Annotated in this window: 53 protein-coding genes (2 of these 53 cut by a window edge); 19 read left to right on the top strand and 34 right to left on the bottom strand. The window is 62.9% G+C overall.

The features are described 5' to 3' along the window. The 13 genes from ACR0JC_RS10125 to ACR0JC_RS10065 form a co-directional block, all read right to left on the bottom strand. Positions 1-1172 carry the 5' portion of an NADH-quinone oxidoreductase subunit D gene (locus ACR0JC_RS10125; RefSeq protein WP_170341006.1) on the bottom strand. The gene continues 52 nt to the left of window position 1, outside the view, so only the first 1172 of its 1224 coding nucleotides appear in the window; its start codon is at positions 1170-1172; its stop codon lies beyond the left edge, outside the window. Beyond that, entirely contained in the window at positions 1172-1297 is a 126-nt protein-coding gene (locus tag ACR0JC_RS10120) for a hypothetical protein (RefSeq protein ID WP_261391884.1), read from the bottom strand. Before ACR0JC_RS10120 ends, ACR0JC_RS10125 begins: the two co-directional genes overlap by 1 nt. 7 nt (positions 1298-1304) lie before the next feature. Beyond that, positions 1305-1478 carry a hypothetical protein gene (locus ACR0JC_RS10115; protein WP_010442775.1) on the bottom strand — a complete coding sequence of 58 codons (174 nt, stop codon included), beginning with the start codon at positions 1476-1478 and terminating at the stop codon, positions 1305-1307. Between the two features lie 2 nt (positions 1479-1480). Beyond that, positions 1481-2083: an NADH-quinone oxidoreductase subunit C gene (locus tag ACR0JC_RS10110; RefSeq protein ID WP_170341004.1), complete on the bottom strand. Its 603-nt coding sequence runs from the start codon at positions 2081-2083 to the stop codon at positions 1481-1483. Positions 2084-2095: 12 nt separating this feature from the next. After that, on the bottom strand, positions 2096-2629 hold the full coding sequence (locus ACR0JC_RS10105; RefSeq protein ID WP_093964904.1) for a NuoB/complex I 20 kDa subunit family protein: 534 nt from the start codon (positions 2627-2629) through the stop codon (positions 2096-2098). Next, the gene (locus tag ACR0JC_RS10100; protein ID WP_093964903.1) at positions 2620-2985 is read right to left on the bottom strand and encodes an NADH-quinone oxidoreductase subunit A; all 366 of its coding nucleotides are present in this window, start codon (positions 2983-2985) and stop codon (positions 2620-2622) included. Before ACR0JC_RS10100 ends, ACR0JC_RS10105 begins: the two co-directional genes overlap by 10 nt. Positions 2986-3172: 187 nt before the next feature. Next, entirely contained in the window at positions 3173-3961 is a 789-nt protein-coding gene (locus ACR0JC_RS10095; protein WP_480763873.1) for a crotonase/enoyl-CoA hydratase family protein, read from the bottom strand. 9 nt (positions 3962-3970) lie between these two features. Continuing rightward, on the bottom strand, positions 3971-4825 hold the full coding sequence (locus ACR0JC_RS10090; protein ID WP_170341000.1) for a hydroxymethylglutaryl-CoA lyase: 855 nt from the start codon (positions 4823-4825) through the stop codon (positions 3971-3973). 57 nt (positions 4826-4882) lie between these two features. Next, complete coding sequence (locus ACR0JC_RS10085) at positions 4883-6814, bottom strand: acetyl/propionyl/methylcrotonyl-CoA carboxylase subunit alpha (RefSeq protein WP_170340998.1); 1932 nt, start codon at positions 6812-6814, stop codon at positions 4883-4885. 5 nt (positions 6815-6819) lie between these two features. Next, complete coding sequence (locus ACR0JC_RS10080) at positions 6820-7236, bottom strand: ASCH domain-containing protein (RefSeq protein WP_170340996.1); 417 nt, start codon at positions 7234-7236, stop codon at positions 6820-6822. Between the two features lie 12 nt (positions 7237-7248). Next, entirely contained in the window at positions 7249-8853 is a 1605-nt protein-coding gene (locus ACR0JC_RS10075) for a carboxyl transferase domain-containing protein (RefSeq protein WP_480763870.1), read from the bottom strand. Continuing rightward, a complete protein-coding gene (locus ACR0JC_RS10070) occupies positions 8850-9650 on the bottom strand; it encodes a hypothetical protein (RefSeq protein WP_170340378.1) in 801 nt (266 codons plus the stop codon). The genes ACR0JC_RS10075 and ACR0JC_RS10070 overlap by 4 nt, the downstream gene beginning before the upstream one ends. Next, the gene (locus ACR0JC_RS10065) at positions 9640-11172 is read right to left on the bottom strand and encodes an AMP-binding protein (RefSeq protein WP_170340991.1); all 1533 of its coding nucleotides are present in this window, start codon (positions 11170-11172) and stop codon (positions 9640-9642) included. Before ACR0JC_RS10065 ends, ACR0JC_RS10070 begins: the two co-directional genes overlap by 11 nt. Before the next feature lie 136 nt (positions 11173-11308). Here ACR0JC_RS10065 and ACR0JC_RS10060 point away from each other — a divergent pair, with 136 nt between their 5' ends. Then, entirely contained in the window at positions 11309-11914 is a 606-nt protein-coding gene (locus ACR0JC_RS10060) for an OmpW/AlkL family protein (protein ID WP_170340989.1), read from the top strand. Between the two features lie 51 nt (positions 11915-11965). Here ACR0JC_RS10060 and ACR0JC_RS10055 read toward each other — a convergent pair whose 3' ends face one another. The 3 genes from ACR0JC_RS10055 to ACR0JC_RS10045 all read right to left on the bottom strand — a co-directional run bounded on the left by ACR0JC_RS10055 (position 11966) and on the right by ACR0JC_RS10045 (position 15188). Beyond that, the gene (locus ACR0JC_RS10055) at positions 11966-13129 is read right to left on the bottom strand and encodes an isovaleryl-CoA dehydrogenase (protein ID WP_170340987.1); all 1164 of its coding nucleotides are present in this window, start codon (positions 13127-13129) and stop codon (positions 11966-11968) included. A gap of 156 nt (positions 13130-13285) precedes the next feature. After that, a complete protein-coding gene (locus ACR0JC_RS10050) occupies positions 13286-14476 on the bottom strand; it encodes a DegT/DnrJ/EryC1/StrS family aminotransferase (protein ID WP_170340986.1) in 1191 nt (396 codons plus the stop codon). A 40-nt stretch (positions 14477-14516) separates the two neighbouring features. Continuing rightward, on the bottom strand, positions 14517-15188 hold the full coding sequence (locus tag ACR0JC_RS10045; protein WP_170340984.1) for an HAD-IA family hydrolase: 672 nt from the start codon (positions 15186-15188) through the stop codon (positions 14517-14519). 133 nt (positions 15189-15321) lie between these two features. Between ACR0JC_RS10045 and glmU the strand changes: the two genes are divergently transcribed. From glmU to ACR0JC_RS10030, 3 genes are read left to right on the top strand one after another with little or no spacing between them, the layout of a single operon-like run. Then, positions 15322-16674, top strand: coding sequence for a bifunctional UDP-N-acetylglucosamine diphosphorylase/glucosamine-1-phosphate N-acetyltransferase GlmU (glmU, locus tag ACR0JC_RS10040; protein WP_170340982.1), 1353 nt, complete (start codon positions 15322-15324; stop codon positions 16672-16674). 4 nt (positions 16675-16678) lie between these two features. Next, the gene (gene glmS, locus ACR0JC_RS10035; protein ID WP_170340980.1) at positions 16679-18502 is read left to right on the top strand and encodes a glutamine--fructose-6-phosphate transaminase (isomerizing); all 1824 of its coding nucleotides are present in this window, start codon (positions 16679-16681) and stop codon (positions 18500-18502) included. Between the two features lie 6 nt (positions 18503-18508). Further along, a complete protein-coding gene (locus ACR0JC_RS10030) occupies positions 18509-19195 on the top strand; it encodes a DNA alkylation repair protein (RefSeq protein ID WP_170340978.1) in 687 nt (228 codons plus the stop codon). Here ACR0JC_RS10030 and ACR0JC_RS10025 read toward each other — a convergent pair. Next, complete coding sequence (locus ACR0JC_RS10025) at positions 19183-19587, bottom strand: hypothetical protein (RefSeq protein WP_170340976.1); 405 nt, start codon at positions 19585-19587, stop codon at positions 19183-19185. The genes ACR0JC_RS10030 and ACR0JC_RS10025 overlap by 13 nt on opposite strands. Positions 19588-19678: 91 nt before the next feature. Between ACR0JC_RS10025 and moaA the strand changes: the two genes are divergently transcribed. After that, entirely contained in the window at positions 19679-20686 is a 1008-nt protein-coding gene (gene moaA, locus ACR0JC_RS10020) for a GTP 3',8-cyclase MoaA (RefSeq protein WP_170538201.1), read from the top strand. A gap of 1 nt (position 20687) precedes the next feature. After that, a complete protein-coding gene (locus ACR0JC_RS10015) occupies positions 20688-21998 on the top strand; it encodes a 3-deoxy-D-manno-octulosonic acid transferase (protein ID WP_170340973.1) in 1311 nt (436 codons plus the stop codon). A gap of 39 nt (positions 21999-22037) precedes the next feature. On the opposite strand, the gene ACR0JC_RS10010 is transcribed toward ACR0JC_RS10015, so the two are convergent. From ACR0JC_RS10010 to ACR0JC_RS09990, 5 genes are read right to left on the bottom strand one after another with little or no spacing between them, the layout of a single operon-like run. Further along, positions 22038-23201: a M20 aminoacylase family protein gene (locus tag ACR0JC_RS10010; RefSeq protein WP_170340971.1), complete on the bottom strand. Its 1164-nt coding sequence runs from the start codon at positions 23199-23201 to the stop codon at positions 22038-22040. Positions 23202-23226: 25 nt separating this feature from the next. Continuing rightward, positions 23227-24390 (bottom strand): M20 aminoacylase family protein, encoded by a 1164-nt coding sequence (locus ACR0JC_RS10005; protein ID WP_170340969.1) that lies wholly within the window; start codon positions 24388-24390, stop codon positions 23227-23229. A gap of 16 nt (positions 24391-24406) precedes the next feature. After that, complete coding sequence (locus tag ACR0JC_RS10000) at positions 24407-25573, bottom strand: M20 aminoacylase family protein (protein ID WP_170340966.1); 1167 nt, start codon at positions 25571-25573, stop codon at positions 24407-24409. Positions 25574-25628: 55 nt separating this feature from the next. Then, entirely contained in the window at positions 25629-26795 is a 1167-nt protein-coding gene (argE, locus tag ACR0JC_RS09995; protein WP_170340965.1) for an acetylornithine deacetylase, read from the bottom strand. Between the two features lie 5 nt (positions 26796-26800). Further along, positions 26801-28621 (bottom strand): ABC transporter ATP-binding protein, encoded by a 1821-nt coding sequence (locus ACR0JC_RS09990; RefSeq protein ID WP_170340963.1) that lies wholly within the window; start codon positions 28619-28621, stop codon positions 26801-26803. Positions 28622-28903: 282 nt separating this feature from the next. Here ACR0JC_RS09990 and ACR0JC_RS09985 point away from each other — a divergent pair, with 282 nt between their 5' ends. The 3 genes from ACR0JC_RS09985 to ACR0JC_RS09975 all read left to right on the top strand — a co-directional run bounded on the left by ACR0JC_RS09985 (position 28904) and on the right by ACR0JC_RS09975 (position 32685). Next, entirely contained in the window at positions 28904-30610 is a 1707-nt protein-coding gene (locus ACR0JC_RS09985) for a peptide ABC transporter substrate-binding protein (protein WP_093965071.1), read from the top strand. 94 nt (positions 30611-30704) lie between these two features. Continuing rightward, the gene (locus ACR0JC_RS09980; RefSeq protein ID WP_170340961.1) at positions 30705-31712 is read left to right on the top strand and encodes an ABC transporter permease; all 1008 of its coding nucleotides are present in this window, start codon (positions 30705-30707) and stop codon (positions 31710-31712) included. Further along, entirely contained in the window at positions 31705-32685 is a 981-nt protein-coding gene (locus tag ACR0JC_RS09975) for an ABC transporter permease (protein WP_170340959.1), read from the top strand. Before ACR0JC_RS09980 ends, ACR0JC_RS09975 begins: the two co-directional genes overlap by 8 nt. 7 nt (positions 32686-32692) lie before the next feature. On the opposite strand, the gene ACR0JC_RS09970 is transcribed toward ACR0JC_RS09975, so the two are convergent. From ACR0JC_RS09970 to ACR0JC_RS09945, 6 genes are all read right to left on the bottom strand, one after another. Further along, complete coding sequence (locus tag ACR0JC_RS09970; RefSeq protein WP_170340957.1) at positions 32693-33829, bottom strand: MFS transporter; 1137 nt, start codon at positions 33827-33829, stop codon at positions 32693-32695. Between the two features lie 69 nt (positions 33830-33898). Continuing rightward, entirely contained in the window at positions 33899-35176 is a 1278-nt protein-coding gene (locus ACR0JC_RS09965; RefSeq protein WP_170340348.1) for a DUF3422 family protein, read from the bottom strand. Positions 35177-35282: 106 nt separating this feature from the next. Further along, positions 35283-35639: a VOC family protein gene (locus ACR0JC_RS09960; protein WP_170340955.1), complete on the bottom strand. Its 357-nt coding sequence runs from the start codon at positions 35637-35639 to the stop codon at positions 35283-35285. Positions 35640-35736: 97 nt separating this feature from the next. Then, the gene (locus tag ACR0JC_RS09955) at positions 35737-37191 is read right to left on the bottom strand and encodes an NAD(P)(+) transhydrogenase (Re/Si-specific) subunit beta (RefSeq protein ID WP_093964877.1); all 1455 of its coding nucleotides are present in this window, start codon (positions 37189-37191) and stop codon (positions 35737-35739) included. A 13-nt stretch (positions 37192-37204) separates the two neighbouring features. Continuing rightward, entirely contained in the window at positions 37205-38776 is a 1572-nt protein-coding gene (locus ACR0JC_RS09950; RefSeq protein WP_170340345.1) for a Re/Si-specific NAD(P)(+) transhydrogenase subunit alpha, read from the bottom strand. 130 nt (positions 38777-38906) lie between these two features. Then, on the bottom strand, positions 38907-39356 hold the full coding sequence (locus tag ACR0JC_RS09945) for a methyltransferase family protein (protein WP_170340953.1): 450 nt from the start codon (positions 39354-39356) through the stop codon (positions 38907-38909). A 198-nt stretch (positions 39357-39554) separates the two neighbouring features. Here ACR0JC_RS09945 and kynU point away from each other — a divergent pair, with 198 nt between their 5' ends. Further along, positions 39555-40748 carry a kynureninase gene (gene kynU / locus ACR0JC_RS09940; RefSeq protein ID WP_170340951.1) on the top strand — a complete coding sequence of 398 codons (1194 nt, stop codon included), beginning with the start codon at positions 39555-39557 and terminating at the stop codon, positions 40746-40748. On the opposite strand, the gene ACR0JC_RS09935 is transcribed toward kynU, so the two are convergent. Continuing rightward, on the bottom strand, positions 40741-41319 hold the full coding sequence (locus tag ACR0JC_RS09935; RefSeq protein WP_170340949.1) for a TetR/AcrR family transcriptional regulator: 579 nt from the start codon (positions 41317-41319) through the stop codon (positions 40741-40743). The two genes, kynU and ACR0JC_RS09935, sit on opposite strands and share 8 nt — an antisense overlap. A 99-nt stretch (positions 41320-41418) precedes the next feature. Here ACR0JC_RS09935 and ACR0JC_RS09930 point away from each other — a divergent pair, with 99 nt between their 5' ends. Next, positions 41419-41883, top strand: a complete 465-nt coding sequence (locus tag ACR0JC_RS09930; protein WP_149774764.1) for a (2Fe-2S)-binding protein — start codon at positions 41419-41421, stop codon at positions 41881-41883. A 3-nt stretch (positions 41884-41886) separates the two neighbouring features. Further along, positions 41887-44127, top strand: a complete 2241-nt coding sequence (locus ACR0JC_RS09925) for a xanthine dehydrogenase family protein molybdopterin-binding subunit (RefSeq protein ID WP_480763861.1) — start codon at positions 41887-41889, stop codon at positions 44125-44127. 64 nt (positions 44128-44191) lie between these two features. Here the strand turns inward: ACR0JC_RS09925 and ACR0JC_RS09920 are convergent, their stop codons facing one another. The 3 genes from ACR0JC_RS09920 to ACR0JC_RS09910 all read right to left on the bottom strand — a co-directional run bounded on the left by ACR0JC_RS09920 (position 44192) and on the right by ACR0JC_RS09910 (position 47757). Next, positions 44192-44971 carry a gamma-glutamyl-gamma-aminobutyrate hydrolase family protein gene (locus ACR0JC_RS09920; protein ID WP_170340945.1) on the bottom strand — a complete coding sequence of 260 codons (780 nt, stop codon included), beginning with the start codon at positions 44969-44971 and terminating at the stop codon, positions 44192-44194. A gap of 188 nt (positions 44972-45159) precedes the next feature. Beyond that, entirely contained in the window at positions 45160-45585 is a 426-nt protein-coding gene (locus tag ACR0JC_RS09915; protein WP_093964871.1) for a GlcG/HbpS family heme-binding protein, read from the bottom strand. Between the two features lie 36 nt (positions 45586-45621). Then, positions 45622-47757, bottom strand: a complete 2136-nt coding sequence (locus ACR0JC_RS09910; protein WP_170340943.1) for a malate synthase G — start codon at positions 47755-47757, stop codon at positions 45622-45624. A 215-nt stretch (positions 47758-47972) separates the two neighbouring features. Between ACR0JC_RS09910 and pepN the strand changes: the two genes are divergently transcribed. From pepN to ACR0JC_RS09880, 6 genes are all read left to right on the top strand, one after another. After that, positions 47973-50525, top strand: coding sequence for an aminopeptidase N (gene pepN, locus ACR0JC_RS09905; protein ID WP_170340941.1), 2553 nt, complete (start codon positions 47973-47975; stop codon positions 50523-50525). After that, positions 50522-50965 carry a hypothetical protein gene (locus tag ACR0JC_RS09900; RefSeq protein WP_170340939.1) on the top strand — a complete coding sequence of 148 codons (444 nt, stop codon included), beginning with the start codon at positions 50522-50524 and terminating at the stop codon, positions 50963-50965. Before pepN ends, ACR0JC_RS09900 begins: the two co-directional genes overlap by 4 nt. Positions 50966-51161: 196 nt before the next feature. After that, positions 51162-52355, top strand: a complete 1194-nt coding sequence (locus ACR0JC_RS09895; protein ID WP_260065246.1) for a hypothetical protein — start codon at positions 51162-51164, stop codon at positions 52353-52355. Between the two features lie 90 nt (positions 52356-52445). Beyond that, positions 52446-53957, top strand: coding sequence for an Asp-tRNA(Asn)/Glu-tRNA(Gln) amidotransferase subunit GatB (gatB, locus tag ACR0JC_RS09890; protein ID WP_170340937.1), 1512 nt, complete (start codon positions 52446-52448; stop codon positions 53955-53957). Between the two features lie 148 nt (positions 53958-54105). Continuing rightward, a complete protein-coding gene (gene pepT, locus ACR0JC_RS09885; protein ID WP_170340935.1) occupies positions 54106-55362 on the top strand; it encodes a peptidase T in 1257 nt (418 codons plus the stop codon). Between the two features lie 83 nt (positions 55363-55445). After that, a complete protein-coding gene (locus ACR0JC_RS09880; protein ID WP_093964865.1) occupies positions 55446-55913 on the top strand; it encodes a DUF4177 domain-containing protein in 468 nt (155 codons plus the stop codon). A gap of 12 nt (positions 55914-55925) precedes the next feature. On the opposite strand, the gene ACR0JC_RS09875 is transcribed toward ACR0JC_RS09880, so the two are convergent. Together ACR0JC_RS09875 and ACR0JC_RS09870 are read right to left on the bottom strand one after the other, a co-directional pair. Then, positions 55926-56306, bottom strand: coding sequence for a DUF805 domain-containing protein (locus tag ACR0JC_RS09875; protein WP_254433921.1), 381 nt, complete (start codon positions 56304-56306; stop codon positions 55926-55928). 91 nt (positions 56307-56397) lie between these two features. Then, complete coding sequence (locus tag ACR0JC_RS09870; RefSeq protein WP_093964863.1) at positions 56398-56652, bottom strand: BolA family protein; 255 nt, start codon at positions 56650-56652, stop codon at positions 56398-56400. A gap of 107 nt (positions 56653-56759) precedes the next feature. On the opposite strand from ACR0JC_RS09870, the gene ACR0JC_RS09865 reads away from it, so the two are divergent. Further along, positions 56760-56871, top strand: the 5' portion of a protein-coding gene (locus tag ACR0JC_RS09865) for a J domain-containing protein (protein ID WP_170340931.1). The gene runs 509 nt beyond the window's last position; only the first 112 of its 621 coding nucleotides appear in the window; it begins with the start codon at positions 56760-56762; its stop codon lies off the right edge, out of view.

Here is a 56871-nt window from a genome sequence, read left to right as displayed (position 1 = left end):
ACGTCGGCCAGTTGGTGGCCCTTGGCGACGTGGTCCATGGCTTGCAGGTGCAGGAAACCGGGCGCACGCAGCTTGGCGCGGTACGGCTTGTTGGTGCCGTCGGCGACCAGATAGACGCCGAACTCGCCTTTGGGCGCTTCGACGGCGGCATAGACCTCGCCTGCGGGGACGTGGAAGCCTTCGGTGTAAAGTTTGAAGTGATGGATCAGGCTCTCCATCGAGGTCTTCATGTCCGAGCGTTTCGGCGGGGTGATCTTGCCGCGGGCCAGAATGTCGCCCGGGCAGTCGCGCAGCTTGGCGATGGCCTGACGGATGATCGACACCGACTGGCGCATCTCTTCCATCCGCACCAGGTAGCGGTCATAGCAGTCCCCATTCTTGCCGATGGGGATTTGGAACTCGAACTCGTCGTAGCATTCATAGGGTTGCGCGCGACGCAGGTCCCAGGCCAGGCCCGATCCGCGCACCATCACGCCCGAGAAGCCGTATTGCTGGATTTCGTCCTCGGTCACCACGCCGATGTCGCAGTTGCGCTGTTTGAAGATCCGGTTCTCGGTCAGCAGTCCGTCAATGTCGTCCAGAACGGCGGGGAACTCGTGGCTCCAGGTCTCGATGTCGTCCAGCAACTCGGGCGGCAGGTCCTGATGCACACCGCCGGGGCGGAAATAGGCCGCGTGCAGGCGCGCACCGCAGGCACGCTCGTAGAACACCATCAGCTTTTCACGCTCTTCAAAGCCCCACAGCGGCGGGGTCAGCGCGCCCACGTCCATCGCCTGCGTGGTCACGTTGAGCAGATGGTTCAAAACGCGCCCAATCTCGGAATACAGGACCCGGATCAACGAGGCCCTGCGTGGAACTTCGACGCCGGTCAGCTTTTCGATGGCCAGGCACCAGGCATGTTCCTGGTTCATCGGCGCCACATAGTCCAATCGGTCGAAATACGGCAGGTTCTGCAGATAGGTCCGGCTTTCCATCAGCTTTTCGGTACCGCGGTGCAGCAGGCCGATATGCGGGTCGCAACGCTCGACGATCTCGCCGTCCAGCTCAAGTACAAGACGCAAAACTCCGTGCGCCGCAGGGTGCTGCGGGCCGAAGTTGATGTTGAAGTTGCGGATCTTCTGTTCTCCGCTCAGCGCGTCCGTGCTGCCGTCATCGTATCTTGAGCCGTCCATCAACGCCCTCGTTTCTTTTTCGCTTCGGCCCGAACCCGGACCTTTTCCGCCTCAAGCGCTTTGGCTGCGGCCCCCGCCAGCAGGACCCCCAGCGCACCCAACGCAATCAGTTCCCCCAGCAGCATGACCATCTCAGCGGCGCTCCAGTTCCTGCAGTTTCAACCCGACCCACCACAGCAACGCGATCGTGCCGAATGGGACCAGGCAAAGAAGGCACCAGTATTTGTTGATCCCAAAAAACGGCAAAATCTTCACCATCGGAATGATGGTCAGTGCAGAAAGGATCAGCCACCAGATGCCACCCATTGTCAGGTCTCCTGTTTTTCATCCCCCGGCAGAACATAGTTCGCACCTTCCCACGGGCTCATGAAATCAAACTGGCGATACTCCTGAACCAGCGAGACCGGTTCGTACACGACCCGTTTCTGCGCTTCGTCATAGCGGACTTCGATATACCCGGTGGTCGGGAAATCCTTGCGCAGCGGATAGCCGCGGAACCCATAGTCGGTCAGGATGCGTCGCAGGTCCGGGTGGCCCGAGAACAGAATGCCGAACATGTCGAACACTTCACGCTCGAACCAGTTGGCCGAGGGGTGCACATCGACGATCGACGGAACCATGTCTTCCTCGCGCACCGAGATCCGTATCCGGATACGCTGGTTCTGGTACATCGAAAGGAAGTGGTAAACCACGTCGAACCGTTTGGCGCGTTCGGGGTAATCAACTCCGGTGATGTCGACCAAGGTCGAAAACTTGCAGTTCTGATCCGTTTTCAGAAACTCGACAAATTCCACCAGGCTCGAGGGCGCAACATCCACCGTCAGTTCGTCATGGGCTACGGTCCATGACAGAACGCAGTCCGTGCGCTTCAGCTCGATATGCGTGCCGAGCTCCTTGAGTGCTTCGCTCATCTCGGTCCCTCCTCAGCGGACGATGGTGCCGGTGCGGCGGATCTTGCGCTGCAGCTGCAGGAGACCGTACAGCAGCGCCTCGGCGGTCGGCGGGCAACCGGGAACGTAGATGTCCACCGGAACGATGCGGTCGCAACCACGCACGACGGAATAGGAATAGTGGTAATAGCCACCACCATTGGCGCAGGAGCCCATAGAGATCACATAGCGCGGCTCGGGCATCTGGTCATAGACCTTGCGCAGCGCCGGGGCCATCTTGTTGGTCAGCGTACCGGCCACGATCATCACGTCCGACTGGCGCGGGGATGCGCGCGGCGCGATGCCGAAGCGTTCGGCGTCGTAGCGCGGCATCGAGGTGTGCATCATCTCGACCGCGCAGCAGGCCAGACCAAAGGTCATCCAGTGCAGCGAGCCGGTGCGCGCCCAGTTGATGATGTCCTCGGACGAGGTCAGCAGGAACCCTTTGTCCTGCAGCTCGGCGTTCAGGGCCTGAGTGGCGACTTCCTTGTCGACGCCCGCGGTGTTTGCACCCGTCATCACTCCCATTCCAGGGCCCCCTTCTTCCATTCATAGGCAAAGCCGATGGTCAGAACGCCCAGGAACACCATCATCGACCAGAAGCCGACATCGCTGATGTCCTTGAAGCCCACGGCCCAGGGAAACAGGAACGCAATCTCGAGGTCGAAGATGATGAACAGGATCGACACCAGATAGAATCGGACATCGAACTTCATCCGCGCATCGTCGAACGCGTTGAACCCGCATTCATAGGCGCTGACCTTTTCGGGGTCGGGATTGCGGACAGCCAGAACGACGGCGGCCAGAATCAGGACGATTCCAAGGCCCACGGCGACGGCCAGAAACACCAGGATCGGGAGATATTCCCGCAACAGCTCTTCCACGAGTGGCTCCTTTCCTGCGCATCCCGAACGAGACGCGCCGTCAATTGGCGTGTTGACTGGACATTCTCTATCCGCGCGGGGTCAGAGGGTCAACCGAGCAGAAGCGCGCATGGCACCGAATATTCGGCTTGCCAACGCCCAGCGCTGCACCAGGCGCAAGCCCTTGGCTTCAAATGGTCGCGGGCGGTCAAACCTTACTATTCCATGAAGGTTTTCGCTTGTCGAAAAAAGCGCTGATTCCCTCATGCGCCTCGTCCGTTTCCCAGCGGTCGACCAGCGCCCGGATCGTGTGGTCGATCACCGCGTCGTCGATGCGCGGCCCGAGGTCCCGCACCAGCGCCTTGGCCGAGGCCACGGCGCCCGGCGCACAGGACAGATAAGGCTGCACTTCGGCTTCGATCGCGGCACCCAACTCATCTGCCGGAACGGCCCGCGCCAGCAGGCCGAGTTCTACTGCCTCGGCCGCGTCGAACAGACGGGCCGACATGAACACGCGCCGCGCGCGGGCCTCACCCATGCGGGCGATAGCATAGGGCCCGATGGTGGCCGGGATCAACCCCAGCCGGGTTTCGGTCAGACCCATCTTCAGGCTGTCCACGCCGATTGCCACGTCGCAGACCGCGGCCATGCCCACGCCACCGCCAAAGGCGTTGCCCTGCAGCGCGCCGATCAACGGTTTTGACAGGGTGTTCAGGGCGTTCAGCATCTCGGCCAGCTTGCGCGCCTCGACAAAGCGGGTCTCGGGGTCGGCGGCCATCTGGGCCTGCATCCAACCCAGGTCACCCCCTGCGCAGAAGCTTTTGCCCGCGCCGGTCAGAACTACGACGCGCACGTCGTTGGTTTCCCCCAGTTGCGCGGCGGCCTGGGTCAGCTCGGCGATCATCTGCGCCGACATCGCGTTGTGTTTTTCCGGCCGGCTCAGCGTCAGCTTGGCAACGCCGCACAAATCGGTGGAAATCGAGATGGTTTCAAACATGTCAGCCTCTTATCCCGCCCGCATCGCGCGGGCCATTTCCGCCGCTTCGTTCAGCACGGCGGCGTCCAGTCCGGTGTCATAGCCCAACCGCTCAAGATGCGCGGCCACGGCTTCGGTGGCCACATTCCCGGCCGCGCCCGGCGCGTAAGGGCAGCCGCCCAACCCGCCCACGGCGGCGTCGAACACCCGGACGCCCAGCGCAAGCGACGCGTCGATATTGTCGATCGCGCGCCCGTTGGTGTCATGAAAATGCCCGGCCAGGCGGGTCGGGGGCACATATTCACGCACCGCCAGCAGCATCCGCGCGATGCTGTCGGGTGTCCCCTGCCCGATCGTGTCGCCCAGCGAGATCTCGTAACAGCCGTGCGAGAACAGCAGGTCGGCCACCTCGGCCACTTTGGCGGGCGGAGTCGGCCCGTCATAGGGGCAGTCGGTCACGCAAGAGACGTATCCCCGCACCGGCAGGTCGATATGGCGCGCCGCCTCGAGGATCGGGACGAAACGCTCGATGGATTCGGCAATGGTCGCGTTGATGTTGGCCTTGGAGAACCCCTCGGAGGCCGAGGCAAACACCGCGATTTCATCCGCCCCGGCAGCGAGCGCGTCCTCATAGCCGCGCATGTTCGGGGTCAGCGCGGCGTAGCGCACGCCGGGGGCGCGGGTGATCCCGGCCAGCACCTCGGCGCTGCCGGCCATCTGCGGCACCCATTTGGGTGACACGAAACTGGCCACCTCGACCCGGCTGAACCCCGCCCGGCTGAGGCAGTCGACCAGCGCGATCTTCTCGGAAACCGGGATTTCGCGCTTTTCGTTCTGCAGCCCGTCGCGCGGCCCCACTTCGAAAATCTCGACACGTTCCGCCATGGCGGTGCCCTCCTGTTCAGTCCCGGCCCGCCCCGTTCGGGGTGGGCGTTCAGGGTTTCAGTCATCTTCCAGCCGGACCAGCGCCGCGCCGGCCTCGACCTGCGATCCGGCCTCGGCCAGAACCTCGGCCACGACACCGTCGCGGGCGGCCAGCAGTGAATGCTCCATCTTCATGGCCTCGAGGATGGCCAGCCGGTCGCCTTCCTTCACCGCCTGCCCCGGCGCGGTGAACACCGCCTTGACCAACCCGGGCATCGGCGCCTCGACCACGTTGGTGTCACCGGCGGCGCTGACGTCACGGTCCAGCGGGTCCAGCACCTCGAAGCTCACGCCATAGGCGTCGAACACGGTGACATCGTGGCCCGCAATCGCAACCGGAGGCATCGGCTGGCCGCCGATGATCCAGCGGCCGTTGACCCGTTCGGCGATCACGCTGATCCCGCCGACCTGCCAGTCCTGCCGGTCCGGCCCAGCGACCTGGACGTCCATTTCCAGAACCTCGCCGTCGCGCTTCAGCTGAAGCGCCCGGTGCAGCGGGGCCCAGAGGGTAAACCCGGTGTCCTCGGCGGGTTTGTCCAGCCCGGTCGCGGCCATCAAGGCCGCAACGGTCATTGCCGGGGTGACGGCGGGTTCGCGCACCAGATCGTCCAGATCGCGGCCGATCAACCCGGTATCCACATCGCCCACCGCAAACCCGGCGTGCCGGGTCAGTGCGCCCAGGAAAGACAGGTTGGTGACGGTTCCCGCCACCCGCGTCTGGCGCAGCGCGCGGTGCAGTTGTTCCAGCGCCACTGTGCGGGTCGGGCCGTGCACGATCACCTTGGCGATCATCGGGTCATACCACGGGCTGATCGTGTCGCCCGCCCGCACGCCGCTGTCGGCGCGGCAGCCGTGCGGAAACTCCAGATGGGTCAGGGTGCCCGTGGCGGGCAAGAACCCTTTGGGAACGTCCTCGGCATAGAGCCGGGCCTCGAAGGCATGGCCGTTGATCGAAAGCTCTGCCTGCCGCCTGGGCAGGCTTTCCCCGGCCGCAACCCGCAACTGCCATTCGACCAGGTCGATGCCGGTGATGGCCTCGGTCACCGGGTGTTCGACCTGCAGGCGGGTGTTCATCTCCATGAACCAGAACCGGTCGGGGCGCAGACCGTCCGAGGCATCGACGATGAACTCCACGGTGCCCGCGCCCTTGTAGCCGATGGCCTCGGCCGCGCGGACGCCCGCCTGGCCCATCGCTTCGCGCATCTCGGGCGTCATTCCGGGGGCCGGGGCTTCCTCGATCACCTTCTGATGGCGGCGCTGCAGCGAGCAGTCGCGTTCGAACAGATGCACGGCATGGGTGCCGTCACCAAAGACCTGAACCTCGATATGGCGGGGCTTGGCCACGAATTTCTCGACCAGAACGGCATCATTGCCAAAGGCGGTTCGGGCCTCGCCCCGGGCGCTGTCCAGAGCAGCGGCGAAATCCGCCGGCCTCTCGACCAGCCGCATCCCCTTGCCGCCACCACCGGCCACCGCCTTGATCAGAACCGGATAGCCGATCGTATCGGCCGCGCCGGCCAGATGCTCGGGGTCCTGGTTGTCGCCGTGATAACCGGGCACGACCGGGACGCCGGCCTGCTCCATCAGCGCCTTGGCCGCATCCTTCAGGCCCATCTTGCGGATCGCATCCGCAGAGGGACCGATGAAGGTCAGGCCCGCCGCCTGCACCGCATCGACGAAATCGGGGTTCTCGGACAGAAAGCCATAGCCGGGGTGGATCGCCTGCGCACCGGTATCCAGCGCGGCCTGAATGATCACATCCCCCTTCAGATAACTGTCGGCCGGAGCCGCCCCGCCGATATGCACGGCCTCATCCGCCATCTGCACATGTTTGGCGGCCGCGTCCGCATCCGAGTACACGGCAACGCAGGCCACGCCCATCTTGTGCGCGGTTTCGATGACCCGGCAGGCAATCTCGCCCCGGTTGGCGATCAGGATCTTGTCAAACATGGCCGTTACCCTTTCCCTGCCAGATCTTCCACAAGGCGAAACCGTTCGCAGACCAACTCCATCTTCGGATCGAAGCCGCCGTTTCTTTCGAAATATCTGCGATGATCATCGCGCCAGCCTTCCAGGCTGTCGTTTTCGCCCTCGGCCAGAGCAAATGCCTCGTCCACATCGCAATAGCGCCGGACCGTCACATCGACCGTTTCGATGACCAGCGCGGGCTGCCCGTCCCAGTCCAAGGCGATGTCGCGGCGACCTGCCTGCGGCATTGCCTCGCCACCCGCCGCAAAGTCCCGCAACGCGCCACATGTCGCGGTCTTGTGCCCCGAGCGCACCAGAGCCAGCAATTCGTCGCACAATGCCCGGCTGTCGCCGAACTGAAAGGTCTCGGCCCCCGGATATCTTTCTTTCAAGCTCTCCAGCATCAACCCCCCCCTCTACATCCGAAACACGCCAAAGCGCGTGTCCTCGATGGGTGCGTTCAACGCGGCGCTCAGCGACAGGGCCAGCACGTCGCGGCTTTTGCGCGGGTCGATAATGCCGTCATCCCAAAGACGGGCAGAGGCATAGAGCGGGTGCGACTGTTCCTCGAACATCTCGAGCGTCGGGCGTTTGAATTCGGCCTCTTCTTCCGCCGACCATGTGCCACCCTGCCGTTCGATCCCGTCGCGTTTGACTGTCGCCAGAACACCGGCCGCCTGCTCGCCGCCCATGACCGAGATACGGCTGTTTGGCCACGTCCACAGGAAGCGGGGCTGATAGGCGCGGCCCGCCATGCCATAGTTCCCGGCCCCGAAAGAGCCGCCCACCAGCATGGTAATCTTGGGCACGCTGGTGGTGGCCACGGCAGTCACCATCTTGGCGCCATGGCGCGCGATGCCTTCGTTCTCGTACTTGCGGCCCACCATGAAGCCGGTGATGTTCTGCAGGAAGACCAGCGGGATCTTGCGCTGGCTGCACAGTTCGACGAAATGCGCGCCCTTCTGCGCGGCCTCGGAAAACAGCACGCCATTGTTGGCGATGATCCCGACGGGGCAGCCTTTGACATGGGCAAAGCCGGTCACCAGCGTTTCACCGAACCGAGGCTTGAACTCGTCAAAACGCGAGCCATCGACCAGACGCGCGATCACCTCGCGGATGTCGTACGGGGTGCGCAGATCGGCCGGGACGACGCCCAGGATTTCTTCGGGGTCATAGGCCGGGTCTTCGGGGTTGGCCCAATCCACCGTCTGCGGCTTGCGGCGATTGAGCGATCCCACCGCCCGGCGGGCCAGCGCCAGCGCGTGGGCGTCGTCCTCGGCCAGATAATCAGCCACGCCGGACAGGCGGGTGTGCACGTCGCCGCCGCCCAAATCTTCGGCGCTGACGACCTCGCCCGTCGCCGCCTTGACCAGCGGCGGGCCGGCCAGAAAGATCGTGCCCTGTTCCTTGACGATGATCGTCACGTCGGACATCGCCGGCACATATGCGCCGCCAGCGGTGCACGAGCCCATCACCACAGCGATCTGCGGAATGCCCTTGGCGCTCATCCGGGCCTGGTTGTAGAAGATGCGGCCGAAATGGTCGCGGTCGGGAAAGACCTCGTCCTGGTTGGGCAGGTTCGCGCCGCCGCTGTCCACCAGATAGATGCAGGGCAGATGGTTTTCTTCGGCGATCTCCTGCGCGCGCAGGTGCTTTTTGACCGTCATCGGATAATAGGTGCCGCCCTTCACGGTGGCGTCGTTGCAGACCACCATGACCTCTTGCCCCTGAACGCGGCCGATGCCCGCGATGACACCGGCACAGGGGGCCGCGCCTTCATACATCCCATGCGCCGCCGTCGCGCCGATTTCGAGGAACGGAGACCCCGGGTCCAACAGGTTCGCTACCCTGCGTCTTGGGAGCATCTTGCCCCGCGACACATGGCGTTCGCGCGATTTCTCGCCCCCGCCCATGCGCGCGGCCTCGGCGGCCTCAGAGATCTGCGCCAGCGCCTCAAGGTGCGCGGCACGGTTTTGCTTGAAGCCATCGGACGAGGGCAAAGCGGAAGATCGCAGCTTCATCTGGTATACTCTCTCAGAAATTCGCGAACGGGGTTTTCGCTGACGCCAAAGCTCTGCATGATGCGCGCATAGCCCTGCGACACGTTGCTGGAACAGACGGTGTCCAGCTTCTTGATTTCCGGCTCTTCGAGGAAATCCTCAAGGTCCCACATCGGAACCATGAAATAGTATTCGAACGGCTGCATCTCGGCCGCCATTTCCATCGCCTCGACGGCCTGGTCCTGTTCACCCCGGCACAGATAGGCCAGCGACAGGTTACGATAGGCGCTCCCGAGGCTCTCATAGTCGTCGTCTGCCTCGTATTGGCTGACCGCAAGCTTGAGCCGCCCCACGACCTGACGGTCGAAATACCCGTCATCCGCCTGTGCCTCGGGCAGGAACATTGCGACATAGGCCAGCTTCTCGTCGTGCCAGCCGTCGGTCTGCATCTCGTTGCTGAAGACGCTGTGCAGCATCCGGATTTCCGGTTCGAATTTCAGGGTGCCGTCGGAATCGGCCACCGCATCCAGATAGTTGTCGTAGAACGCGATCCTGCGTTTGTCTTCAGCGTCCAGCCTCGCGACCCGATCGGCGATCTTGCGCAATTCCGAGATGGCCTCATCCGGGTAGCCGTATAAAACCAGAAGGTCGGCCAATTGCAGTTTTTCGATGACGGCGATCTTTTCTTCGACAGCCTTGTCGATCGTGTCGTGCATCCACGTTTCGAAATAGGTCTTTCCGGCCCACACAGCCCCGATGACCGCGATGACGGTCGCGCTGAACTCGATTCCGGTCCGGACGCTGGATTTATCTGCCATGGCATATCTCCTCGGACGCGCGACGTTTCAATTCCTTGCGAATGACTTTTCCCGTCACGGTCAAAGGCAAGTCTTGCACAAAAGCCACCTCACGCGGGTAGGAATAATGCGCCAGACGGTCCTTGACCCAATCCTGCAACTCGGCCTCCGAGGCCTCAGACCCCGGTTTCAGCACCACATAGGCCTTCACGATCTCGGTCCGCAGCGGATCGGGTTTGCCGACCACGCCCACGGTGGCCACCGCCGGATGGGTCAGCAGGCAATCCTCGATCTCGGCCGGGCCGATGCGGTATCCGGCCGAGGTGATAACGTCATCCTCGCGGCCGACAAAGCGCAGATAGTCGCCCTCCCACAAGCCGCGGTCACCGGTGATCAGCCAATCGCCGCGAAACTTCTCGGCCGTGGCCTGCGGGTTGCTCCAGTATTCCAGCAGCATCGAGGCCGAGCCGCGCCGGATGGCCACGTCGCCCTCGGCGTCGGTCGGCTTGCCCGCGGCATTGATCACCGCGACCTCGTGGCCCGGCACTGGCTTGCCGATGCAGCCCGGCCGCGCGGGGAAATCCTCGGCACAGGACGAGACGACCATGTTGCATTCGGTTTGGCCGTAGAATTCGTTGATCGTCAGACCAAAGGCTCGCTGCCCCCACGCCAGCATTTCCGCGCCCAGCGGCTCGCCGCCCGAGGCCACGGACCGCAGGCCGGGGATCGTCAGGTCCGCGGCCTTGAGCATCCGCAGCGCCGTGGGCGGAAAGAATACGTTGCGCACGCCGCCGCGCGCGATCACCTGGGCGCAGGCCTCGGGGGTGAACTTGTCGAGCCGCGCGGCAACGACCGGGATGCCCAGCGCCAGCCCAGGCATCAGCACGTCGAACAACCCGCCGATCCAGGCCCAGTCGGCTGGCGTCCACAGGCAGTCGCCCGCGCGCAGGTGGTTGTGGCTGATCGAAACGCCCGGCAGATGCCCGGTCAGCACCCGGTGCCCATGCAGCGCACCCTTGGGTTTGCCCGTCGTGCCCGAGGTATAGATCAGCACCGCCGGATCTTCGGGGCCTGTGTCAGCAAAACCTACGGCAGGCCCGTCCGCCCCCAGCTCGGACACGATCAGCGGCTGCGCCAGATCGCCCAGCATGTCGGCGCCCTCGCCGTCGGTCAGCACATACCCGGCCCCCGCATCGCCGATGCGCGAGGCTAGGGCATCGCGTTTGAACAGCTTGAACAGCGGTACCGAGATTGCCCCGATCTTCCAGATGGCCAGATGCGCGGCCGCGCACCACGGCGACTGGCTGAGCAGCACGCCGACCCGATCGCCGGGTTGCACCCTACCCAGCAACCCGCGCACCAGCCGGTCGGTCATACGCTCAAGTTCACCATAGGTGATCTCGGTCGTAGCCGCGGAAGACAGATCGAGGATCGCCACCTGCTCAGTAGGCCGCGACAGGCACTGACGTGCCATGTTCAGCCTCGGCGGAATGTCCCAGCTGCCACCAGGCCGCAAACCCGGTATGACCTCAGCGGGACACATGGCGTTTTTCCCTTATATTTAAGCGACTTGCCGCGCCAATTTGAATATCGAACATCGACGAAACTTGATGCAGATCAGAGTGGGCGCCCCGTCCTGCAGGCATGGTCGGCTTGCACACAAAACCAAAGGCAAGAACATGACCAGCAAACTCGCCATCCTCACCCTTTCCACCGCGTTGGCCGCTGTTTCGGCCCCCGCATTCGCCCAGTCTCAAGGGGACTGGACCGTTGGTGTCGGTGTCGGCTATCTCGACCCGAAATCCGACAACGGGTCCCTCGCCGGCTTCAGCGCCGACGTCGACTCGGACACCCGCCCGATCTTCACCGCCGAGTATTTCATTCGTGACAATCTGGGCATCGAGCTTTTGGCCGCAACGCCGTTCAGCCATGACATCACGCTGGGCGGAAGCGTCGACGCGGGCAGCGTCAAGCACCTGCCGCCCACACTGTCGCTGAACTACCACTTTGCAACCAACAGCGCCTGGAAACCCTATGTCGGCGCCGGTTTGAACTACACCGTGTTCTTTGACGAGGAATCGCCGCTGGGCGATCTGAAGGTCGACGACTCGTTCGGCGTGTCGCTGCAGGCCGGCCTGGACTACATGGTCACGGACAAGGGCGCGGTTCGCCTGAACGTCCGCTGGTTCGACATCGACTCGGACGTCACCCTCAACGGAGCCGACATCGGCAAGGCCGAGATCGATCCGTGGCTGGTTGGCGTGTCCTACGTCCATCGCTTCTGATCCCTTGATCGGATACGCCTCGCCGTGACCTCGTCGGCGAGGCGTTTTTCTTCAGAGCATTTCGTTCATCAATTCGCGGCCGATCAGCATCCGGCGGATCTCGCTGGTGCCCGCGCCGATCTCCATCAGCTTGGCATCGCGGAAGATCCGGCTGACCGGCGCATCCGCCAGGAACCCGGCCCCGCCCATGGCCTGAACCGCCTGATGCGCCTGCACCATCGCCTGCTCGGACGCATAGAGACAGCACGCCGCAGCATCCTGCCGGGTCACGTCGCCCCGGTCACAGGCTTTGGCCACCTCGTAGACATAGGCCCGGGCCGAATTCATCGCGGTGTACATGTCGGCGATCTTGCCCTGCATCAGCTGGAAGGTTCCGATCGGTTTGCCGAACTGCTTGCGCTCGGCCAGATAGGGCATGATCTCGTCCAGGCAGGCAGCCATGATGCCGGTGCCAATCCCGGCCAGAACCACGCGCTCATAGTCGAGGCCCGACATCAGAACCGCAACGCCCTTGCCTTCTTCGCCCAGCACGTTCTCGAAGGGCACCTCGACATCTTCGAAGATCAGCTCGGCCGTGTTCGAACCGCGCATACCCAGCTTGTCGAAATGGGGCGAGGTCGAGAACCCTTTCATCTCTTTCTCGATCAGGAAGGCCGTGATGCCCTTGGACCCGGCCTCGGGGTCGGTCTTGGCATAGACGACCAGCGTATCGGCATCCGGCCCGTTGGTGATCCAGTATTTGTTGCCGTTCAGGCGGTAATGGTCGTTGCGCTTTTCCGCCCGCAGTTTCATCGACACAACATCCGACCCCGCGCCGGGTTCCGACATGGCAAGGGCACCTACGTGTTCGCCCGAAATCAGGCGCGGCAGGTATTTCTGCTTCTGTTCTTCAGTGCCGTTCAGCTTGATCTGGTTGACGCATAGGTTGGAATGCGCCCCGTAGGACAACGCCACCGATGCCGAGGCGCGTGCGATTTCTTCAACCGCGATCGTATGCGCCAGATAGGTCATTTCGGCGCCGCCATACTGTTCGGGAACGGTTACGCCCAGCAGACCGAGTTCACCCATTTCCTTCCACAGCTCGTTGGGAAAGGCGTTGGTCTTGTCGATCTCGGCCGCCATCGGCTTGACCCGCTCCTGCGCCCAGCGGTGCACCATCTCGCGCAGCGCGTTCACATCTTCACCCAGATCGAATTGCATTGTCGCCGTGAACATCCGCGCTCTCCTCTTTCGCGTTAATGAACAGGTGTTCAATAAACTGATACAGACCTTTCCCCGCGCGGTCAATCATCGCGTGACCCAAATGAAAAAGCCGCCCCAAGGCGGCTTGTGCAGGGTTCGAGCGTGCGCCGCATGGCGCACTCGATTGAGTTACCGTTGGAAAACAGCGCCGACCTCGGCGCGGATGATGCCGGCAATCAGACGGCAATCGTCCAGCGAGAAGGTCAGCGGAACGCGCATGTCGATGATCCCGCGCAGAATCCGGTCGGTCTCGGGCATCCGCTCCGACTCGGCATAGCGCCAGCTGTCATAGCGCGAGGTGAACCCGGTTGGCTCAGCCCCGCCGAACCATTTCAGCTCGACCCCGCGATCTGCGCAGCGCCGCAAAACCTCGGCGATCTGCTCAGACGCCCAATCCAGTAGAAGAAACTGGATCGACGAGCCGACATAGCTCTCCTCGGCAGGCCGCTCGACGATGGTCAGGCCGGGTGTGCCGCGCAGACCCGCCTCGATCTCGGCATAGCGTTCGTTCCAGCGCCGCACCTGCCGATCCAGATCGCGCAACTGGGGGCGCAGGATCGCCGCGCGCAGATTGTCCATCCGCCCCGACACGTTTGGCGTGGTGTACTTGATCCGCTCGAACACCTCGGGACCCGGCGCCGCAAGGTGGCGTTCGTACAGCATGTACGAGCCCGACAGCATCGTGGCCTTGGCCGCCAGCATCTCGTCATCGGTGATCAACAGACCACCCTCGCCCGAGTTCACATGTTTGTAGGTCTGGCAGGAATAGCAGCCGATCGCCCCCTGACGGCCGGACAACTGTCCGCGCCAGGCGGCGCCCATCGTGTGGGCGCAATCCTCGATCACCGTCACCCCGGCGGCGTCGCACATCTGCATCAACCGGTCCATGTCACACAGATGCCCGCGCATGTGGCTGAGCATCAGAACCTTGGCGCGGTCCATCTTGGCCGCCAGATCGTCCAGATCAATGGTCAGCCCCTCGGTCACGCCCACGAAAACCGGGCGCGCATTGACCGAGGCGATCGCCCCCGGCACCGGGGCCAGCGTGAAGGCGTTGGTCAGAACCGCATCTCCCGGCTGGACACCCACGGCACGCAGGGCCGTGGCCAGCGCATAGCCGCCCGACGACACGGCCAGACAGTATTTCGCACCCATCTGCGCGGCAAATTCCTGTTCCAACAGGGCGGTTTCGCTCAGCTCTCCGGGGGCCACGTTGTAGCGGTGCAACCGCCCGTGACGCAGAACAGCCAGCGCCGCCTCGATCGCCGCGTCGGGGATCGGCTCCTGCTGGGTGAAACTGCCAGAAAATCGCTCGGTCATGGCGTCGTTTGTGGGGCCAGTCGCAGCGCGGGTCAAGAGATCAGGCCGCCGCGCCCACAAGCTCGGCGACGATTGCGGGCAGATCGTCGAAATGGTGCAGCAGCGCATCGGGCTGCAGTGCGGCCATGTCATCACCGGACGGGCCGAAGGTCACAAGGATCGAAGGCACCCCTGCGGCGAGGGCCGTGTTACGGTCGGTATCCGAGTCGCCCACCAGTATGCAGTGGTCGGGAAGCCCGCCGGCCCGGCGCGCCGCTTCACGCAGCGGCGCGGGGTCGGGCTTGCGCACCGGCAGCGTGTCCGCCCCCACCAACGAGCCGAACAACGCCCGCGCTCCCAGCCGCGTCATCAGCAGCTCGGCCAGCGCCTCGGGCTTGTTGGTGCAGATGCCGACACCGTATCCGGCGGCCTTCAGCGCCTCGACCGCCTGCAGCGCGCCGGGATAGAAGGTGGTGTGGGTGTCGATCGCCTGCCCATAGGCCTCGAGCAGGACCGGGTAATAGGCGTTCACGGTCTCTTCGTCATAGGCGCCCACGCGTTTCAGCCCGTGGGTCAGCATCATCCGCCCGCCGCGCAAAGCCACCGCCGCATCCTGCCCGTGCACCAGCACGTCGCCATGCCCCATCTGCCGGAAACAATGGTTGGCCGCCGCCAGCAGATCGCCCGACGTATCGGCCAAAGTCCCGTCCAGATCGAAGATGACCGTGCGCATTCTGTCTCCTTGCTCGGCAGTTTTCCGCCATGTCGTGTTGCAAACGGCAATCTTGTTTGATGGCCGAACGGCTTGCGCCTTTGCCCTCAGCGGATAAAACGGACCGCGACAAAACAAAAGAGAAAACGCATTCATGAGCACTGCCCTTGTCATCCTTGCCGCCGGAAAAGGCACCCGGATGAATTCGGATATCCCAAAGGTTCTGCACCCGATCGCCCAGGTTCCGATGCTGGTGCACGCCATGCGCGCCGGGTCGGTTCTCGCACCCGAACGCACGGTCATCGTCACCGGCCAAGGCGCTGAGGCGGTGGCCAAAGTCGCGCAGGCCGAGGATGAAGACGCGCGCATCGTCGTGCAGGACCAGCAACTGGGCACCGCCCATGCCGTCGCCCAGGCGCGCGCGGCGCTGGAAGGGTTCACCGGTGACGTGGTCGTTCTGTACGGCGATACCCCGTTTCTTCAGCCCGACACGCTGGAGCGCATGATCGCCGCGCGGGCTGACAACGATCTGGTGATCCTGGGTTTCGAGGCCGTAGACCCGGCCCGGTATGGCCGCTTGGTGATGAAAGGCGACGCCCTAGAGCGGATCGTCGAGTTCAAGGATGCGTCAGATGAAGAACGCGCCATAACCTTCTGCAACTCGGGACTTCTGGCCTGTGACGCGGGCACTCTGTTCGACTTGATCGACGCGGTCGGAAACGACAACGCCTCGGGCGAATACTACCTGACCGACGTGGTCGAGATCGCACGCGACCGCGGCCTGAAGGTCACCGCCGTTTCGTGCAACGAGGCGCAGACGCTGGGCGTGAACTCGCGCGCAGATCTGGCCGCGGCCGATGCCGTGTTCCAGGCCCGCGCCCGGGCCGAGCTGCTGGATCTGGGCGTCACCCTGATGGCCCCCGAGACGGTCTTTCTGGCCGCCGACACGGTGATCGGCCGCGACACGGTGATCGAACCCAACGTGGTCTTCGGCCCCGGCGTCACCGTCGAAAGCGGCGCGACGATCCGGGCGTTTTCGCACCTGGAAGGCTGCCATGTCAGCCGCGGCGCCGTGGTCGGCCCCTATGCCCGGCTGCGCCCGGGGGCGGAACTGGCCGAGAACACCCGTATCGGCAATTTCGTCGAGATCAAGAATGCCGAAATCGCCGAGGGCGCCAAGGTCAATCACCTTAGCTATATCGGCGATGCGTCGGTGGGCGCGGGCACGAATATCGGCGCGGGCACCATCACCTGCAACTATGATGGCGTGATGAAGCACCGCACGGTGATCGGCGAGAATGTCTTTGTCGGCTCGAACACCATGCTGGTGGCCCCGGTCACCGTGGGCAGCGGCGCGATGACGGCCACAGGCACCATCGTGACCCGCGACGTCGAACCCGACGCCCTGGCGGTGGGCCGCGCCAAACAGGAAAACAAGCCGGGCTACGCCCGCAAGCTGTTCGAGATGCTGAAGGCGAAAAAGGCACGCCGGGACAAGGGAGCCTGAGTAAATGTGTGGAATTGTTGGCGTATTGGGCAAGCACGAAGCGGCGCCCATCCTGGTCGAAGCTCTGAAACGGCTGGAATACCGCGGCTATGACAGTGCGGGCATCGCAACCGTAAACGGCGGCAAGCTGGGCCGTCGGCGCGCGGTGGGCAAGCTGGTAAATCTCAGCGACCTGCTGGTGCATGACCCCCTGCCCGGCAAGTCGGGCATCGGTCACACGCGGTGGGCGACCCATGGCGCCCCCTCGGTCAGCAACGCGCACCCGCATCAGGCCGGACCGGTTGCCGTGGTCCACAACGGCATCGTCGAAAACTATCGCGAGCTGCGGGCCGAACTGGCTGAGAACGGCATCGATTTCCAGACCGAAACCGACACCGAAACCGTCGCGTTGATGACGGAATTCTACATGAAATCGGGGCTGAGCCCGGTCGAGGCCGCCTTCAAGACCATCGACCGGCTGCAAGGTGCCTTTGCGTTGGCCTTCCTGTTCGACGGCGAGGATGACCTGATCGTCGCCGCCCGCAAGGGCTCGCCGCTGGCCATCGGGCACGGGGATGGCGAGATGTTCGTGGGCTCGGACGCCATCGCACTGGCGCCGCTGACCGACCGGATCACCTATCTGGAAGAAGGCGACCGCGCCGTGGTCACCCGCATTTCGGTCGAGATCCGCAACGAGGCGGGCGAGATCGCAAATCGCGAGATCCGCAAGATCCAGCTGGATCAGACCCGGACCGACAAGGGCGGGCACAAGCATTTCATGGCCAAGGAAATCGCCGAACAGCCGGTGGTGGTGGCCGAAGCGATCCGCTCGTACCTACCCACCGGCGGCGACAGGGTGGTTTTGCCGGACGCGGATCTTGATTTCTCCAAGCTGGACCGCCTGACCATGGTGGCCTGCGGCACAGCCTTCTATGCCTGTCTGACCGCCAAGTACTGGTTCGAGCAACTGGCCCGGATGCCGGTCGAGGTCGATATCGCCAGCGAGTTCCGCTATCGCGAACCGCCGATCACCGACCGCACGCTGGCCCTGTTCGTCAGCCAGTCGGGCGAAACCGCCGACACCTTGGCCGCGCTGCGCTATTGCGAGGGCAAGGCCGACAAGATCGTTTCGGTGGTCAATGTCCCCGAAAGCTCGATCGCGCGGGAAAGCGACGTGGCACTGCCCATCCATGCCGGGGTCGAGATCGGCGTGGCCTCGACCAAGGCCTTCACCTGCCAGCTGAGCGTTCTGCTGATGCTGGCGCTCAAGGCCGCGGCCGACCGGGGCACACTGGACGACGATGCGCTGGCCGATCACGCCGCCGCGCTGCGCGGTCTGCCGACACTGCTGAATGCCGCGCTGGACCAGGAGGAGGCGATCCGGAAATCCGCCCAGCGCCTGTCCGAGGCGCGCGACGTTCTGTTCCTGGGACGCGGCCTGATGTACCCGCTGGCCCTCGAAGGCGCGCTGAAACTCAAGGAAATCAGCTATATCCACGCCGAGGGCTATGCCTCGGGCGAGCTGAAGCACGGCCCTATCGCCCTGATCGACAAGCACATGCCGGTGGTGGTCATGGCCCCGCGCGATGCGGTGTTCGACAAGACCGTGTCGAACATGCAAGAGGTCATGGCGCGCAAGGGCAAGGTCATTTTGGTCTCGGACGACGACGGGATCGCAGATGCCAAGGACGGGGTCTGGAGCACGATCCGCATGCCACATGCCCAAGCCTCGGTCGCGCCGATCCTGTATTCGGTGCCCGCGCAGCTACTGGCCTATCACACGGCGGTCGCCAAGGGCACCGATGTGGACCAGCCGCGCAACCTGGCGAAATCCGTCACGGTCGAGTAAGCCGTCATGCCGGACAGCCCTCTGGACCAGATCAAGGCGTATGCCGACCCGGACCGGGCCGCCCAGATGGCGGCCTATCACAAGGTCGATCGCCCCTATCTTGGTGTACCGAACCCGGTGCTGAATGATCTGACCAAAAGCTGGCGGCAGCAGATGGACGTGGACGCCCGTGTCGCGCTGGCCGATCAGCTGTGGCAGACCAACATTCACGAGGCGCGGCTGGCCGCCGCCAAGCTGCTGACGCAGGCGCGCATCCGCCCCGATCAGGCGGTTTGGGACCTGCTGCAAAGCTGGCTGTCCGATTTCGACGCTTGGGCGGTGGCCGACCATGCCAGCATGGCCATGCAAAAGCGCCTGTGGGCCGATCCGTCGCGGCTGGATCAGGTCGAAGGCTGGACGACCTCGGATCACATGTGGACCCGACGCGCGGCACTGGTCGCCACCCTGCCCTGGACCAAGCAAAACCACCCCAAGCCCGAGGACCTACAGCGCCGCGACCGCATCCTGGGTTGGGCCGCCAAGTATGTCCCCGATCACGACTGGTTCATCCAGAAGGCGGTGGCCTGGTGGCTGCGCGACCTGTCCAAACACGATCCCAATCGGGTCCGGGCGTTTCTGGTCACGTACGGTGACGCGATGAAGCCCTTTGCCCGCAAAGAGGCTGGCAAGTACCTGAAAGATCAATTGGAATAAACGTCCAGTTCGACCAGTTCGTCAAACGGCACCAGCAGCGCACGCATCGCCTCAACCGACAGGCGGCTGCCGCCCGAGGGTGCTGGCACAAGGGTGATGTAAGCCTGCGCGCCCGTCTTGGGTACGACCACCCGGCCATTGATCTCAGTTTCGACCAACGGCGTTTCAAGCCAGCGTCCGGGCTTGTTCGGATCGCCCAGTCCGGCAATCGTTGTCTTGGCACCGGCCCATCCGGTGTTCACGGCCGCAACAGGCGTTGCTTCCACCTCTTCGGTCGCAGCGGCGGTTTCTGTCGTCTGCGCAGGTTCCGCATCCGGCGCGCGATCAAGTCCTTGCCGCACCGCATCACAGCCGGTCAGAAACGCAGGAATAATGACAAACAGGTATCGCATGCGACCAGCCTACCCCTGCCCGCGCCCGCGTTCCACCCCTCAAGCGCAGTTCTGACTTGTCGCAAGGCACGGTGCGCTTTACCTATTGGGCATGACTGCTCCGCTGATCGACCCGTTTGCCCGCGCAATCACCTATCTCCGCGTCTCCGTCACGGACCGCTGCGATTTCCGCTGTGTCTACTGCATGTCCGAAAACATGACCTTTCTGCCCAAGAAAGAGCTGCTGACGCTGGAAGAGCTGGACCGGATGTGTTCGACCTTCGTCCGGCTGGGCGTGGAAAAGCTGCGGATCACGGGGGGCGAGCCGCTTGTGCGCCGTGGGATCATGGGGTTCTTCGACTCGATGACCCGGCATCTGGACAGCGGCGCACTGAAAGAGCTGACGCTGACCACCAATGGCTCGCAACTCGCCCGGTTCGCCGACGACCTGTATGCCGCCGGGGTGCGGCGGGTGAATGTCTCGCTCGACACGCTGGACGAGGACAAATTCGCCCAGATCACCCGTTGGGGTCGCTTGAAACAGGTCCTGGGCGGGATCGATGCCGCGCAGAAGGCCGGGTTGCGCGTCAAGATCAACGCGGTGGCCCTGAAAGGGTTCAACGAGGACGAACTCCCCAAGATCACCCGCTGGTGCGCCGAGCGCGACATGGACCTGACCTGGATCGAGGTCATGCCCATGGGTGACATCGGCAACGAGGACCGGCTGGACCAGTACTGGTCGCTGAAAGACGTGCGGGCCGAGTACGAAAACCACTATACTGTCACCGATCTGGCCGAGCGCACGGGCGGACCGGCGCGCTATGTCCGGTTGGAGGAAACCGGGCAGAAGATCGGCTTCATCACGCCGCTCAGCCATAATTTCTGTGAAAGTTGCAACCGGGTACGCCTGACCTGCACGGGCGAGTTGTACATGTGCCTGGGGCAAGAGGACATGGCCGACTTGCGCGCCCCTCTGCGCGACCACCCCAACAGTGAAGAGCCACTGGAACAGGCGATCCGCGCGGCGATTACCCTCAAGCCCAAGGGCCATGATTTCGACTATTCCCGCCAGAAGATCGATGGCCAGATGAGCCGTCACATGAGCCACACGGGCGGCTGACATGGCAGACCAGTCGGGGCAACCCACGACGCTGTACCGTATGTACTGCGCGTTGACGTCCATCGCCATGCCATTGGCCTGGCGCACCGTTCGCGCCAAGCTGCAGACGGCGGGTGTTTCCGAGGTCCGTCAGCGCGAGCGGCTGGGCCATGCGAGCCAGCCCCGCCCCGACGGTCGGCTGATCTGGTTCCATGCGGCAAGCGTGGGCGAGAGCCTGTCGGTTCTGAGCCTGATCAAGCGCATCAGTGAACGGATCGAGGATGCGCAGTTCCTGATCACCTCTGGCACCCCGACCTCGGCGGCGCTGGTGGAAAAACGTCTACCACCGCGCACCCGCCACCAATACCCCCCGCTGGACAGCGCCGGACCGGTGGCGCGGTTTCTGGATCACTGGCGGCCCGATGCCGGCGTCTTCGTCGAAAGCGAGATCTGGCCACGACTGATCGTCGAGACCGCCCAGCGTGGAACGCCTCTGGCCCTGCTGAACGCGCGCCTGTCCGAGAAATCGGTGGCCGGGTGGAAGAAGCGCCCCGACACCGCCCGCTTTGTCCTGAGCCAGTTCCGCCTGTTCCTGACGCAAAACGACCGCACGGCCGCAAACCTGATCGCCATGGGCGCACCCGCCGATCTGGTGCAGCCCGGAACCAACCTCAAGGCCATGTCCGATCCGCTGCCGGTGGATCAGGATACGCTGACGAAGATCCGCGCGCAGATCGGCGCGCGGCCGGTCTGGATCGCCAGCTCGACCCATGCGGGCGAGGAGGAGACCGTTCTGGCCGCCTATGCCGAATTGCTGAACCGCTGGCCCGACCTGCTGCTGCTGCTGATCCCCCGCCACCCGGAACGGCGGGACGAGGTCTGCGCCCTGATTGATGCCACGGGTCAAAGCCATGCTCTGCGCAGCGCCGGGCAGCCGATCACCGACGACACGCAGGTCTATGTGGCCGACACGCTGGGCGAAACCGGAACGTGGTACGCGTTGTGCCCGATCGTGTTTTTGGGCGGGTCGCTGAAAGAGATCGGCGGCCACAACCCGTTCGAGCCGGCTCAGGCTGGCGCTGCGGTGATCACCGGGCCGGGTTACTACAATTTCGCCGAGACATTTGCCCCGCTGGTGGACAGCGGCGGCGCGGTCGAAGTCGCTTCGGCACCCGAGTTGGCCAAGGCGGTCGAGCTTTGGCTGTCGGACAGATCGGCGCTGGCAGCGGCGCAAGCGGCGGCGCAAACCTGCGTGAACACCCAGAAATCGGCGCTGGATTCGGTTGTGGATACGCTATGCGACAAGCTGGGTTTGGAGGACGCAGGCCGCTGACCGCAAGCGGCAGCGGGGACCTGCGCCCCCGCCACGGTATCAGGCTGCGGGCATCCGCTGTTCGACGATCTCGGCCCACCAGCTGCACCCGGCAGGGATCGCCTCGTCGTTGAAGTTGTATTCCGGGTGGTGAACCATCGCCGTGTCGCCATTGCCGACCAGGATATAAGCACCGGGACGCTCTTCCAGCATGTAGGCGAAGTCTTCGCCGCCCATGACCAAAGGTGCCTCCTCGCAGGTCCCCGAGACCGAGCGGGCGACCTCGGCGGCGAACTCGGTCTGCTCATCGCTGTTGATCATGACCGGATAGCCCCGGATATAGTTGACATCGGCAGTACCGCCGAATGTCGCGGCGACGCCCGAGCAGATTTCGTTGATGCGCTGCTCAGCAAGGTCCCGCATCTCTTTGCTCATCGTGCGCACGGTGCCCTTGATCTGCACTTTCTGCGGAATCACGTTGAACGCCTTCGACGAAGTCTCGAACGAGGTGACCGAAACAACGACCTGATCGATCGGATCGGCATTGCGCGACGCGATGGTCTGCAACGCCAGAACGGCCTGCGCAGTCATGACAGTGGTGTCCACGGTTTCATGCGGTTTGGCGGCATGACCTCCGCGACCTTCGAACGTGATATCGAACTGGTCAGTCGCCGCGAAGAACGCGCCCGGCCGGATCGAGAAGCTGCCCACAGGCTTACCAGGCCAATTGTGCATCCCGTAGACTTCCTGAATGCCCCAACGCTCCATCAGGTTGTCTTCGCACATCTCGCGGCCGCCGCCGCCGCCCTCCTCGGCGGGTTGGAAGATCACAACGACGGTTCCGTCGAAATTGCGCGTTTCGGACAGGTATTTGGCCGCCCCCAGCAGCATGGCGGTGTGGCCGTCATGGCCGCAGGCATGCATCGCACCCGGCGTTTTCGAAGCATAGTCCAAACCCGTCGCCTCGTGGATCGGCAAAGCGTCCATATCCGCCCGCAATCCGATCACCTTCCCCTTGGTGTCGGCCTTGCCCTTGATCACCCCGACAACTCCGGTGCGGCCAATCCCCGTGACCACCTCGTCGCAGCCGAATTCTTTCAGCTTTTCCGCAACCAGCGCACTGGTGCGATGCGTATCGAACAGAATTTCAGGATTCTCGTGAATATCACGCCGCCAGGCGGTGATTTCATCCTGCAATTCGGCAAAGCGGTTCTTCACTGGCATCTTCGTCTTCTCTCCTTAAAAAATCTCAGGCCACCGGCATCCGGCGTTCGACCATCTCTGCAAACCACGAGCATCCGATCGGAATGATCTCGTCATTGAAATCGTATTCGGGGTGGTGAAGCCCGGCGCTGTCGCCATTTCCCAAGACTATGAAGGCCCCGGGACGTTCCTGCAACATGAACGAGAAGTCTTCGCCCCCCATCACCATCGGTGCCTCGGCACAGCTGCCACCGACGGCAATTGCCGCGGATTCTGCATATCCGGTCTGCTCTTCCGCGTTGATCGTGACCGGAACGCCGCGCGAGTAGGTCACCGTGGCGGTGCCACCCATGGTCGCCGCGACACCTTGCACAACTTCATTCAGTCTCAGTTCGATCAGGTCGCGCACCTCGTTCGAATGGGTGCGGACAGTGCCGCGCAGCCGGGCCGATTGCGGGATCACGTTGAACGCATTCGACGAAGTCTCGACCGCAGTGACCGACAGAACGGCCTGCAAGATCGGGTCGGCGTTACGCGAAACTATGGTCTGCAGGGCCACGATCAGTTGCGACAGCATGACCGTAGTATCCACGGTTTCCTGCGGCTTGGCGGCATGACCGCCGCGGCCTTCAAGATGGATGTCGAACTCGTCCGCCGCCGCCAGCAGAGGCCCGGAGCGAATGGCAAACTGCCCGGTCGGCAGGCCCGGCACGTTGTGCATCGCATAGACTTCCTGGATGCCGAAGCGGTCCATCAAACCGTCCTGGCACATGGCTTCCGCACCGTTGCCGCCTTCTTCGGCCGGTTGAAAGATCACGATCGCGGTCCCATCGAAGTTTCGGGTCTCGGCCAGATATTTGGCGGCGCCCAGAACCATCGCAGTGTGACCGTCATGGCCACAGGCATGCATGGCGCCCGCAGTCTTGGAGGCATATTCCGCACCCGTCTGCTCCTGCATTGGCAGCGCATCCATATCGGCCCGCAGACCAATCACCCGGCCTTGGGTGTCGGTCCTGCCCTTGATCACGCCGACCACCCCGGTCCGGCCAATTCCGGTCACGACATCGTCGCAACCGAACTCTTTCAGTTTTTCCGCAACCAATGCGCTGGTCCGATGGGTATCGTAGAGAATTTCGGGGTGCTGATGTATGTCGCGCCGCCAACCGGTGATTTCGGGGTGCATTTCGGCAAAACGGTTCTTGATCGGCATGACTGTCTTTCCTGTTTCAGGCGATGGGCATTCGTCGTTCGACAAGCTCGGCGAACCAGCTGCATCCGGCCGGAATGGCCTGGTCGTCGAAATTGTATTCGGGATGGTGGCACATGGCCGTGTCGCCGTTCCCCAAGAAGATGTAGGCTCCGGGCCGTTCTTCAAGCATGTAGGCGAAGTCTTCCGACGGCATGATCGGATCCGTTGCGTCATTGACCTTGCCGGCCACCGCCTCGGCGGCTTCGGCGGCGAAGGCCGTTTCCGCCTCGGAATTCACCGTCACCGGGTAGCCGGGCGTCCAAGTCACGCGGGCTTGGGCGCCAAAAGCCGAGGCTGTGTCTTCGGCGATCCGGCGCACGCGCTCCTCGGCGATGCCACGGTATTCCGGGTCCAGTGTGCGAACCGTGCCCTGCAGCCGGACTGTGTGCGCAATCACGTTCGAGGCGACGCTGTCAGTTTCAAACGTCCCCACCGTCAGCACCACCCGTCGGATTGGATCGACGGTGCGGGATACAACCGATTGCAGCGCAACCACGATATGCGATGCCACCAAGGTTGTGTCGATGGCTTCATGCGGTGCGGCGGCGTGGCCACCTTTGCCGGTCACGACAATCTCGAACTCGTCCGACGACGCCAGCAGCGCGCCGGGCCGGATTGCGAACTCTCCGACAGGCAGGCCGGGCATGTTGTGCAAGCCGTAGACTTCCTGAATGCCCCAGCGATCCATAAGCCCATCGCGGCACATGGCCAGACCGCCGGCCCCGCCTTCTTCGGCCGGTTGAAAGATCAGAACCACCGTTCCGTCGAAATTGCGCGTCTCGGCAAGGTATTGCGCAGCGCCGAGCAAGATCGACGTGTGCCCGTCATGCCCGCAGGCATGCATCTTGCCCGGCACGGTCGAGGCATAGTCCAGTCCGGTCGCCTCGTTGATCGGCAAGGCATCCATGTCGGCCCGCAACCCGATCACCCGCCCCTGCGTGTCCGTCCGCCCTCGGATCACGGCCACGACACCGGTTTTACCTATACCCGGCGTGATTTCATCGATACCGAACGCCTTGAGTCGGTCGACAACGAAGCCGGCGGTTTCATGCACGTCGTACATCAACTCGGGATGCGCATGCAGGTGCCGCCGCCACTTGGTGATCTCGGCGTGCATTTCGGCAAGTCTGTTTTTGACCGGCATGTTCAACTCTCCGAGCTTCTGACTGAAATCCTGAGTTTCCAGTGCCTCTTTTGGGTCACGCCGCCAGTTTGTAGACCAGACGCTGCATGAAGTCATGGCCGGCGTTGAACTGAGCGATCGTGATGTATTCGTTCGGCTGGTGCGCCTGGGCGATATCTCCGGGCCCACAGATCACGGCTGAGTAACCGGCTTCCTGAAACTGACCGGCTTCGGTGCCATAGCTGACGACATGGGTAGCGTTGTCGCCCGTAAGGGCACGCACCAGTGTCTCGGCTTCGCCATCGGTTTCCGGGACCAACGCGGGAACGGCAAAGCTGGCCTTCACCTCGATATGGGCGTCCGGATGCACTTGCTGCATCTTCCTTTCCGCCACTCTTACCTGTTCCAGATAGGCTTCTTTCCAAGCTGATGCCTGCTCGCCGGGGACGACCCGGAAATCCATCATGAAACGGCAATCCTTGGCCGTTATGTTGTGCGCAGTGCCGCCCTTGATCATGCCCACGTGACAGGTTGTCCAAGGAGGATCAAAGACTGCCGCGATATCGCTGGGGTCCGCCGCCATGTTGATGTCGTTCTGGGCATTTGCCCAGTCGATCAGCGGCGCGGCATACATGATCGCATTGACACCGGTATGCATGATCGAACTGTGCACCTCGTATCCAACCACGTGGGTATCAAAGCCGAAGCCGCCCTTGTGGCCGGTGACGGCCTGCATCATCGACGGCTCGCCCACCACCACGGCCGAGCCCTTGGGCAGAACCTCCTGCATGGCGACGATCATGGGCGGCGCACCGGTGCAGCCGACCTCCTCGTCAAAACTCAGCGCCAATTGCAGCGGGCGCTTGACGTCGGCGTATTGCGCCTTGACCAGCGCCCAGATGGCGAGGGCGTCAAAGCCCTTCATGTCACAGGTACCACGTCCGAAATACTTGCCGTCCCGTTCGGTCACGACAAACGGGTCGCTGTCCCAGGGTTGTCCGTCCACCGGCACCACATCCGTGTGACCGGAAAGCACGACCGCGCCTTCCTCCCAGGGGCCGACATGGGCAAACAGGGCCGCCTTGTGCGGCTGGTCCGGATCCGGCCATCGGTGGGCGCGGATACCGTGGCCGTTCAGGTAGTCTTCGACCCAGTCGACCAGCGGCAGGTTGCTGTCGCGGCTGACGGTGGGAAACGAGATCAGCTTGGTCATGATCTCAAGCGGAGTCAGGCGCTGTGGCATGTGGGTCAGTAGCCGCTGTCGGTCGTCAGAATGAAGTGACCCGGCTCTACCTCTCGGTATTCCGAAGGCGCAGGCTCATAGCCGATTGGGTGAATTGGAGACGGGATCGGTTTGAAATTCAGATCTTTTTCCGTTTTGCGCTGATTGGGATCGGCGATCGGAACCGCCTTCATCAATGCCTGCGTATAGGGGTGCTGCGGGTTTTCAAATACACGCGCCCGTGGGCCCAGTTCGACGATCCGGCCCAGATACATCACACCCACGTGGTGGCTGACCCGTTCAACCACGGCCATGTCGTGGCTGATGAACAGATAGCTCAGCCCAAGTTCGGACTGCAATTCCATCATCAGGTTCAGAACCTGCGCCTGAACGGAAACGTCCAGCGCGGAAACCGCTTCGTCCGCAATGATCAATTTCGGGTTCAGGGCCAGCGCCCGGGCAATCGCAATTCTCTGCCGCTGCCCACCCGACATTTCGTGCGGGAACCGGCGCATGAAGCTTCGTGGCAGGTGCACCTTGTCGAACAGCTGTGCGACCCGGTCCTGCAGTTCCGACCCCGATGCCACGCCATAATTGCGCATCGGCTCGGCCACCTGATCAACCAACTGCATCTGCGGGTTCAGCGATGCGAATGGGTCCTGAAAAATCATCTGCATATCCAGACGGGCCTTGCGCAGGCCCTTCTGTTCCAGCTTCATGATGTCCACACCATCAAGACTGATTTCGCCGGCCATCGGCTCTATCAACCGCAGGATCGAGCGGCCGGCCGAGGATTTTCCACAACCCGACTCCCCAACAAGGCTCAACGTCTGCCCTCTGTTCAGGGTGAATGAGACATCTTCAACCGCATGCACATTCGAAATGGTGCGGCGCAGGATCCCGCCTTTGACCGGGAACCGCGTGGTCAGGTTCCGGACTGACAGCAAAACTTCCTCGGTTCCGGGAATCGGGGCGATCTTCTGTCCTTCGACACCCAACAACTTCATCGGCTCGGGGGCGGACTTTCCGCGCATCTCACCCAGCTTGGGCACCGCGGCCAGCAGAGCCTTGGTGTAGTCATGCTGGGGATTCTCGAAAATCTCGGTGACGGTACCCTCTTCGACCTTGTTGCCGCGGTACATGACGACAACCCTGTCAGCCATCTGTGCGACCACGGCCATGTCATGGGTGATGAACATGACCGCCGTGCCGGTTTCACGCTTCAGCCGGTCCATCAGGGCCAGGATCTCGGCCTGGATCGTCACGTCCAGCGCCGTGGTGGGCTCATCGGCGATCAGCAGGCGCGGCTCGCAGGCCATGGCCATGGCGATCACAACCCGCTGGCGCATCCCGCCCGACAATTCGTGCGGATACTGCTTGAGCCGCCGCTCGGGCTCGGGGATGCGGACCTGTTCCAGCAGTTCCAAGGCGCGCGCTTCAGCCTGGGACTTGGACATATCCTTGTGAATCCGCAACCCTTCAGTCAGCTGTCGCCCGACCGTGAAAACGGGGTTCAGCGCCGTCATCGGCTCCTGAAAGATCATCCCGATTTCATTGCCGCGAATCTGTTTCATGAGGTCCTGATCGGTCTTGGCCAAATCCAGCTCGGTTCCGTCGGTACGGTCGAAAATCAGCTGTCCGCCGGCGATCTCGCCCCCGCCAAATTCAACAAGGCGCATCAACGACAGCGAAGACACGGACTTGCCCGATCCCGATTCGCCCACGATGCAGACGGTTTCGCCCGGACGGACCTCGAACGAGACGTCCTCGACCCCGACGACGGGCCCATCCTTGGTTTGGAATTCGACCCGAAGTTCCCTGATCTGGGCGATAGGCTGATCCAGCACGCGAGCGCTCCCCTTGGCTGCATGAGTGTTTTGGTTGCCGAACGCTAAGGCGGGCTGACAGGAAAAGTCAAACGCATTGCCAGTTTCGCTGCGGCAAGGCTTGCAATTTCTGCAAACTCTGTTTCGATACCCCGCGTAACCGTGCCGAGAAATTGGGCGTAGTGCGCAGACATTTGCGCAATTGTCTTTTTTTTCAGTGGCTTGAGCCCGGCACGGCAACGCCAAATCCGCAGGCCTTGCGGAGAAAATCGAGACACGAATGTGTCCAACAAGGAGTGTATGATGAAAATCAAAACCCTTTTGCTTGGTGCGATTGCAAGCACGGCGATGGCCCCGATGGCCATGGCCGAGCGCGGATCGGACGGCAACGTCAGCATCATCTATTGGCAAGCACCCTCGATCCTGAACCCGTTCCTGTCGGGCGGCACCAAAGACGTCGAAGCGGCCTCGCTGGTGATCGAACCCCTGGCCCGCTATGACCAAGACGGCAACATGGTGCCGTATCTGGCAGCCGAAATCCCGACCGTCGAAAACGGCGGCGTGAGCGAGGACCTCACCTCGATCACGTGGAAGATCGCTCCGGGGATCACCTGGTCGGATGGCACGCCGTTCACCTCGGCCGACGTGAAATTCACCGCTGATTACTGCATGGACCCCGAAGGTGGCTGTGCGCAGGTGACCAAGTTCGAAGGCGTCACCAGCGTCGAAGCTGTGGATGATCTGACCGTCAAGGTCACCTTCGACAAGCCGACCCCGTTCCCCTACGGTCCGTTCGTCGGCGGTGAAAGCCCGATCATCCAGGCGGCTCAGTTCGCGGACTGCATGGGCGCGAAAGCTCCGGAATGCACCGAGCAGAACTTCAACCCGATCGGCACCGGCCCGTTTGTCGTCACCGAGTTCAAGCCGAACGACGTGATCACCTTCAAGGCCAACGACAACTATCGTGACCCGGCGAAACCGGCCTTCGCAACCGTGACCTTCAAGGGCGGCGGCGATGCGACCGCGGCCGGTCGCGCCGTGATGGAAACCGGCGAGTTCGACTATGCCTGGAACCTGCAGCTGGCGCCCGAAGTGATCGCGCAGATGCAGGAAGGCGGCAAAGGCACTCCGGTGGCAGGCTTTGGCCCGCTGGTCGAGCGCATCATGCTGAACCAGACCAACCCATCACCCGAACTGCCGGAAGGCGAGCGTTCGACGGCCAAGCACCCGCACCCGTTCCTGCAGGATCCGGCGGTCTACAAGGCTATGTCGATGGCAATCGACCGCCCGCTGCTGGTTGAGATCGGATATGGCCAGGCGGGTAAAGTGACCTGCAACTGGGTACCGGCTCCGGCTGCGTTCAACTCGACCTCGATGACCTGCGACACGCAGGATATCGAGGGCGCCAAGAAACTGCTGGATGATGCCGGCATCGTCGACACCGACGGCGACGGCGTCCGCGAGAAGGACGGCGTTCCGCTGAAGATCGTCTATCAGACCTCGACCAACGCCGTCCGCCAGGACTTCCAGGCGCTGATCAAGGAATGGTGGAGCCAGATCGGCATTGAAACCGAACTGCGCAACATCAACGCTTCGGTCTTCTTCGGTGGTGACCCGGGCTCGCCCGACACGTTCCAGAAGTTCTATGCGGACGTTGAAATGTACGCCAACACCTTCAACGGCACCGACCCGCAAAGCTATCTGGGCAACGGCCTGTGCGACAAGGCACCGCGTCCCGAGACCCAGTGGCAGGGTGAGAACATCAGCCGCTTCTGCAACGAAGAGTTCGACAAGCTGCACGCCCAACTGGCGCAGACCGCAGGTCTGGAGCAGCGCGCCGAAATCGCGAAGCAGCTGAACGACATCATGGTTCAGAACGGCGGCATGATCCCGCTGGTCCACCGTGGTCGTCTGTCGGCCCACGCAAACACTCTGGGCGGTGTCGTCCTGAACGTGTGGGACAGCGAACTGTGGAACATCGCTGACTGGTACCGCAAGACCGGTTCCTAAGCGCTAGCCTTGCACAGCCGCGTCCCGATCTGTATCGGGGCGCGGTCTTTCGCAAGTTCCACCAACAAGAAGACGCATATAAAGGCGCCTCTTAATGCTCAACTTCACCATTCGACGACTGATCCTGGCCGTTCCGACGCTGTTGTTCATCAGTCTCGTCATCTTCCTGTTGCTCGAGCTCGCCCCCGGCGACCCGATGGCACAGGTTCCGCTTACCGTTCCGCCTGAAGTCAAAGAGAAGATGCGCGAGGCGCTTGGCCTCGGCCAGCCTATGCATGTCCGGTTCTGGAAATGGATCGTGCAGTTCTTCTGGATCGAACCGCAGGTTTTGGTCGACCACATCTTTGGCACCACCTTTTCCGAAGGTGACCTGCGTGTGATTTCGTGGCAGACCCGCTCGCCCGTCATGGACATCGTCGTTCAGCGTATCCCGCAGACCCTGTGGGTTGTAGGCACCGCCTATGTGGTCGCCATCCTGATCGCCCTGCCCATTGGCATCTATTCGGCCTATCGCCAGTATTCCTGGTTCGACCAGATGGGCACCTTCGTGTCGATGGTCGGCTTCTCGGTTCCGCCGTTCTTCTCGGGGGTGCTGGTGATCGTGATCTTCTCGGTCCAGTTGGGCTGGTTCCCGTCGATCTATGACACGACGCATGTGGTCAATGACTGGGACAGCTTCGTCATTCAGCTGAAACAGATGATCATGCCCGTGATGGTGCTGGCGCTGCAGATCACCGCGCAGCTCAGCCGGTTCATGCGCGCCTCGATGCTGGACAACCTCAACCAGGATTACGTCCGTACCGCCCGCGCCAAGGGCCTGAGCGAATACACCGTCGTCATGGTACATGTCCTGCGCAACTCGATGATCCCGGTGGTTACCGTGATCGCTCTGGGTATTCCGGCGATCTTTGGTGGCGCGATCATCACCGAGCAGGTGTTCAAGGTGAACGGCATCGGCCAGCTGCTGATCGGCGCCATTCAGGCCAATGACTTGCCGATGGTGCAGACGCTGACCTTCATCTTTGCCGTGCTGATCGTCCTGTTCAACCTGATCGCAGACGTTCTCTATGGCATTCTGGACCCGAGGATCCGCTATGACTGATCACAATCAATCAGACACGCTGGTCCCTGATGAGGGCCTTGCGCCGGCCTCGACGGCCTTGCCGACTGCCGATGTAATGGAAGAACTGACCACCCCACCTCGCAGCCAGTGGCGCGACGTGTGGGACCAGTTCAAGACCCACAAGGGCGCCATGATCGGCGCGATGCTGTTCATCTTCATCGTCGCGGCCGTCTATCTGGGCCCGTTCCTGTGGACCATCGACCCGACCCAGATCGACATCCGTGCCCGCAACCAGGGGCCCAGCTGGGCCCATCCGTTCGGCACCGATCAGCTGGGCCGGGACATCATGGCGCGAATGATGTCGGGGGGGCAGACCTCGGTATCGGTCGGCATCACCGCGATGCTGCTGGCGCTGTTTTTGGGGTCGTTCATCGGCGTGGTTGCCGGGTTCTTCAAACGGCTGGACGGGCCGCTGATGCGCCTGACCGATCTGTTCCTGGCCCTGCCGCTGCTGCCGCTGCTGCTGGTGATGATGCTGCTGTTCCGCGAGCCTCTGTCCGCTGCGTTCGGGCTTGAACGTGGGATTTTCATCCTGATCGTCTGCGCCATCGGCATCACCTCGTGGATGCCTACGGCGCGGATCGTGCGCGGCGACGTGCTGGCCATCAAGGAACGCGAGTTCGTTCTGGCCGCCCGCTCGATCGGCACCAGCAACAGACAGATCATCACCCGGCACATCCTGCCCAACGTGCTGTCGCCGATCATGGTGTCGGCCACGCTGGGCATCGCCACGGCGATCATCACCGAAAGCGCGCTGTCCTTCCTGGGGCTGGGCTTCCCGCCTGACTTCCCCACCTGGGGCAGGCTGCTGTTCGATGGTGTCGACTATCTGCAGCAGTACCCCGAGCGTGTGTTCTGGCCCGGCCTAGCGATCTCGCTGACCGTTCTCAGCGTGAACTATCTGGGCGACGGCCTGCGCGATGCGCTCGATCCGCGGATCCGCGGACGCTGAACCAAAGTCAGTCGGCGCGCCTGAGCGCGCCGGCCAACACCACGATCACCACTGCCAGCGGCAGCAGGACGGCAAAGGCCAGCCGCAGTGACAGGATACCTGCCAGAAGCCCGATCAGCGGCGGACCGATCAGCAAACCTCCGTATCCCAAAGTGGCCACACTGGCGATGGCCTGCCCCGGCGGGACATGCGGGTCGTTCGCGGCCCGGCTGAACGCCAGCGGCATGATCACCGCATAGCCCACACCCATCATCGCGAATCCAGCCAGCGCCCCGACCGCGCCGCCGGCCGATACCACCAGGAACACGCCGACGGCGGCGCAGGCTCCGCTGACCCGGGCCACCGGCACCGGGCCGAACCGGGCGATCACGAGGCCGCCCAGCAGCCGCACGGCAACCATGGACACCGAAAAGACGGCATAGCCCAAGGCAGCAACGCTTTCAGCCACCCCCGTGACATCCCGCAGAAAGATGGCGCTCCAGTCAGCCACTGCACCCTCGCCCAACGCGCCGCACATCGCGGTCAGCCCGACCAGAACCAGAACGCCGCTGGGCAAAGCAAAGATCGCGTTGCCGTCGGACTGCACCCGCCGCGACGTCCATCGGACCCAGGACAAGGCAAGCGCCAGCGCGACGGTTGCCCCGCCGGCCAGCAGGAAATGCGGCAACACGTCAAGCTGCAGCTGAACCGCGCCATAACCGCTGAGCGCACCCAACCCGGCGCCGAGGCTCCACATCGCGTGAAACGAGGACATCACCGGTTTGGCATAGGTCTGCTCGACCTCGGCGGCCCAGGCGTTCATGGCCACATCCATTGAGCCGTGGAAGGCCCCGAAGATGAACAGGAACGCAGCCAGCATGGCGAAGCTGTCGGCGGCCGCAAGAAGGATCAGTGAGGCTGTGTACAGGACCGCGATCACCCGCGTCACGGTCACCGCGCCAAACCTGTCGGTCAGGCGTCCGGTGACTGGAAAGGAACACACCGCCCCGGCCGCCATGAACAGCAGGCCATAGCCCAGTTCCTCGTGGCTCAGCCCCAGACGGTCACGGACGGCTGGAATGCGCGAGGCCCAGATCCCAAACAGGGCGCCGTTCAGGATGAACATGGCGGCCACGGCCCGCCAGGCTGAAACCAATCCGATCATGAAACCTGCCCCGCCTGCGAAATATCTGCCTCGCAGAAATACAGGCCGCGCGCCGGTTGGCAAGCCGCGCTATTCCAGCTTGCGGCGGATGCGGCGCACGGCCAGCCAGACAAGCGCCACTACAGGCAGCGTCACGCCCGCGGTCAGCATCCCCTTGCTGATCCCCGCATTGGTCAACGGGTACAGCAGGTAACTGACCAGCGACACGGCGTAATAGCTGATAGCGACCACCGACAGACCTTCGACCGTGTGCTGCAATCGCAGCGCCAGATCCGCCCGGCGGTCCATGCTCTCCAGCAAGGCCTGGTTCTGCGCGCTGCGCTCGACATCGACGCGCGTCCGCAGCAGGTCACCGGCGCGAATGGCCCGGTCCGAAAGTGCCTGCAGCCGCCGTTCGGTTGCCTTGACCGTGCGCATGGCCGGGTCATAGCGGCGCATCATGAAATCGGCGAATGTCTGACGCCCGTGGAAACGATCCTCGCGCAGCGCCTCGATCCGCTGGTGCACGATGGCCTCATAGGCCCCCGTCGCGGCAAAGCGAAAGGCCGAACGCGCCGACAACGTCTCGAGCTCGGTCGAGGTGGCCAGCAATTGCGGCAGCAGATCGTCGGGATGGGTCGTGTCCTTGGTCATCTCGCCCATCAACTGGGTCAGTTGTCGGTCCAACTCGCCGATCTGGGGCATCAGGGCCTTGACCCGGGCAAAGCCCAACATGGACATCGCCTTGTAGGTCTCGATCTCGCACAGGCGCTGGATGATCCGGCCGGTGCGCCTGCGCCCGGTCCCCTCGGACACGAACAGGGCAAACCGCATGTGGCCTGCCGGGTCGATGCGAAAATCGCTGGCGCAGATCGCCGAGTCGTCCAGCACCCGCGACACCGCCAGGCTTTCCGGCTCGAACCAATCTGCCAGCGCGGCTTGCGTGGCCCCGTCATCCGGGCGCGGCACCACCCGCAGCATGATCGAGGTCACGCGCTGGCCTGGACTGGTCATCAGCCAGTCGGGGGGGAATACTTCGAAATCGGCGGGGTTGAACGCGCGTTCGCTGACATTCTGAGTGATGGCCGTATAGGTCACGAACTCCGTGTGATGCTCCCACTTCAACCAATGCCGCCCGATCTGCCCGGCATAATGGGTAGCATCGGGCTGCGGATGCTGTGCCCCGTGGCGGTCCAACAGGTCGATCAGGTGAGCCATATCTTTGGCTCGGTCGCGCGCCACCGCGGCGACCGGTTTTTTGATCGCAAGGAATACAACCGTGCACGGCGCCTGCGCCACGGGGAACGGCCGCGCGTGCAATTCATTGGCCAGCGCATAGCGCAGCGGATGATCCTCGATTGGCGTCATGAGCGGCTCCTTGTGTTCCGGGCACTATACGACACCGAAGCATTTCATCAATTATCTTTTTATTTCATATACTTACATGGATACCGCGGTATACAAGCCGGCTATCTCATTGATTTGGCTGCCAGAGCTCGATCGGATTGCCCTCGGGGTCGTGCAGGCGGGCGAATTTTCCGATCTCGCTGTTCCATTCGTCACGGGTCTCCACCTCGATTCCAGCCGCACGCAGCTGGTCGACCATGGCCGCCAGATCGTCGACGCGGAAATTGATCATCCATTGCTGCGCGGCATCACCGAAATAGTCCGTGTCTTCGGCGAATGGGGCAAACACGGTGTAGCCTTCGCGCTGCTTCCACGGAACCGGGTCATAGTGATTGACGCCCAGATGGGTCTCGTACCATTGCGACAGAGCCTTTGAATCGCGGGCGCGAAAGAACACGCCGCCGATGCCGTTTACCTTATGCATGGAACACCTCCTGCCGATTGGGTTGATACGGCATCATACCCTGAAACGGAAAAAGGCGCCCGCGAGGGGCGCCTTTTCCAAGGATATGAGCCACAGATCAGTCGATCATTGGCAGCAGCTTGTCCAGCGACTGCTTGGCGTCGCCATAGAACATGCGGGTGTTCTCCTTGTAGAACAACGGGTTTTCGATGCCCGAATACCCGGTGCCCTGCCCGCGTTTCGAGACGATCACCTGCTTGGCCTTCCAGCATTCCAGAACCGGCATCCCGGCAATGGGGCTGTTCGGGTCTTCCTGCGCCGCAGGGTTCACGATGTCGTTCGAGCCAATGACGATCGCGACATCCGTTTCCGGGAAGTCGTCGTTGATCTCGTCCATTTCCAGCACGATGTCATAGGGCACCTTGGCCTCGGCCAGCAGCACGTTCATGTGGCCCGGAAGACGGCCCGCGACGGGGTGGATGGCAAAGCGCACATTCTTGCCCTTGGCGCGCAGCTTACGGACCAGTTCGCTGACAGATTGCTGCGCCTGCGCCACCGCCATTCCGTAGCCGGGGATGATGATGACGCTGTCGGCATCGTTCAACGCTGCTGCAACACCGTCGGCGTCGATCGCCACCTGTTCGCCTTCAACCTCCATCTGGGGCCCCGAAGTGCCGCCAAAGCCGCCCAGGATCACGCTGACAAAGTGACGGTTCATCGCCTTGCACATGATGTAGGACAGGATCGCACCCGACGAGCCGACCAGCGCACCGACGACGATCAGCAGGTCGTTGCCCAGCGAGAAACCAATCGCGGCCGCGGCCCAGCCCGAGTAGCTGTTCAGCATAGACACAACGACCGGCATGTCGGCACCGCCGATGCCCATGATCAGGTGATAACCGATGAACAACGCCGCCAGCGTCATCAGGAACAGCGGGAAGAAGCCACCCGAAGCGGTGTACCAGATCAGACAGATCAGCGAGAGGCCAGCCGCCGCCGCGTTCAGCGCATGCCCGCCCGGCAGTTTGGTGGCCGCCGAGGTGACCTTGCCGGCCAGTTTTCCATAGGCCACGACCGAACCGGTAAAGGTGATCGCACCGATGAAGATGCCCAGGAACAGCTCGACATGCAGAATAGCCAGCTCGGCCGGGGTTTTCTTGGCGATCAGTTTCGCGAAGGCGCCCAGATCCGACAGGTCGGCATCCTTGGCCGCGTCAACGATCGCAAAGACTTCGGCGACATTCTTGATCTCGAAATGGGCGTTGTACCCGACGAAAACCGCCGCCAGACCCACCAGCGAGTGCATGGCGGCCACAAGCTGCGGCATCTCGGTCATCTGGACGCGCTGCGCCACATATTGACCGATCAGACCACCGCCGATGATCAGCAGCAGCGACAGCAGCCACAGGCCCGATCCGGGGCCGACCAGCGTGGCGAATACCGCCAGCGCCATGCCGACGATGCCGTACCAGACCGCGCGCTTGGCGCTTTCCTGGTTGGACAGGCCGCCGAGCGAAAGGATGAACAGAACAGCCGCAACGACATAGGCGGCAGTGGTGAAGCCAAATTCCATGTGCCCGGCCTCCTTAAGATTTCTGGAACATGGCGAGCATGCGCCGGGTTACGAGGAAACCGCCGAAGATGTTGATCCCGGCCATGAAGATCGACAGCGCCGCCAGCAGAATGACGAGGAAAGACCCCGACCCGATTTGCATCAACGCGCCCACGATGATGATCGAGGAAATCGCGTTGGTGATCGCCATCAACGGTGTGTGCAGACTGTGGCTGACGTTCCAGATCACCTGGAAGCCCACGAAGACGGCCAGCACGAAGACGATGAAATGCTGCATGAAGCTGGCAGGAGCCACCAGCCCCACCAGCAGCATCAGCGCACCGCCCACGCCCAGCAGGGTGACCTGTTGCTTGGTCTGCGCCTTGAAGGCAGCGATCTCTTGCGCGCGCTTTTCTTCGGGCGTCAGTTCCTTGACCTCGGCTTTGGGTTTGGCGGCGATGGCCTGCACCTTGGGCGGTGGCGGTGGGAAGGTGATCTCACCTTCGTAGGTGACGGTCGCGCCACGGATCACGTCATCTTCCATGTTGTGATTGATCTGACCGTCCTTGTCCGGGGTCAGGTCAGTCATCATGTGACGGATGTTGGTCGCATACAGCGACGAGGACTGAGCCGCCATCCGGCTGGGGAAGTCAGTATAGCCGATGATTGTCACGCCATTGTCGGTCACGACCTTTTCATCCGGCACGGTGCCTTCGACATTGCCTCCACGCTCGGCCGCAAGGTCCACAATGACCGATCCGGGCTTCATGGCCTTGACCATATCCTCAAGCCACAGCTTGGGGGCCGGGCGGTTGGGGATCAGGGCCGTAGTGATGACGATGTCCATCTCGGGCGCCAACTCGCGGAACTTGGCCAGCTGAGCATTGCGGAACTCCTCGGACTGAACCGATGCATACCCGCCGGTGGCCGAGCCATCCTGCTGTTCTTCTTCAAAGTCCAGATAGACGAATTCGGCGCCCATCGACTCGACCTGTTCGGCGACCTCGGGGCGCACATCGAACGCATATGTGATCGCGCCAAGCGACGTCGACGTCCCGATGGCGGCCAGACCTGCCACGCCGGCACCAACGATCAGAACCTTGGCCGGCGGCACCTTGCCCGCGGCCGTTACCTGGCCGGTGAAGAAGCGGCCAAAGTTGTTGCCCGCCTCAATCACCGCACGGTACCCGGCGATGTTGGCCATCGACGACAGCGCATCCATCTTCTGTGCACGGCTGATGCGGGGCACCATTTCCATCGCGATGACATTGGCGCCCTTGGCTTTCGCCAATTCCATCCCTTCTTCGTTCCCTGCCGGGTTGAAGAACGAGATCAGCGTCTTGCCCTTGGTCAGACGTTTCATTTCGGTCTCGGTGGGCACGCGCACCTTGGCGATGATGTCCGACGATTTCCACAAAGAGGCAGCTGTCTTGACGATTTCGACCCCGACGGCCTCGTAAGCCTCGTCTGAGAAACCGGCGGCAGCACCAGCCCCCTTCTCGATGGCGCATTCATAGCCCAATTTCTGCAGCTGCACGGCTGACTCCGGAGTCATCGCGACCCGGTTCTCGCCTTTCAGTATTTCCTTTGGCGTGCCTATTTTCACCGGCAAGTCCCCCTAATTTTCACTCTGACCGAGCGGGTGGTCGGTATTGTTTGTTAAGCAAAGATCTATCCTGCGCAACATTATTTCGCAAGCGCAGCATTCATTACGTTGTGTCACGGGTCGGCGCATTTCAGATCCACCGACGGGTTTTGCGTTCGTAACGCGCGAAATCCGCACGGAAGGTGCGGCGCAGGCGGTCCTCCTCAGGCAGGATGAACCGCCGTTCCAATACCCAGACGAACACAGGAACCAACACCAGCGACAACACGGCATCGAAGCGCAGGATCAACCCGGCAAGGATCAGGACATCGCCCAGATAGATCGGATTGCGGCTGCGCTTGTAGATGCCCGACTGCACCATTGCGGTGGGTGTTTCATGCGGAATGACCGTCGTACGGTGACGGCGGAATTCTACGATGGCCAGAACCGCCAGCAGGATACCCCCACCAATCAGCAACCCGCTTAGCAGGTCGGTCAACCCGCCTTCCAGCGACAGGCCGAGCGACAGATAACTGCCCTGCAACCAGGCCAACACCGCGAAGCCCAAAAGCCACAGTGGCGGTACGTCGATACGGCGCATGAGCATCCCTTTTGAACGACGACATGCACCGACACATGTCGCTTCCGGGCCAAGTCCTACCGCTTTCAGACCCCGATGGCAAAGCATCTTGGCCTTGCGGTCGAATATTGTGCACCCGGGCCACAAACAGGCGGGCGTGGACAGCCCGGCACCGATCCGATACCCCGGTTCGGACACAAGAAAACACCGGGATTTATCATGACCGACTTCGCCGCCACCAAAGCCATGTTCCACCTGCCGGAAGGAGTTCTGTATCTGGACGGCAACTCGCTGGGCCCTCTGCCCAAGGCGGCGGCCGCAGAGGTACAGAAGATGCTGACCGAGGAATGGGGCCAGATGCTGATCACCGGGTGGAACAAGGCCGGGTGGATGGGCATGCCGACCGACCTGGGCGATCGGATCGGCCGCCTGATCGGCGCCGCGCCCGGTACGGTCGTGGTCGGCGACACGCTGTCGATCAAGGTCTTTCAGGCGGTTGCCTCGGCGTTGGAGCTGAACCCGGGGCGCAAGGTGGTCCTGTCGGACAATGGCAACTTCCCTTCCGATCTCTACATGGCTGACGGGCTGCTGCGCTCGCTGGGCGAGGAGTACGAGCTTCGGGTCGTGGACCCCGAGACCGTGGCCGAGCACATTACCGATGAAGTCGCCGTGCTGATGCTGACCGAAGTCGACTATCGCACCGGCCGCAGGCACGACATGAAGGCGCTGACCGATCTGGCCCATGCGCGCGGCGTCATCACGGTGTGGGATCTGGCCCACTCAGCCGGGGCCATCCCGGTGGACCTGGCCGGCTGCAACGCCGATTTCGCGGTCGGGTGCACCTATAAATACCTCAACGGTGGTCCGGGCGCCCCGGCCTTCATCTATGTCGCTCCGAAATGGGCGGACACCGCGCGCCCGGCCCTGTCGGGCTGGCTGGGACACGAGGCGCCGTTTGCCTTCGATTTGGACTATCGCCCCGGCGCAGGCATCGAGCGCATGCGCGTCGGCACGCCACCGGTGATCCAGATGACCGCGCTGGCCGCGGCGATGGATATCTGGGACATGGCCGACATGGATAATGTGCGCGCCAAGTCCATCGCCCTGACCGAACAGTTCATCCAGCAGGTCGAGGCGACCTGCCCCGATCTGGAACTGGCCAGCCCCCGCGACCCCGCGATGCGTGGCAGCCAAGTCTCGTTCCGGTTTGCCGACGGGTACGCGGCGATGCAGGCCTTGATCGCCCGCGGCGTGATCGGGGATTTCCGCGCGCCCGACATCATGCGGTTCGGCTTCACGCCGCTGTATATCGACGAATGCGACGTGTCGCGCGCCGTCGAGATCCTGACTGACATCATGCAGAACCGTTTGTGGGACAGACCGGAATTCAAGGTCCGGCAGCGGGTTACCTGACCTCAAGCCCCGCGCCGATCAGCGCGGTCAGCTGGGCGATGCGCTGCTCGAACTCCTCGGCGTTAGAGGCGGTCATCTTGATCCCCTTCAGCGCGGCGGTGATGGTCCGCGCGGTCTCGGCCGGACCGTCCGGCAGGCGCACGCGACCGGCCGCCAGTTCGCGCTTTAGCCATTCAGCGTAGAGATCCGCCAGCGCCGCCTCGCCCTCGGCCACGATGTCGGCAGCGGTGGACTTGCTGGTATCCAGCATCTCCAGCCCATGCGGCGAGGCCAGTATGGCCGCCATCCCGGCGATCTGCGAGTCAATCGCCCGCGCCAGGATCTCGGACACCGCTCCGTCGCCCTGCAGCGCATGTGCCACCGCCGCGATCTTTTCGGCGTAATGCGCCTGTGTCAGGCTGCGAACGATGGCATCTTTGTTCTTGTAATGCAGATAGACCGCTGGACGGGACATGCCCGCGCCACGCGCTATGTCATCCATCGAGGTCTTGCGGAACCCATAGGCGGAAAAGGCCTGAAACGCCGAAGTCAGGATCGCCTTTGCCCGTGTATCATCCAGTTTTTCCGCCATGAATTGACCTCTGACAGTTTCGCGCGAAATTGTCAATTGACGCACTGACATTTCTCATCAATTATGTCAGAAACCAGCCACAGCCAAAAGAGGTACGCCATGGCGACCACGCTGACGATCAACGGAAAGCCACATCAGGTCGATCTGCCCGACGATGTCCCCCTTCTTTGGGTGCTGCGCGACGAGGTGGGCCTGACCGGAACCAAATTCGGCTGCGGTGTGGCCGCCTGCGGAGCCTGCACGGTGCAGATCGATGGCGAGGCCGTCCGCTCGTGTCAGGTTGCTCTGTCCGATGTCTGGGGCGAGGTCACCACGATCGAAGGGTTGGGGACGCCCGACAACCTGGCCACGATCCAGCAGGCCTGGGTCGACCATCAGGTCGCGCAATGCGGCTATTGCCAGTCGGGGCAGATCATGCAGGCCGCCGCGCTGCTGGCCGAAAACCCTGCCCCCTCTGACGAAGAAATCGACGAGGCGATGCAGGGCAACCTGTGCCGCTGCGGCACCTATCCCCGCATCCGCGCCGCGATCCACGACGCCGCCGCCAAGATGAAGGAGGCCTGATCCATGGCCAGCATCGGAAAAATCCTGCGCCGCACCTTCCTGATCGGGTCTGCCGCCATCGTCGGCGGCGTGGCCTTCGGCGTCTATTACGTCAACCGTCCCGCCAAGAACCCGCTGAAACCGGGCGACGGCGAAGCGGCCCTGAACCCCTTCATCCTGATCGACCAGAACGGCGTGACCCTGTTCGCGCCCCGCGCCGAGATGGGCCAGGGCGTCAAAACCACATGGGCTGCCCTGATTGCCGAGGAACTGGACGTGGATCTGGATCAGGTCACCGTTCTGCACGGACCAGCGGCGGCGGCCTATTACAACTCGGCCCTAATCGGCGAGAGCCTGCCCAACAAGGGCTATGACGTCTCGAACTTCCAGCACAATCTGGGCGAGGCCCTGGGCGTGATCGGCAAGGCGCTCAGCCTGCAGGTCACCGGCGGCTCGACCTCGATGAAGGACGGGTTCGAGCGAATGCGCGCGGCTGGTGCCTCCGCCCGCGAGACGCTGAAACAGGCCGCCGCCGACCGACTGGGGGTGGATCGGGCTCAGTTTAAGACCGCTTCGGGCCATGTCATCGCGCCTGATGACAGCAAGATCGCCTATACCGACCTGGCTGCAGACGTGGCTCAGATGGAACCGATTGAGGCAGAGCTGCGCGACCCGTCCGAGTGGCGTTATCTGGGCCGGACCCTGCCGCGTCTGGACATGGTGGAAAAGGCTACCGGCACCGCCCAGTTCGGCGTTGACGTGCGCCTGCCCGGCATGAAATTCGCCAGCGTCCGGATGAACCCCAAGCTGGGCGGCCAGATGAACGGCTTTGACGACAGCGCCGCCAAGGCAATGCCTGGTGTCGAAAAGGTTGTCGATCTGGGCAACGGTGTTGCGGTGATCGCCACCAACACCTGGCTTGCCAACCAGGCGGTCGAGGCCATCGACGTCGATTGGGGCGAGGCCCCCTATCCGCCCGAAACCGACGCCATCTTTGCCGAGATCGCCAAGGCCTTCGACGCGGATCCGAACTCGACCATGCGCGATGACGGCGATGTCAGCATCGTTCCCGAAGGCGCGACCGTGATCGACGCTGAATACACTGTCCCCTACCTGGCCCACGCCACGATGGAACCGATGAACGCCACCGCGCTGTTCACCGGCGACGCCTTGGAACTGTGGTGCGGCAACCAGGCCCCCACGCTGATCCAGTTCCGCGTTGCCAACACGGCCAGTTTGGACACCGAAGCCGTCCAAATCCACACCACCTATCTGGGCGGCGGGTTTGGTCGCCGCGGAGAGCTGGATTTCGGCGACATCGCCACCAAAATGGCCATGGCGATGCCCGGCACTCCGGTCCAGACCACCTGGAGCCGCGAAGAAGATATGCGTCACGACTACTACCGCCCCGGTGCGATGGCGCGGATGCGCGGTGCGGTTCAGGATGGCAAAGCAGTGCTCATCGATGGTGCGGTCGCCGCGCAGTCCTGCACGCAGCAAGCCGTCGAGCGCTATACCGGAATGCCCGGCGCTGGCCCGGACAAGGTTCTGGTCGAAGGGTTCTTCAACCAGCCCTACGCGGTGCCCAACTATCGCATGAGCGGCCATATCGCCGACCTGAAGATCCCGGTGGGTTTCTGGCGCTCGGTCGGCAACAGCCACAACGGTTTCTTCCACGAGACCTTCATCGACGAGATGGCCCATGCCGCCGGACGCGACCCGCTGGAGTTTCGGCTGGAGCTGATGCGCGACGAACACGCGCCCTCGGCCGGGTGCCTTGAGGCGGTGCGCGACATGTCCGGCTGGACGGGCAAGACCCCCGATGGTGTGGGCTGCGGCGTGGCCCTAACTTACAGCTTCGGCACCCCTGTCGCGCAGGTGATCGAGGTGGTCGAAGAAGACGGCACCATCCGCATCAGCAAGGCTTGGATCGCCTGCGACATGGGGCTTGCGCTGGACCCCGAAAACGTCAAGGCGCAAATGTTCGGCGGCATGATGTATGGCCTGTCGGCGGCTTGTTACGGCGAGATCACCTTCGCCGATGGCGAGGTCGAACAGATGAACTTCCCCGACTATGACGCGCTGCGCATGCACACCGCGCCGCAGGTTGAGGTTCAAGTGCTGGAAACCAACCGCTTCATGGGGGGCGCGGGTGAACCCGGCACGCCGCCCTCGATGCCGGCGCTGGGCAACGCACTGTTCGATCTGACCGGCCAGCGCGCCCGGACTCTGCCGCTCAACAAACAGTTCAACCTGCTGGTGTGAAACGAAAAAAGACCGGCGCGGTGATTGCCGCGCCGGTCTTTTGAAGAAATCCGAGAGCCGATTGTCAGGCCGATTGCCGCACCGGCGTCGGCATTGCACTTGCCGACCAAGCCCGCACCGCGTCGCCGAAAGCCTGAAACAGAGGCCGCGACACCGGGTCATTCGCGGCATCCCATTCCGGGTGCCATTGCACCGACAGGGTGAACCCGGGCGCATCCTGGATATAGATCGCCTCGGGCGTACCATCCGGCGCGTGGCCGTCGATCACCACGCCCTTGCCCACCGTCTTGATGCCCTGCCCGTGCAGCGTATTGGTCATCACCTCACTGGCACCGAACAGGCGGTGGAACACCCCGCCCTCGGTCAGCTTGACCACATGGCGCAGGGCGAATTTCTCTTCCAGCGTGCCATCGGGCGGCATGCGGTGGTTCATCCGGCCGGGCAGATCGCGGATTTCCGGGTACAGAGTGCCGCCCATGGCCACGTTGACCTCCTGGAAGCCCCGGCAGATGCCCAGAAAGGGCTGGCCGCGTTCCACGCAGGCCCGTACCAGCGGCAGGGTGATTGCGTCGCGCGCCCGGTCGAATTCGCCATGCGCATCGGTCGCCGGTTCGCCATATTCCTCGGGGTGAACGTTGGGACGGCCACCGGTCAGCAGGAACCCGTCGCAAACCTCAAGCAGCTCGGCCACGTCGACATAGCGCGGGTCGGCCGGGATCAGCAGCGGCAGACAGTTCGAGACATTCGCGACCGCGTCCGAATTCATCGTGCCCCCCGCATGGGTGGGGTACTGGTCGTTCATCAGATACGAATTGCCGATGATGCCAACGACGGGTCGGGACATTGTGCTACCTTGCTGTTTTACTTGAACTGGTCGGAAATTATCCGCCCCTTCAATAACGTGCAACAAAACACGCCCTGCACCATGGCGCAAGGACGTGTTCAGATACGCACATATTGTTCCCGATTTCCGCAGAGCGCGGGACGAATTTCCCGAAACAGGCGGCCGCGGCGGGACGGCGCTTGTGCAGATCAGGTCTCGCCGGTCAGCCCGGCGGCCTCGATCCCGGCCATGGCGGCAGCGGCGTCGTTGTCCGAGGTGTCGCCGGTTACCCCGACTGCCCCGATCACCGCGCCCTTGCGGTCGCGCAGCAGTACGCCGCCCGGAACCGGTACGACCTGCCCGCCATAAACCCCGTTCACCGCAGCCATGAAATAGGCCTGCGCCTCGGCCCGCTGCATCTGGGCGGTGCCTGCCATGCCCAGCATGACCGATCCATAGGCCTTGCCATGAGCAATCGCAAACCGGCCGGGGGCGGCACCGTCCTCGCGCTCGAAGGCGATGACATGGCCACCGGCGTCCAGCACCACCACCGACAGGGGTTTCAGGTCCATCTCGCGCCCTTTCTCAAGGGTTTTGCGAATGATGGTGCGGGCCTTTCTGAGTGAAACCGACATGATCTTGTCCTCTGTCTGCGGTGGTCTGCCCCGGTTCTAGCCCTGACTGGCCTTCAGTTCCAGCCGCCGCGCATGCAGGACCGGCTCGGTATAGCCCGAGGGCTGCACCCGCCCCTTGAACACCAGATCGCAGGCGGCCTGGAAGGCGATGCCGTCGAACCCCGGCGCCATGGGCCGATAGGCCGGGTCGCCAGCGTTCTGCCGGTCAACCACGGCGGCCATCTTCTTCATTGCGGCCATAACCTGATCGGCGCTGATCACGTCGTGATGCAGCCAGTTGGCCAGCGCCTGGCTCGAGATCCGGCAGGTGGCGCGATCCTCCATCAGACCCACATCGTTGATATCGGGCACCTTCGAGCAGCCGACGCCCTGATCGACCCAGCGCACGACATAGCCCAGGATGCCCTGCGCGTTGTTCTCGATCTCGCGGGTGATTTCATCGTCGCTGAGGTTGCGGCCGCCCAGCAGCGGGATGGTCAGCAGATCGTCAAGCGTGCCGCGCGGGCCTCCGGCGGCTATCTCATCCTGACGGGCCAGAACGTCCACCTTGTGATAGTGGGTCGCGTGCAGGGTCGCTGCGGTGGGCGACGGCACCCAGGCGCAGGTCGCACCGGCCATCGGGTGGCCGATCTTGGCCTCGAGCATCTCGCCCATCCGGTCGGGCATGGCCCACATGCCCTTGCCGATCTGCGCCCGGCCTTTCAGCCCGCAGGCCAGCCCGATATCGACATTGCGATCCTCGTAGGACTGGATCCACGGCGTATTCTTCATGTCGCCCTTGGGCAGCATCGGCCCGGCCTCCATCGAGGTATGGATCTCGTCCCCCGTCCGGTCGAGGAACCCGGTATTGATGAAGGCCACCCGCGATTTCGCGGCGCGGATGCACTCCTTGAGGTTCACCGAAGTCCGGCGTTCCTCATCCATGATGCCCAGTTTCACGGTGTTGCGTGGCAGGCCCAGAATGTCCTCGACCATGTCGAAGATTTCGACCGAGAACGCCACCTCTTCGGGTCCGTGCATCTTGGGCTTGACCACATAGACCGAACCGTGGACCGAGTTGCCGCCATCACGCTGCAGGTCGTGCATGGCGATCAGCGTGGTGCAGAGCGCATCCATCAACCCCTCGCCGATCTCGTTGCCTTCGGCGTCCAACACGGCGGGGTTGGTCATCAGGTGCCCCACATTGCGCACCAGCATCAGCGACCGGCCCTTGAGGGTGCCGGCCGATCCGTCGGGCCGGGTAAAAGCGATGTCCTCGGACAGTTTGCGGGTAAATGTCCGGCCGCCCTTCGTGACCTCTTCGGTCAGGTCACCCTTCATCAGGCCCAGCCAGTTGCCGTAGGCCACGACCTTGTCCTCGGCATCGACACAGGCCACCGAATCTTCGCAGTCCATGATGGTGGACAGGGCCGATTCCAGGCGCACGTCGGAAATGCCCACCGGGTCCGAGGCGCCGATGGTGCTGGACGGATCGATCATGATCTGGATGTGCAGGCCGTTGTTCTTCAGCAGCACGAAGTCCGGGGCCTCGGCCGCACCGCCGAAGCCCACGAATTTCCCGAGTTCGGCCAGCGCCGGGACCAATGCGCCGCCTTCGACCTTCAGACCGGACACATCGGCCCAGCTGCCTTGGGCCAGCGGCACGGCCTCGTCCAGAAACGCCTTAGCCCACGCGATCACCCGCGCACCGCGGGCCGCGTCATAGCCGCCCTTCTGCGGCAGGTCGCCCATCGCGTCGGTGCCATACAGCGCGTCATACAGGCTGCCCCAGCGGGCATTGGCCGCGTTCAGGGCAAAACGCGCATTGGTGATCGGCACCACCAGCTGCGGGCCGGGCGTCGCGGCAATCTCGGGGTCGACATTCGCCGTGTCGATTTGGAAATCGGGGCCTTCATCCAGCAGATAACCGATTTCGCGCAGGAACGCCTGATACTCAGCCATGTCGATGGGTTGCCCTTTGCGCGCAAGGTGCCATGCGTCGACACTGCCCTGGATATCCGAGCGCTTTTGCAGCAAGTCGCGGTTTTTCGGGCCAAACTCGGACACCATCCGCGAAAGTCCAGCCCAGAATGCGTCGGGCTCAACGCCGGTTCCGGGAAGCGCGCGTTCCTCGATGAAATCGATCAGAACCTGATCTACGTCCAATCCGCTCCGGATAGCTCTGCCGCTCATGACTCGAATCTCCTGCCCTTCGTGTGCCGTTGTATGCAGTCTTCAATTAGGGGCATTGTTTCCGATAGGCAACTTGCCGCTGCATCAATCCGCCTTTCAATTCCGCCTGAAACAGCTTCAAACCGTGCAAGGTAATGCCGCCCAGACCCGCCTGCTTGCAGCGCCACGGCGATCCTCCTAACGTCGCGCGGGAACACACCGACACGAGGCCCCAGATGCGCGACGCCGCTCCCACCACGATCTACCTGTCCGACTATTCGCCCTTCGGTTTTCTGGTCGACAGCGTTCACCTGACATTCGATCTGGCCCCGCACGCAACGCGCGTGACATCGCGCATCGCGTTCCGGCCCAATCCGCAGGCCACCGACCGCACGTTCTTTTTGCACGGTGAAGAGCTGAAGCTGATCCGCGCCAGCATCGACGGCACCCCGATCGCTCCTGACGTCACCGAAATGGGCCTGACCGCAAGCGTCCCCGACGCGCCGTTCATTTGGGAGGCCGAGGTCGAGATCGACCCCGGCAACAACACCGCGCTCGAAGGGCTCTATATGTCCAATGGCATGTACTGCACCCAGTGTGAGGCCGAGGGGTTCCGCAAAATCACCTTCTATCCCGACCGGCCTGACGTGATGACCACCTTCACCGTGCGCATCAACGGCGACCTGCCGGTGCTGCTGTCGAACGGCAACCCGACGGGCAAGGGCGAAGGCTGGGCCGAATGGACCGACCCTTGGCCCAAGCCCGCCTATCTGTTCGCTCTGGTCGCCGGCGACCTGCTTGCCCATTCCGACAGTTTCACCACCAAATCGGGGCGGCATGTGGAGCTAAATCTGTGGGTCCGCCCCGGGGACGAGGGCAAATGCGCCTTTGGCATGGAGGCCCTGAAGCGGTCGATGAAATGGGACGAGGATGTCTATGGCCGCGAATATGATCTGGACGTGTTCAACATCGTCGCCGTGGATGATTTCAACATGGGCGCGATGGAGAACAAGGGGCTGAACATCTTCAACTCGTCGGCGGTGCTGGCCAGCCCTGAAACCTCGACCGATGCCAATTTCGAACGGATCGAGGCGATCATCGCGCATGAGTATTTCCACAACTGGACCGGCAACCGCATCACCTGCCGCGACTGGTTCCAGCTGTGCCTGAAAGAGGGGCTGACCGTGTTCCGCGACGCACAGTTCACCTCGGACATGCGCTCGGCCGCGGTCAAGCGCATCCATGACGTGATCGACCTGCGCGCGCGCCAGTTCCCCGAGGACAACGGGCCGCTGTCGCACCCCGTGCGCCCCGAAAGCTTTCAAGAGATCAACAACTTCTACACCGCGACCGTCTATGAAAAAGGCGCCGAGGTGATCGGCATGCTGAATACGCTGGTGGGGGACGAGGCCTATTCCAAGGCGCTGGATCTGTATTTCGAACGCCATGACGGGCAGGCCTGCACGATCGAGGACTGGCTGAAAGTGTTCGAGGACACGACCGGCCGCGACCTGACACAGTTCAAGCGGTGGTACAGCCAGTCTGGCACGCCCCGGGTGAAGGTCGAGGAGGATTGGGCCGACGGCACCTATACCCTGACCCTGTCTCAGAGCACCCCAGCCACGCCCGGCCAGCCCGAGAAGCTGCCGCAGGTGATCCCCGTGGCCGTGGGCCTGCTGGGTCCGAATGGCGACGAGGTGCGCGGCACCGAGGTGCTGGAACTGACCGAAGCGCGCCAGAGCTTCACCTTCGAGGGGCTGGCCGCGCGGCCCGTCGCCTCGATCCTGCGGGGGTTCTCGGCGCCGGTGATCCTTGAACACGACCGCCCGAACGCCGAACGCGCGTTTTTGTTGGCCCATGACACTGATCCGTTCAACCGCTGGGAGGCCGGACGGACGCTGGCGCAGGATACCCTGCTGCGCATGATCACCCAGGACGCGGCCCCCGATGCCGAATACCTGGATGGTCTGCTGGCCGTTCTGCGCGACGCCGATCTGGACCCGGCCTATCGCGCGCTGATGCTGGGCCTGCCGACCCAATCGGAACTGGCCGCCGCGCTGCACGAACAGGGCGAAACGCCCGACCCGATGGCGATCTGGCGCGCGGTCGAGACTCTGCGCCAGGCCACCGCCCAGCACATGCAGGACCTGCTGCCCCGCCTGCACTCCGAGGCGCTGGTCGATGGCCCTTATTCGCCCGAGGCCGAACAGGCGGGCAAGCGCGCCCTGGGCAGCGCCGCGCTGGCCCTGACCACCCGGCTGGACGGCGGTGCCATGGCGGCCGAAGTCTATGCCAAGGCCGACAACATGACCCTGCAGCTTAGCGCTTTGTCCTGCCTGCTGCGTGCTGGCAAAGGTCAGGCGGAACTGGCGGCTTTCTACGACCAATGGCGCCATGACCGGCTGGTGTTGGACAAATGGTTCGGGCTTCAGGCCTCGCTGGCCGCCCCGGACGATGCGCCGCGGATCGCCCGCGCCCTGTCCGAGCATCCGGATTTCAACTGGAAGAACCCCAACCGGTTCCGTGCGCTGATGGGTGGGCTGGCAATGAACCATGCCGGGTTCCACCACGCCAGCGGCGAGGCCTACGCCCTGCTGGCCGACTGGCTGATCCGGTTGGACCCGGTCAACCCGCAGACCACCGCGCGCATGTGCACCGCCTTCCAGACCTGGAAACGCTATGACGCCGACCGTCAGGACCTGATCCGCGCCCAACTGACCCGCATCGCCGAAACCCCGAACCTGTCGCGCGACACGACCGAGATGATCTCGCGCATCCTCGGGGCATGACGGCGCCCGAGGGCTCCGGGTTTCGCTTTACCCGCCACAACCGGTCGCCCCGCAGCATCGTCATTCTGGCGGCTGTCTATGCGGGGCTGCTGGCGCTGGTGTTGGTTTTCGACGCGGCCTGGTGGCTGATCGGGTTGCTGGCGCTGGGCACCCTGCCCGCGCTGTGGGACGTGCTGCGCGACACCGACGCCGGGCTGAACCTGGACCCGGTAAAACTGCGCTGGCATTCGGGCGCTCGGCAGGGCGAGATCGACGTGACCGAGATCGACTTCTTCCGCTTCGACACGCGCTGGGACTTCTCGGTGCGCGTGTCGATCATCCTGACCAACGGCAAACGCCTGCGCCTGCCCGACGAAGCCCTGCCGCCGCACAAACAGCTGGAACAGGCGCTGCAACAGGCTGGATTTCGGGTTGACCGACACCATTTCACGGTATTCTGAAACGATTCACGGAATCCGCGTCGATTGATCCTGTCTGATCCATTGAAGCAGAAAGTTTAATGTTAGAATCCTTGAACTGGTCACAATTCCGGTTCAGAATTCATCGTTAGTTAACAAGTTTGTACAGTTTCGAGTGTTTTCGATGTTCCGGTCGTTCTGGGCAGGTCTTGCCCGTATCAATCCCATATCAAGTCACGTGGCTCCGGTTTCGGACGCGGGTTCCCGCTGTCTGGAAGATGTCGGGCGTCTCAATATTCCCGTTGCGGAACTGGGTGCGGCTGACCTGATCGGGCGGGACATGATCGAACGCGGGCGCCATCTTGCTCGGCAGGATCGTTGGGCCGAACTGTCAGCCGAGATCCGGGCCGCGGACCAAGCGCGGACAACAGCCCCGGACGGGCTGCCCATCGCCGATCTTCTGGCGTTTGGCGCGCGATCGGATGTTGTCCTGGCCGCCGAACACGCGCTGTCCGACGGCTGTGCGATCGCCGAGTACGACCTGCTAGGCGGTATTTCCGAGCTTGAGGGTGTGAAACAAGATCATCCCGATGATCCGATGATTGCTCTCATCGTCGCCCTGGCCCACATCGATCTGGCATGGGCGTGGCGTGGCACGGCTCTGGACGCGGCGCTGCCGCCGCTGCATCGTTCACGCTGTGCTGCACATTTTGACCGGGCTGCAGCCATCCTGCCCGAGTGCCGCAAGGCGCTGCCGGACAGCCCTGTGGTCGCCGCCGCCGACTGTGCCCTGCTGGCTGGTCAGCGCACCCAGCGGGCCCGGGTGGCGGATCAGTACGAACGCCTTATTTCGCTGGATCCGCGAAACCATCGACACATGCGCGCGATGGGCAGCCACCTTCTGCCGCGATGGTTCGGCAGCTATGAAGAGCTTGAGGTGCAAGCCCTGCGCAATGCCGCGAACACACGCGACACGTGGGGTGCGGGCGGATACACATGGGTTCAGTTCGACGCAATTGCATTGGATGAACAAGCCTGCGCGCGGCTGGACGTCGAGTATTTTCTGGAAGGTCTGCGCGACATTGTGCAACGGATGCCGGACCAGCAAACGATCAATCTGCTGGCCTCGTATTGCGCGATCACGGTGCAGAATGGGTTCGGTCTGGATGACAAGGCCGATCTGGTCCGGTCCCAAATCCGGGAGGCCGCCCAATGGCTGATCCGCGATCATTTGACCGAACTGCACCCGCTTATCTGGGCCCACGCGGCCAACGGGTTCAACAACTCGGTCCGCGTCAACTCACCCGAGCGGTTCGCGGCACGTGGACAGCGTGACGCCTTGCGCGCCATCGGTGATCTGTTCCGCGAGGAATTGCGCAACGGGACCGACGTGACCTTCACGCCTTCAGGTCTGCAACTGACCAGCCACTGAGAATTGCGTCTCGGCACCCTTTGCCCCTTGCCCCTTGGCCTTGCCGGGCATAATACCCATGCCTGAACTTCTGCGGAAATGAGGCGCGCCATGCTCGACTTGACCTATGAACTGCCCAAACCCAAGACCATCGCCGGTGCCAAACACGACTGGGAACTGGTGATCGGGATGGAGGTGCACGCGCAGGTCTCGTCCAATGCCAAGCTGTTCTCGGGGGCATCGACCAAATTCGGGGCCGAGCCGAACTCGAACGTGTCTTTCGTGGATGCGGCCATGCCGGGCATGCTGCCGGTGATCAACGAATTCTGCGTGGAACAGGCAGTGCGCACGGGTCTTGGCCTGAAAGCGCAGATCAACCTGAAATCGGCCTTTGACCGCAAGAACTATTTCTATCCCGACCTGCCGCAGGGCTACCAGATTTCCCAGCTCTACCACCCGATCGTCGGCGAAGGCGAAGTGCTGGTGGAACTGGGCGACGGCACCGCGCGCATGGTGCGCATCGAGCGCATCCACATGGAGCAGGACGCGGGCAAATCGATCCATGACATGGATCCGAACATGTCCTTCGTCGACCTGAACCGCACCGGGGTCTGCCTGATGGAGATCGTCAGCCGCCCCGACATCCGCGGCCCGGAAGAGGCCGCCGCCTATATCGCCAAGCTGCGCCAGATCATGCGTTATCTGGGCACCTGCGACGGCAACATGCAGAACGGCAACCTGAGGGCCGACGTGAACGTGTCGATCTGCCGTCCGGGCGACTATGAGAAATACATGGAAACGCAGGACTTTTCGCACCTGGGCACGCGTTGCGAGATCAAGAACATGAACTCGATGCGGTTCATCCAGCAGGCCATCGAGGTCGAGGCGCGCCGCCAGATCGCCATCGTCGAGGCCGGCGGCAAGGTCGAGCAGGAGACCCGCCTGTATGACCCCGACAAGGGCGAGACGCGCTCGATGCGGTCCAAGGAAGAGGCGCATGACTATCGCTATTTCCCCGATCCCGACCTGCTGCCGCTGGAAATCGAGCAGGCTTGGGTCGATGACATCGCAGTCAAGCTGCCCGAGCTGCCGGACGAGAAAAAGGCCCGTTTCATCAACGATTTCGGCCTGACCGACTATGACGCATCGGTGCTGACCGCCGAGGTTGAATCGGCCGTGTACTTCGAAGAGGTCGCCAAGGGCCGCAACGGCAAGCTGGCCGCGAACTGGGTCATCAACGAGCTGTTCGGCCGCCTGAAGAAAGACGACCGCGACATCACCGACTCGCCGGTTTCGCCCGCACAGCTGGGTGGGATCATCGACCTGATCGCCTCGGACGCCATCTCGGGCAAGATCGCCAAAGAGCTATTCGAGATCGTCTACACCGAAGGCGGCGACCCGGCGCAGATCGTCGAAGAGCGCGGCATGAAGCAGGTGACCGACACCGGTGCCATCGAGGCTGCTTTGGACGAGATCATCGCTGCCAACCCGGCCCAGGTCGAGAAGGCCAAGGTGAACCCGAAACTGGCCGGCTGGTTCGTCGGACAGGTGATGAAGGCCACCGGCGGCAAGGCCAACCCCAAGGCGGTCAACCAGTTGGTTGCGCAGAAGCTGGGCCAATAAGGTCTTTCGGTTTGTACAGGCCGGGCAACTGGGTTTGTCCGGTTTGTACAGATTTTGCCCGGAGTTGTTGACGCTTTCAGGGCCCGAGGCAGCGCTTGACTCGGGCGGCCGGTTGCGGCCTTTGTCTTGGCCAGAGAGGTGAGGTGCAATGCAGAACAGATTTGACCAGGAGCTGGAGGACCGGCTGGTTCGATATGCGGCCATCGACAGCCAGAGCGACGAAAACTCGCCCACCACCCCCAGCACGGAAATCCAATACGACATGCTGAACCTGCTGCAGCAGGAGCTGGCAGAGATGGGCGCGCAGGATGTGACCATGACGGGCTATGGTGTCGTTCTGGCCACCATTCCGGGCACCGCGACAGGGCCGACCATCGGCTTTCTGGCCCATGTGGACACCGCGCCGCAGTTCAACGCGACCGGGGTCAAACCGCGGGTCATCAAAGGCTACAATGGCGGCGACATCACCTTTCCCGACGATCCGTCACTGGTGCTGTCCCCGGCCGAGTACCCTTATCTGGCCAGTAAGGTCGGCGACGACCTGATCACCGCCTCGGGCTCCACGCTGCTGGGCGCCGACGACAAGGCGGGCGTGTCGATTATCATGACGATGGCCCGGCACCTGCTGGCCGATCGGACGATCGCGCACGGACCGATCCGCATCGCCTTTACCCCCGACGAGGAAATCGGCCGGGGTGTGACCGAGGCGCTTCCCAAGGATCTGGGCGCCGACTTCGCCTATACGCTGGATGGTCAGCAACTGGGCGAGATCGAATATGAAAGCTTCTCGGCCGACCGGGCAGTGATCAGGATCGAGGGCGTTTCCATTCACCCGGGTCTGGCCAAAGACAAGATGGTGAACGCGACCCACCTGGCGGCCAAGATCGTGCAGACGCTGCCGCAGGCCACCATGACCCCCGAAGTCACCGACGGGCGCGAAGGGTTCATCCATGTGACCGATCTGAACGGCGGCTCGTCCGAGATGGAGATCAAGCTGATCCTGCGAGATTTCGAGATGGACGGGCTGGAAGCCAAGGGCGAGCTGGTGCGCAAGGTCTGTGATGCAGTACAGGCCAGCGAACCGCGCGCCAAGATCAGCGTCGAGATCAGCCACCAATACCGCAACATGCGCTATTGGCTGGAAAAGGACATGACACCGGTGGATCTGGCGCGCGAGGCCTGCCGCGAAATGGGGATCGATCCGGTCTCGGTTCCGATCCGCGGCGGCACCGACGGGTCGCGCCTGACCGAGTTCGGCATCCCCTGCCCCAACATCTTTACCGGCATGCAATGCATCCACGGGCCGCTGGAGTGGATCTCGGTCCAGGACATGGCGGTGGCAACCGAGCTGTGCCTGAAGATCGCCTCGAAGGCGACGCAGGGGGAAAGCCACAGTCGAGGCTGAAATTCGCCGGGGCGCGAAGTTTTCTGTTCCCCGTCCCTGACGGAACGATACATTGCCCGCCAACACCAGTTCAGGAACCATTGATGCAGCGTTACGAATACAAGGTCGTCCCGGCCCCCAAGAAAGGCACCAAAGCCAAAGGGGTCAAAACGCCCGAGGGCCGGTTTGCCGTCACTATCGAGCATTTGTTGAACGAGTTGGGTGCGAAAGGCTGGGAGTACCAGCGCGCCGAGCTGCTGCCCAGCGAGGAGCGGGTCGGCCTGACCGGAACCGCAGAAAACTGGCGCAATGTTCTGGTGTTTCGCCGTGCGGTCGAAACCGAAGTCGCCAACGACGACATCGCCGCACTCCTGACCCCGCCAGAAGAGGATGACACTCCTCTGGCACGACCGGTTCCTGGCCCGGACGATGCGGCTGCGGCCGGTCAAGTCGAGGCTCCGGCCCGCATCGCGCAGGATCATGACGACCCGCCGTTGACGCTGAAGCCGGCCAAGTCAGAAGATGCCCCCAAAGCGGATGCCGAGGACGAAAAAGAAAAGCCCGACAGCTAGGCGAAGGCCGCGTCAGGCCGGCGCGGCACCATAGGCGTTTTCGGCCTGCTCGCTGGGTTGAATGTAGAAATACAAAAGGATCAGCGTGCCGATCAGCGGAATCAAACCGATCAGGATCCACCAACCGGACCGCCCGGTGTCATGCAGACGGCGCACACCCACCGCGATGTTCGGCACGATCACGCCCAACGAGACTAGCCACGACAGCGGTTGACCGGCTTCCGAAGCGAAGGCATCGAAGCCCAGCAAAGGCGCCACCACCGCACCGTCTATCAACTGTGTGACAACCAGCACCAAAAAGAGCGCCAACACCCACCACCAGAACTCGGAGCGCGGCGCGCGCCCCTGAAAGGTTGCGTATTTTGACAGCACCGTACGAACGGCGTGGCTCATCTGTTCCATAGTTTCCTCCGCGCAAATCACGGGAAACATAGCAGATTATTGAAAAAAGCCGACAATAATCGACAACGTCGGGCGAAAGGCTTCAGTCACCGATGTCCAAAGCCAGGGCGTGGATGCGCGGAACGATGTCGCCCAAGGCCTTGTGAACGGCCCGGTGACGCGCAACGCGGGACTGCCCCTGAAACGCAGCAGCGCGGATTCGGACGTTGAAGTGGCTTTCGCCGCCTTCCTGAAACCCTGCGTGGCCACGGTGGCGTTCACTGTCATCCACGACCTCCAGTTCACGCGGGTTGAACTCGGCCTGCAGTCGCTGGCGGATTTCGTCGGTCACGGTCATTTTTACGCTCAGCGGCAAATATTTTGCCGCGCCCCTCTTCTACTTTCGATCACTTAGATTAAACTGCTGCCTCCGAGTCGAAAAGACGCGTTCATGAGGATGAGCATATGGTGAAACCAGATCCCTTCGGATTCGACATGTCGGTGTCCAGCGCCAAGAAGAAAAATCCGCGCGGGCGTCGGGGCATGTCGGGCGCGTCCGAGACCTCGACCCGGGTCT

Source organism: Ruegeria sp. CH5 (assembly GCF_056537025.1).
Note: the sequence above shows the minus strand (reverse complement) of the source record. Positions and strands in the feature narration are given on the sequence as shown.

What these genes read in the sequence shown, in the direction of transcription:
- ACR0JC_RS09935 (WP_170340949.1), bottom strand. Translation starts at nt 41,319, where the DNA reads ATGGCGGAAAAACTGGATGATACACGGGCAAAGGCGATCCTGACTTCG.
- ACR0JC_RS09955 (WP_093964877.1), bottom strand. Translation starts at nt 37,191, where the DNA reads ATGGAATTTGGCTTCACCACTGCCGCCTATGTCGTTGCGGCTGTTCTG.
- gatB (WP_170340937.1), top strand. Translation starts at nt 52,446, where the DNA reads ATGCTCGACTTGACCTATGAACTGCCCAAACCCAAGACCATCGCCGGT.
- ACR0JC_RS10010 (WP_170340971.1), bottom strand. Translation starts at nt 23,201, where the DNA reads ATGCCAGTGAAGAACCGCTTTGCCGAATTGCAGGATGAAATCACCGCC.
- pepT (WP_170340935.1), top strand. Translation starts at nt 54,106, where the DNA reads ATGCAGAACAGATTTGACCAGGAGCTGGAGGACCGGCTGGTTCGATAT.
- ACR0JC_RS09920 (WP_170340945.1), bottom strand. Translation starts at nt 44,971, where the DNA reads ATGTCCCGACCCGTCGTTGGCATCATCGGCAATTCGTATCTGATGAAC.
- ACR0JC_RS10005 (WP_170340969.1), bottom strand. Translation starts at nt 24,390, where the DNA reads ATGCCGATCAAGAACCGTTTTGCCGAAATGCACCCCGAAATCACCGGT.
- ACR0JC_RS09930 (WP_149774764.1), top strand. Translation starts at nt 41,419, where the DNA reads ATGGCGACCACGCTGACGATCAACGGAAAGCCACATCAGGTCGATCTG.
- kynU (WP_170340951.1), top strand. Translation starts at nt 39,555, where the DNA reads ATGACCGACTTCGCCGCCACCAAAGCCATGTTCCACCTGCCGGAAGGA.
- ACR0JC_RS09985 (WP_093965071.1), top strand. Translation starts at nt 28,904, where the DNA reads ATGAAAATCAAAACCCTTTTGCTTGGTGCGATTGCAAGCACGGCGATG.
- ACR0JC_RS10110 (WP_170341004.1), bottom strand. Translation starts at nt 2,083, where the DNA reads ATGAGCGAAGCACTCAAGGAGCTCGGCACGCATATCGAGCTGAAGCGC.
- ACR0JC_RS09900 (WP_170340939.1), top strand. Translation starts at nt 50,522, where the DNA reads ATGACGGCGCCCGAGGGCTCCGGGTTTCGCTTTACCCGCCACAACCGG.
- ACR0JC_RS10075 (WP_480763870.1), bottom strand. Translation starts at nt 8,853, where the DNA reads ATGAAGCTGCGATCTTCCGCTTTGCCCTCGTCCGATGGCTTCAAGCAA.
- ACR0JC_RS10045 (WP_170340984.1), bottom strand. Translation starts at nt 15,188, where the DNA reads ATGCGCACGGTCATCTTCGATCTGGACGGGACTTTGGCCGATACGTCG.
- ACR0JC_RS10105 (WP_093964904.1), bottom strand. Translation starts at nt 2,629, where the DNA reads ATGGGAGTGATGACGGGTGCAAACACCGCGGGCGTCGACAAGGAAGTC.
- glmU (WP_170340982.1), top strand. Translation starts at nt 15,322, where the DNA reads ATGAGCACTGCCCTTGTCATCCTTGCCGCCGGAAAAGGCACCCGGATG.
- ACR0JC_RS09915 (WP_093964871.1), bottom strand. Translation starts at nt 45,585, where the DNA reads ATGTCGGTTTCACTCAGAAAGGCCCGCACCATCATTCGCAAAACCCTT.
- ACR0JC_RS09965 (WP_170340348.1), bottom strand. Translation starts at nt 35,176, where the DNA reads ATGACGCCAATCGAGGATCATCCGCTGCGCTATGCGCTGGCCAATGAA.
- ACR0JC_RS10065 (WP_170340991.1), bottom strand. Translation starts at nt 11,172, where the DNA reads ATGTGTCCCGCTGAGGTCATACCGGGTTTGCGGCCTGGTGGCAGCTGG.
- ACR0JC_RS10115 (WP_010442775.1), bottom strand. Translation starts at nt 1,478, where the DNA reads ATGGGTGGCATCTGGTGGCTGATCCTTTCTGCACTGACCATCATTCCG.
- ACR0JC_RS10120 (WP_261391884.1), bottom strand. Translation starts at nt 1,297, where the DNA reads ATGCTGCTGGGGGAACTGATTGCGTTGGGTGCGCTGGGGGTCCTGCTG.
- ACR0JC_RS09925 (WP_480763861.1), top strand. Translation starts at nt 41,887, where the DNA reads ATGGCCAGCATCGGAAAAATCCTGCGCCGCACCTTCCTGATCGGGTCT.
- ACR0JC_RS10050 (WP_170340986.1), bottom strand. Translation starts at nt 14,476, where the DNA reads ATGACCGAGCGATTTTCTGGCAGTTTCACCCAGCAGGAGCCGATCCCC.
- ACR0JC_RS09880 (WP_093964865.1), top strand. Translation starts at nt 55,446, where the DNA reads ATGCAGCGTTACGAATACAAGGTCGTCCCGGCCCCCAAGAAAGGCACC.
- ACR0JC_RS09960 (WP_170340955.1), bottom strand. Translation starts at nt 35,639, where the DNA reads ATGCATAAGGTAAACGGCATCGGCGGCGTGTTCTTTCGCGCCCGCGAT.
- ACR0JC_RS09945 (WP_170340953.1), bottom strand. Translation starts at nt 39,356, where the DNA reads ATGCGCCGTATCGACGTACCGCCACTGTGGCTTTTGGGCTTCGCGGTG.
- ACR0JC_RS10000 (WP_170340966.1), bottom strand. Translation starts at nt 25,573, where the DNA reads ATGCCGGTCAAAAACAGACTTGCCGAAATGCACGCCGAGATCACCAAG.
- ACR0JC_RS10090 (WP_170341000.1), bottom strand. Translation starts at nt 4,825, where the DNA reads ATGGCGGAACGTGTCGAGATTTTCGAAGTGGGGCCGCGCGACGGGCTG.
- moaA (WP_170538201.1), top strand. Translation starts at nt 19,679, where the DNA reads ATGACTGCTCCGCTGATCGACCCGTTTGCCCGCGCAATCACCTATCTC.
- ACR0JC_RS10060 (WP_170340989.1), top strand. Translation starts at nt 11,309, where the DNA reads ATGACCAGCAAACTCGCCATCCTCACCCTTTCCACCGCGTTGGCCGCT.
- ACR0JC_RS09975 (WP_170340959.1), top strand. Translation starts at nt 31,705, where the DNA reads ATGACTGATCACAATCAATCAGACACGCTGGTCCCTGATGAGGGCCTT.
- ACR0JC_RS10030 (WP_170340978.1), top strand. Translation starts at nt 18,509, where the DNA reads ATGCCGGACAGCCCTCTGGACCAGATCAAGGCGTATGCCGACCCGGAC.
- ACR0JC_RS10070 (WP_170340378.1), bottom strand. Translation starts at nt 9,650, where the DNA reads ATGGCAGATAAATCCAGCGTCCGGACCGGAATCGAGTTCAGCGCGACC.
- ACR0JC_RS10055 (WP_170340987.1), bottom strand. Translation starts at nt 13,129, where the DNA reads ATGTTCACGGCGACAATGCAATTCGATCTGGGTGAAGATGTGAACGCG.
- ACR0JC_RS10015 (WP_170340973.1), top strand. Translation starts at nt 20,688, where the DNA reads ATGGCAGACCAGTCGGGGCAACCCACGACGCTGTACCGTATGTACTGC.
- ACR0JC_RS09870 (WP_093964863.1), bottom strand. Translation starts at nt 56,652, where the DNA reads ATGACCGTGACCGACGAAATCCGCCAGCGACTGCAGGCCGAGTTCAAC.
- ACR0JC_RS10080 (WP_170340996.1), bottom strand. Translation starts at nt 7,236, where the DNA reads ATGCTGGAGAGCTTGAAAGAAAGATATCCGGGGGCCGAGACCTTTCAG.
- ACR0JC_RS09910 (WP_170340943.1), bottom strand. Translation starts at nt 47,757, where the DNA reads ATGAGCGGCAGAGCTATCCGGAGCGGATTGGACGTAGATCAGGTTCTG.
- glmS (WP_170340980.1), top strand. Translation starts at nt 16,679, where the DNA reads ATGTGTGGAATTGTTGGCGTATTGGGCAAGCACGAAGCGGCGCCCATC.
- ACR0JC_RS10085 (WP_170340998.1), bottom strand. Translation starts at nt 6,814, where the DNA reads ATGTTTGACAAGATCCTGATCGCCAACCGGGGCGAGATTGCCTGCCGG.
- ACR0JC_RS10095 (WP_480763873.1), bottom strand. Translation starts at nt 3,961, where the DNA reads ATGTTTGAAACCATCTCGATTTCCACCGATTTGTGCGGCGTTGCCAAG.
- ACR0JC_RS09875 (WP_254433921.1), bottom strand. Translation starts at nt 56,306, where the DNA reads ATGAGCCACGCCGTTCGTACGGTGCTGTCAAAATACGCAACCTTTCAG.
- argE (WP_170340965.1), bottom strand. Translation starts at nt 26,795, where the DNA reads ATGCCACAGCGCCTGACTCCGCTTGAGATCATGACCAAGCTGATCTCG.
- ACR0JC_RS10025 (WP_170340976.1), bottom strand. Translation starts at nt 19,587, where the DNA reads ATGCGATACCTGTTTGTCATTATTCCTGCGTTTCTGACCGGCTGTGAT.
- ACR0JC_RS09980 (WP_170340961.1), top strand. Translation starts at nt 30,705, where the DNA reads ATGCTCAACTTCACCATTCGACGACTGATCCTGGCCGTTCCGACGCTG.
- pepN (WP_170340941.1), top strand. Translation starts at nt 47,973, where the DNA reads ATGCGCGACGCCGCTCCCACCACGATCTACCTGTCCGACTATTCGCCC.
- ACR0JC_RS09970 (WP_170340957.1), bottom strand. Translation starts at nt 33,829, where the DNA reads ATGATCGGATTGGTTTCAGCCTGGCGGGCCGTGGCCGCCATGTTCATC.